We start from the raw sequence: 57671 nt of genomic DNA on the forward strand, positions 1-57671 counted from the left end.
GGGGCGTGTATCCGGGTTTTATGTGTTTTGGCGACCGCGGGTGAAATCGCCGGGGGGGGGCGGGGGCCGAAAGGGGCCCGCCCCCGGTGCCGGCGGGGGGCGCGGCCGGTGGTCGACCAGGGGCGCGAATGTCAGGAATATTGCGCGACCAGGCTCAGCGGGCGGATGTCGGTCCAGTTCCGCTCCACGTACTCGAGGGCGGCGGCCCGCGGGCCGGGGCCCCACACCCCGTCCCAGCCTGCGGGAACGTCCGCGAAGACGGGCCACAGCGCGTGCTGACCCTCGGCGTTGACCACGACGTGGAAGGTGCCCTCGGGGTCGTCGAAGGGGTTGGTCATGACAGGCTCCTCAGTTTCTCGGAAAGGATGCGGCCGATCAGGGCGAGCGGTTCGGGTTCTCCCATTCTGGTGTGGGGAACCCCGATCAAGTGGTTTTCCACGATGCCGTCGATATAGGGGATCCAGTGCTGCGCGAGAGTGTTCTCCGTTTCTCCTTCTTCGAGTGCGCCGAGGAACACCAGGTCGGTTTTCACCGGGCGCGGGGCATACAGGTTCATGATTTCGGCGTGGTTGATGGAGGCGCCGATCACGGAGCGGATCTCGTCGTCGGAGAAGGCGCCGAGCACCGGGTCCTTCAGCCGGACCAGGCCGATGAGCGCCTCGACGTCGAAGGGGGCGTCCTCGGGCTCGTCCGAGGCGTCGCCGACGAGCATGTCCCGCTTCTGCGCCGGCGTCATGCGGCGGCGCCGCGGCTCGGTGGGCAGCAGGTGCACGTCCATCATCGCGAGCAGGTCGCACCGCTCCCCCAGCTCGGTGAGCCGCACCGCCAGCGCGTGGGCGACGGTGCCGCCGAAGGACCAGCCGAGGAAGCGGTAGGGGCCGTGCGGCTGGACCTCGCGGATCAGCGGCAGGTAGTCGTCGACCATCTCCTCCACCGACTCGGGCGCGTGCCCGAGCTCGGCCAGGGCGCGCGCCTGCACCGCGTACAGCGGCTGGTCGGGGCCCAGGTGGCGGGTGAGTCCGGCGTAGGTCCAGCCGACGCCGGTGCCCGGGTGGAGGCAGAACAGCGGGGGTCTGCTGCCCTTGGTCTGCAGGGGCAGCAGGACGCCCATCGGGTCGAAGCCGTTCGGTTCGTCGGCCAGCAGCCCTGCCACGGTCGGGGTGCGGAACAGGTCCCGCACGCCCAGTTCGAGGCCGAGGACCGCCCGCATCCGGCTGACGAGGCGCACGCCGAGCAGGGAGTGGCCGCCCAGGGTGAAGAAGTTGTCGTCGATGCCGACGGTCTCGGCGCCGAGCACCTCGGCGAACAGGCCGCACAGCAGTTCCTCGCGCGGGGTGCGCGGCGCCCGGCCGGTGGTCCGGACCGCCGGGGCGGGGGCCGGCAGCGCCGTGCGGTCGGGCTTGCCGTTGACCGTCAGCGGGATCGCGTCGAGCAGCACCGCCGCCGAGGGCACCATGTGCTCGGGGAGCTGGTCCGCCGCCCAGCGCAGCAGGTCCGGGCCGGTGAGCTCGTACCCGGTGCGCGGCACGGCGTAGGCGACCAGGCGCTTGCCTCCGGGGCCGTCGTCGAGGACCACCACCGCGGCCTGCCCGACGCCGGGGTGGCGGGCCAGGGTGGCCTCGATCTCCCCGGGTTCGATGCGGAAGCCGCGGAGCTTGATCTGGCCGTCGGCCCGGCCGAGGAAGCGCAGTTCGCCGTCGGCGGTCCAGCACACCAGGTCTCCGGTGCGGTACATGCGGCCGCCGTCCGCGCCGAACGGGTCGGCGACGAAACGCTCGGCGGTCAGTGCCGGGCGGCCGACGTAGCCGCGCGCCACCTGGGTGCCGGCGAGGTACATCTCCCCCGCGACCCCCGTGGGCACCGGACGCAGCCGCTCGTCCAGGACGTAGACGCGGGTGTTGTCGAGCGCCGCGCCCAGGTACACGCCGCGCAGGGCGCGTTCGGTGACGGGGAAGTGCTGGTGGTGGGAGGCGAAGGTGGTCTCGGTGGGTCCGTAGCTGTGCACCAGGACGGTGTCCGGGCAGTGGGTCAGGACCCGTTGGAGCGCCTGGGGGGAGGCGACGTCGCCGCCGGTCCACACCTCGTCGAGCAGCTTGAGGGTGTCCAGGCCCTCGTCGGCCATGATGTGGAACAGGCCCATGGTGAAGTAGGCCGCGGTGACGCGGTGGGTGCGCACGGTGTGGTCGATCTCGGCGAGGTCCGTGCCGTCGCCCGGGCAGAACACCAGCTCCCCGCCGCTCAGCAGCGGTACCCACAGCTCGTAGGTGGAGGCGTCGAAGCCGATGGCCGAGTGCACCAGCATGCGCCGGTGGTGGTGGCGGTTCCAGCAGCGGTCGGTGGCCAGCTCCACCACGTTGCGGTGGGTCACCCCGACGCCCTTGGGCCGGCCGGTGGAGCCGGAGGTGAACATCACGTACATCAGGGCGTCCTCGCCGACCGCCACACCCGGGTCCCCGGCAGCGGACGGGTCGAAGGCGCCGGGCCCGTCCACCGCCAGCACCCGCAGCCCGGCCGCCGCCTCGGCCGCCACGGCAGGCGAGTCCAGGTGCGCCCGCTGGGTGAGGAGCACCCTCGCGCCGGTGTCCTGCGTCATCGTGCGCACCCGGGCCTCGGGCAGCCGGGGGTCCATCGGCACGTAGGCGGCACCGCACTTGAGGACCGCCAGCAGCGCCACCGGCAGCAGGGGCGTCCGGTCCATGAGCACGGCGACGGCCGCGTCGCGCCGCACCCCGGCGGCCAGCAGGGTGTGCGCCAGGGCGGTGGCGCGGGCGTCCAGTTCGGCGTAGGTGACCCGCTCCTCGCCGTGGGACAGGGCGATCCGGTCGGGGGTGCGCCGGGCCTGGGCGGCGAACCGCTCGTGCACCAGCCCGCATCCGGCGGCCGGGGCGGCCGTGTCGTTGTACGACGTCAGCAGCCGGAACTCCTCCTCGGCCGACAGCAGGACGAGGTCGGTGACCCGCTGCGCCGGGTCGTGCGCCACGGACCGCAGGATGCGCTCCAGGTGGGCGGCCAGCACGGCGGCCGTCGCCGCGTCGTAGAGGTCCGTGGCGTACTCCAGGGCTCCGCCCAGACCGGCGGCCCGGCCGTCGGCGGTGCGGGACTCCCGCAGGGACAGGGTCAGGTCGAACTTGGTGAAGCCCGACTCGGTGGCCAGCGGGGTGCCGGCCAGCACGCCGCCCTCCCCCGGGCCCGCCTCGGCGGGCTCCACCTGCACGATCGTCTGCACCAGCGGGTGCCGGCCGGCCGACCGGGGCGGGTTGAGCCGCTCCACCACCAGGTCGAAGGGCAGCTCCTGGTGGGCGAAGGCCGCCAGGTCGGTGGCGCGCACCCGGTCCAGCAGCTCCTCGAACCGCGGGTCGCCTGAGGTGTCGCAGCGCAGCACGAGGGTGTTGACGAAGAACCCCACCAGGTCGTCGAGCGTCTCGTCGTCGCGCCCGGCGACCACCGTGCCCAGCGGCAGGTCGGTGCCGGCGCCGTGCCGGGTCAGCAGCGCGGCGAGCGCCGCCTGCACGACCATGAACAGGGTGGCCCCGTGGTCCAGGGCGAGCCGCTCCAGGCCTGCGTGCACGTCCGCGTCCAGGACGACCGGGACCGCCGCGCCCCGCTTCGACGCCTCGGCCGGACGGGTCCTGGCCGGGGTGGGTTCGAGCACCTCGGGGGCGCCCGCGAGGGTCTCGCGCCAGAAGGCGACGTGCTCCTCTGCCGCTTCGTCCCGGAGGGCGTCGCGTTGCCACAGCGTGTAGTCCGTGTACTGCACCGGCAGCGGCTCCCAGCCGGGGGCGGAACCCGCGCTGCGCGCCGCGTAGGCGGCTGCCAGGTCGGTCAGCAGCGGACCGGTGGACCAGCCGTCGGCGGCGATGTGGTGCACGAGCAGCACCAGGATCTGCCCGGCGCCCTCCTCGGTGAGCAGCGTGGCGCGCAGGGGCAGGTCGGCGGCCAGGTCGAAGACGTGGCCGGCCGCCTCGTCGACGGCCGCGGCCCGGGCGCCGGCGGGGCAGTCCACCACGTCGAGCACGGGGCGGGCCGCGGCGCCCGTCAGCACCCGCTGGTACGGCTCCCCGTCCACCGCGGGGTAGACGGTGCGCAGCACCTCGTGCCGTCCGGCCACGTCGGCCAGTGCGTCGGCCAGGACGTCCGGGTCGAGCGGCCGGTCCAGGCGCAGCGCGAACGGGATGGTGTAGGAGCGGCTCGGGCCCTCCAGTTGGTCCACGAACCACAGCCTGCGCTGCGCGTACGACAGTGGCACCCGCTCGGGCCGCAGCCGGGCGGGGACGGGCGCCGGTCCGGGTCTGCCGGACGAGGTGGCCTGCCCGGCGAGACGGGCCGCGAGTTCGCGGGGCGTGGGGGCGAGGAAGAGGTCCCTGATCCGGGCCTCCAGCCCCAGGGTGGCGCGGATGCGGTTGACCAGGCGCACCCCGAACATCGAATGCCCGCCCACCGAGAAGAAGTTGTCGTCCGGGTCGAGCTCCGGGCGGCCGATCACCTCGGCGAACAGGGTGCGCAGCACCTTCTCCACGTGCGGCTGCCCGGTGCCGGCGCCGGCTCGTGCGGCCTCCCGCTGTTCCCGCCGGGTCTGCCGGAGCCGGTCCCGCAGGCCGGTGACGCGGGCCGCCTCCTCGGGGGTGAGCAACTCCCGCGCCATGACGGGGGCGTGCGGATCGGCGGCGGCCCGTTCCAGGGCGCGCACGAAGAGGTCCAGCAGCAGGCGGGCGGTGTCCGGTTCGAACAGGTCGGCCGCGTACTGCCACCAGACGGTGAGGGAGCCGTCGGCGGGCCGGGCGACGCAGGAGGCGCTGAGGTCGAACTTGGCAGCCTCCAGGCCGGGTTCGGTGAAGCGCCCGGCGAGCGGGCCGCGCGTGCCGGTGCCGGAGCCGTCGTCGGTCTCGGCGGTGAGCATCACCTGGAAGAACGGGTTCACCGCGAGGGACCGCTCCGGCGCCAGGTGTTCCACCAGCAGGTCGAAGGGGAGGTCCTGGTGTGCGTAGGCGGTGAGGTCCGTGTCCCTGGCGCGTTGCACCAGTTCGGCGTACGAGGCGGGGCCGGACACGTCGGTGCGCAGGACCAGGGTGTTGACGAAGAAGCCCACCAGGTCGTCCAGGGCCTCGTCGCCGCGGCCGGCGACGGGGGTGCCGACGGCGATGTCCTCCCCCGCGCCCGCGGCCGCCAGGGCCAGGGCGAGCGCGGGTTGCAGCACCATCAGCAGGCTGGCCCCGTGCTCGTCGCCGAGCGCGGTGAGACGCCGCAGTGCGTCCGCGCCGAGGCGGGCGGTGAGGGTGGCGCCGGCGCCGGTGGGCTCGGCGGGGCGAGGGCGGTCCGCGGGCAGGTCGAGCACGGTCGGCATGCCGTCCAGCGCGGCACGCCAGTGGGCGAGCAGCGGTGCCGGGTCCGTCAGCAGGTCCCGCTGCCACAGCGTGTAGTCGGCGTACTGCACCGGCAGCGGTTCCCAGCCGGGCGCCGTACCGGCGCGGCGGGCCGCGTAGGCGGTGCCGAGGTCGTGCAGCAGGGGGCCCACGGACCAGCCGTCGGTGGCGATGTGGTGGGTGAGCAGGACGAGCGTCGCCTCCGGCTCGCCGTCCGCCGTGGCCTCGGTGCGCACCAGCGCGGCACGCAACGGCAGTTGTGCTGCCAGATCGAAGGTCGCCGAGGTGAAGCGGGTCACCTCCGCGGCCACGTCCTCGGCCGCGCAGGTGCGTTCGTGGAGCGGGACCGGCGGCGCGTCGAGGACGTGCTGGTAGGGCTCGCCGTCGACGGCCGGGTACACCGTCCGCAGCACCTCGTGGCGTGCCACCAGGTCGCCGAGGGCGGCGGTCAGGGCGGCGGGGTCGGGATCCTCGTCGAGCCGCAGCACGATCGGGAGGTGGTAGGTGGTGGACGGGCCCTCCAGCCCGGCGAGGAACCACAGCCGGCGCTGGGCGTACGACAGCGGCACCCGGTCCTCGGCCGGCAGCGGTTCCCCGGCGAACACGTCGAACGCCGGGTCCGGTGCCGTGACCGGGGCCGGGGCGGTGGTGCGGGCGGCGCGGGCGCGCAGTTCCCTGCGGTCGATCTTCCCGGAGGAGGTGCGCGGCAGTGACCGGACCGGGGTGAACGTCGTGGGCACGGCGGCCGGGGGCAGCGCCTGGCGCGTGTGCTCGCGCAGCGCGGACGGGCTCACGCCGTCCTCCGTGACCACGAAGGCGGTGAGGCGCTTGCCGCCGCCGGGGGCTTCGGTGGCGACCACGGCGGCCTCGCGCACCCCTGCGTGGCCGGAGAGCACCGACTCGACGGACGCGGGGTCCACCCGGTGGCCGTTGATCTTCACCTCGTCGTCGGCGCGGCCGTCGAATCCGAGCCGGCCGTCGTCGCGGACGCGCACCAGATCGCCGGTGCGGTAGGCGCGTGATGTGCCGAGCCGGGCGAAGCGGCGCTCCGTCAGCTCGGGCCGGCCCAGGTAGCCCAGGGCCAACTGCGTGCCCAGCAGCCACAGTTCGCCGTCGACCACGGCGGCCCGCATCCCGGGCAGCGGCGTCCCGATCGGCACCGGTCCTCCGGTGTACCGGGACAGGTCGGCGACGGTGGCGACGACGGTCGTCTCGGTGGGGCCGTAGGTGTTCAGCAGCCGGACCCGCTCGGGGTCCACGGACGCGCACCACTGGGCCACCCGCTCCGGGAGCGCCGCCTCACCGCCGATGATCACGGTGCGCAGCGTGGACGGCAGTGCGGCGAGCCCTGCGGCCAGGGTGTGCGCCAGCTCGTGCCAGTAGGCGGTGGGCAGGTCCAGCACGGTGACGCCGTGCGCGGCGCAACCGGCGAGCAGTCCGGGGACGTCCAGCATGTCCTCGTCGCGCAGGACGAGGGTGGCGCCCGCGCCCAGGGTGAGGAAGACCTCCTCCACACTGGCGTCGAAGTGCAGCGGGGCGAACTGGAGGACGACGTCGTCCGCGGTGATGCCGTAGACGTCGGTGGCCGCGGCCGTGAAGGCGGCGAGCGCGTCCTGCCCGACGACCACGCCGTTCGGGGTACCGGTGGAGCCCGAGGTGTAGATGACGTACGCGGCGTCGGTGTCCACGCCGGGTCCCAGCAGGACGTGTTCCCCGTCGACGGAGGTCAGGGCCGTGCCCGTGCAGTCGGCGAGGACGGCGGCGGTGCGGGCGGCGGGGGCCGCCGGGTCCAGCGGCAGATAGGCCGCGCCGGTGCGCAGGGCGGCGAGGAGGCCCACGATGGCGTCGACACCGCGCGGCCGGTGCACGGCGACCAGCCGGCCCGGCCCCGCCCCGCGGTCGGACAGCTCGTCGGCGCGGAAGGCCACGGCGAGAGCCAACTGCCCGTAGGTCATGCGATGTTCGCCGTGCACGAGGGCGATCCGCTCGGCGTCCTGACCGGCGATCCGGTCCAGGACGCGGGGCGCCGTGCGGGGCGCCGGGCCGCCGTCCAGGACGGCGGAGGCGGTGGGGACGGTCGAGGGCATCGCGGGGCCTCCAGGCGAGGGTTCGGGGTGTGCCGCCGGCTGACGTGCTCCCACGCTAGGCAGCGCGGGCACCCGCGGCGGGCAGTCGGCGGGGCAGCTGTCCGGCGGCTCGTCGCCCGTTTCCTGCCGCTGCCCGCGCGAACTGCCGCCGCGACTGCCGCCGCCCGCATCGCGCCTGCGCCGGGCACGGCGAAGCCCGGAGCACTCGACGGTGGTCGGGTGCTCCGGGCGGTGGGGCGGTAGCCGCGAGGCCCTCTTGGCCGGCGTGCGCTACGGCCGGCTGACCCGGCTGCCGGCGCGCGTGCGGCGGCGCAGCGGCGGGGGCTGGGCGGGGCCGGGCGTGGCGGCGGCCGCCGCCAGGTACGCGGCGAGCTTCGTCGGCGTGGGGTGGCGGAACACTTCGCGCAGGGTGAGTTCGCGGCCCAGTTCGGTGCGGACGCGGTTGACCAGGCGGACCGCGAGCAGGGAGTGGCCGCCCGCCTTGAAGAAGTTGTCCGCCGGGCCGACCTCCCGCCCGTCGAGCACCTCCGCGAACAGCCGCAGCAGACCGGTCAGCAGGGTGTCCCCGGGCCCGCCCGCGTCGTCGCGGCCGTTCCGGTCGGCGTCCTGCGAATCCGCGGCGTCGCCGTGTGCGACGGTGATCACGGCCGGCACGCTGTACTCCGGCAGCCGCTCGGCCGCCCAGGCCTGCACGTCGCCCTCGACGAGGCCCGCCCCCGTCACCCGGGCCGTGACCCGCTGGTCGGCCACCTGCGCCCGGGCCTCGCGCACCGCCGGGTGCGCGGCGAGGACGGCCGCCACATGCTCCACGTCGATCCGGTAGCCGTTCACCACGGGCCTCTCGCCGCGCCGGTCGGCCGGAGCGGGGAGGTCTCCGACGCGCGCGTCCGGGTCGGCCGCGTACAGCTCCAGTGCCCTCGTCAGCAGATCGGTGAGCCGGGTGGCCCCGGGCCGCCCGTACAGGTCCGTGGCGTACTCCAGCACGCCCGCCAGGGAACCGTCCGGCTGCTCCGTCAGCGCGAACGTGAGGTCGGACTTGGCGGTCCGCGAGGTGTGGGGCAGTTCGGTGCCGGCCAGCGGGCCGGACGGCGCGGCGTCCTGCCCGGGCCCGGCATTCACCTGGAGCATCACCTGCACCAGGGGGTGGTGGGCGGTGGAGCGGTGCGGGTTGAGGTGCTCCACCAGCCGGTCGAAGGGGAGGTCCTGGTGGTCGTAGGCCGCCAGGTCCGCGTCGCGCACCCGTTCCAGCAGGGTGGTGAAGGCGGGGTCGCCGGAGGTGTCGGTGCGCAGCACGAGCGTGTTGACGAAGAAGCCGACCAGGCCGGACAGCGCCTCGTCGCCGCGTCCCGCCACGCTCGTGCCCACCGCCAGGTCGGTGCCCGCGCCCAGACGGGTCAGGCAGGCCGCCAGCGCCGCCTGCACCGCCATGAACAGGGTGGCGCCCCGGGCCCGCGCGGTCCGCACCAGAGCCCGGTGCGTGGCGGCGGGCACGGTGAAGGCGGTCAGCGCGCCGCGTCCGGACGGCAGGGCCGGCCGGGGCCGGTCCGTCGGCAGGTCGGTCAGCGGCGGCAGATCCGCCAGCGTGTCCTGCCAGAAGCGCAGTTCGCGGTCGGCGCCGCCGTCCGCGAGCAGTCGTCGCTGCCACAGGGTGTAGTCGGCGTACTGCAGCGGCAGCGCGGGCCGGTCCGGCGCCCGTCCGCCCGCCCGCGCCTCGTACGCGGCCGCCAGGTCCGCCAGCAGCGGGCCGGTGGACCAGCCGTCGGCGGCGATGTGGTGCAGCAGCAGGACGAGGGTCTGCGGGCCGTCGCCCTGCGGATGGAGCAGCCACGCCCGCAGGGGGATGTCCCGCGCCAGGTCGAAGACGTGCGCGGCGGCGGCGTCGACGGCCGCGCTCAGGTCGGCGGGCCGGGCCAGCTCGAGGTGCGGGCGGGCCCCGTCCAGCACCTGCTGGTAGGGCTCGCCGCCCTCGCTGCCGTAGACGGTGCGCAGCACCTCGTGCCGTTCGGCGACGTCCGCGAGCGCGTCGGCCAGCGCCATCGGGTCCAGCGGCCGTTCCAGCCGCCGTACCAGGGCGATGTTGTAGGTGGCCGAGGGTCCTTCCATCTGGTCGACGAACCACAGCCGGCGCTGGGCGTACGACAGCGGCAGCCGCGCGGGGCGCCGGTCGGCGGGGAGGGCCACGGGCCCGGGCCGGGAGGCGGCCCGGTCCGCTCCGGTCTCCGCCAGCCGCCGGTGCAGGGCGAGCGGGGTCGGCGCGAGGAACAGGTCGCGGATGCCCAGGTCGACGCCGAGCATCCGCCGGACGCGGTTGACCAGCTTGCTGGCCAGCAGCGAATGCCCGCCCGACTTGAAGAAGTTGGCGTCGGCGGCGAACGTGTCACGTCCCAGTGCGGTGGCGAAGAGCCCGGCGAGGATCTCGACGCGCGGGGCGTGCGGGGCTGCTGCGCCGGCGTCCTCGGCGGGCTGCCGCACGGTGGCCGCCGCGAGCCGTTCGCGCCGGGCGGTCAGCGCCCGGTCCTCCTCGGCCGTCACCAGCCCGAGTTCCGACAGCCGCACGGTGGCGCCGGTGGCGACGGCCCGCAGCGAGCGGGTGAACACGTCCAGCAGCAGCCGGGCGGTGTCCGCCTCGAACAGGTCCGACGCGTATCCGAGGTGGAGGTCCACACCGGCGGGGCCGCCGTCCGCCGTGCGGCGCACGGCGCAGTGGAACGACAGGTCGAACTTGGCGGCGCCCAGGTCGGTGCTCGTGGCGGTGGCGGTGAGCGTGCCGAGTCCGGCCCGTTCGGCGGCGGTCTCCTGCACGGTGAGCATCACCTGGAAGAAGGGGTGCTCCCCCAGCGCCCGTCCCGGCTCGGCGAGTTGCTCCACGAGCAGGTCGAAGGGCAGGTCTTGGTGGTCGAAGGCGGCCAGGTCGGCGTCGCGGACCCGGTCCACCAGATCGGCGGTCGTGGGGTCCCCCGACAGGTCGGCGCGCAGGACGAGGGAGTTGACGAAGCAGCCGACCAGGTCGTGCAGGTCCTGGTGGGAGCGGCCGGCCACCGGGGTGCCCACCGCCAGGTCCGTGCCCGCGCCGACGGCGTGCAGGGTGGCCGCCAGTGCGGCCCTCACCACCATGAAGAGGCTGGCCCGGTGCTCCCGCGCGAGTGCGGTGAGGGCCCGGTGCGCGTCCGTGTCCAGGACCGCGGTCACGGCCGATCCGCGTCCCGACGGCTCGACGGGCCGCGGGCGGTCGTACGGCAGGTCCGTGCGCGCCGGCAGGCCGGCCAGGGCCTGCTCCCAGAAGGCCAGCAGCCGCTTGCGGGCCGGTCCGGCCAGCAGGTCGCGCTGCCACAGGGCGAAGTCGGCGTACTGCACGGGCAGGGCCCGCCAGAGCGGTGCGCGGCCCGCGAGGCGAGCCGCGTAGGCCTCGCCCAGGTCGCGCGTGAGCGGGGCCAGGGACCAGCCGTCCGTCGCGATGTGGTGCACGAGCAGCACGAGGACGGAGGTGCCGTCGCCGGGCAGGAACACCCGCGCCCGCAGGGGCCCTTCGGTCGCCAGGTCCAGGACGGAACGGCCGAACGCTGCCACCCGGTCGTCCAGTTCGCCGGGCGGGCACTCCTCCCACTGCACCGCGTCCGGGATCCGGCCGGCGGGCACCACGCGCTGGTGGGGCTCGCCGTCCTCGGAGCCGTACACGGTGCGCAACACCTCGTGCCGGGCGCGCACGTCGGCCAGCGCGGCGGCGAGCGCCCGCCGGTCGGGCACCCCGTCGAGGCGCAGCACCAGCGGCGCGTTGTAGGCGGCGGAGGCACCCTCGATACGGCCGAGCAGCCACAGGGCGCGCTGTGCGGCCGACAGCGGCAGCCGGGCGGGCCGTTCCCCGGCGGGTACGGCGGTCAGCTCCGGCCTGTCGCCGGCGTGGGTGGTCCGGGCAGCTTCCGCCAGCCGCCGGTGCAGTGCGGCCGGGGTCGGGGCGAGGAAGAGGTCGCGGATGCCCACCTCGGTGCCGAGCGCCCCGCGGACGCGGTTGACCAGCTTGCCCGCGAGCAGGGAGTGGCCGCCGTTGCGGAAGAAGTTGGCGTCCGCGGCGACCGTCTCCCGGCCGAGCACCTCGGCGAACAGGCCGCAGAGGATCTCCTCGCGCGGGGTGAGGACGTCGGCCCGCACGGCGGCGGGAGCGGACTCGGTACCCGCGGTGTGCCCGGTGCGAGCCGGTCGGCGCCGGAGCTGCTGGTGTTCCCCGGCGCCGAGCAGCCGGAGCTCGGCGGTGGGCCGCAGCGGGTCGGCGGCGCAGGCGGCCAGGGCCGTCAGGTAGGCGTCGAGCAGCAGCCGGGCGGTGTCCGCGTCGAACAGGTCCTCGGCGTAGGTCAGGGCCACGTCGACGCCGTCCGGGCGGCCGTCCTCGGTGTGGCGCTCCGCGCAGTACCAGGTCAGGTCGAACTTGGCCGCGTCCAGACCGGTGTCGGCGGTGCGTCCGGTGAGCCCGCCGGCGAGTGGGACCGGGCCCGGTCCGGTGCCGTCGGCGGCCACGGTCAGCATCACCTGGAAGAACGGGTGGTGACCGAGGGCCCGTTCCGGGGCCAGGTGCTCCACGAGCACGTCGAAGGGCAGGTCCTGGTGCTCGTAGGCGGCCAGGTCGGTGTCGCGGACCCGGTCGACGAGCTCGGACACGGTGGGGTCGCCCGACAGATCGGTGCGCAGGGCGAGGGAGTTGACGAAGAAGCCGACGAGCTCGTGGAGGTCCTCCTCCGGGCGGCCCGCGACGGGCGTCCCGATGACGACGTCCTCGCCGGCCCCGGCCGCCGCCAGCGTCGCCGCCAGAGCGGCCCGGGCCACCATCGTCAGGGTCGCGCGCCGGCCGCGGGCCAGGGCCAGCAGTCCGCCGTGGGCGGCCGCGTCCAGCCGGCCGGTGACGGTGGCCCCGCGGCCGGACGGCTCGACCGGGCGGGGCCGGTCGGCGGGCAGGTCGAGCACGGCCGGTGCTCCGTCCAACGCGGCACGCCAGTACGCCAGTTGCTCGGCGGCCAGACTGCCCGGGTCGGCCGGGTCGCCCAGCAGCTCGTGCTGCCACAGCGTGTAGTCCCGGTATTGGACGGGCAGCGGCTGCCAGTGAGGCGTCCGGCCCGCGCTCCGGGCGGCGTAGGCCGCCGCCAGGTCGCGCAGCAGGGGCCGTACGGACCAACCGTCGGTGGCGACGTGGTGGAGGAGCAGCACGAGCACGGAGGTGCCCCTGGCGCTGGGGGTGTCCGTGGCGCTGGAGGTGTCCGTGGACGGGCGGACGTCCGTGGTCCCGTCACCGGTCCGGAACAGCCGGGCGAGCAGCGGCGGCCGGGCGGTGATGTCGATCGGCTGCCGGACGAACGCGGCCACGGCCGCGTCGCGTTCGCCGGGTGCGCAGTCCTCGACGGCCAGGGCTTCCACGGCGGAGGCCGGTCGCACCTGCTGGTACGGCTCGCCGTCGGGGCCGGCCGCCAGGACCGTCCGCAGCACCTCGTGCCGCTCCACGACGTCGGCCAGGGCGGCCCGCAGGGCCTCGGGGTCCGGCACACCGTCCAGGTGGAGCACGACGGGTGCGTTGTAGGCCGCGGAGGGCCCGTGCAGGCGGCCCAGGAACCACAGCCGGCGCTGGGCGAACGACAGCGGGATCACGGTCATGGTCCTTACGCGTCCTGGCCCGGCGCGGCGGCGACGAGCGTGTCGATGTGGGCGGCGAGGTCGCGCAGCCGCGGGTTGGCGTAGACGGCCTTCACGGGCAGGGCGACGCCGAGTTCGGCCCGGACCCGCGAGACCAGCTTGATCGCGAGCAGGGAGTGTCCGCCCAGCTTGAAGAAGTTGTCGTCCGGTCCGATGCGCGGGGCGCCGAGCACGGTGGACCAGACCCCGGCGATCAGCGCCTGGGAGCGCGACAGAGCGGGCCCGGACGCGTCGGCCGGGGCCTCCTGCGCGGCGGGGGCGGGCAGCGCGGCCCGGTCCAGCTTGCCCTGGGTCGTGGTCGGGAAGCGCTCCACGGCCACGAAGGCCGCCGGGACCATGTACGCGGGCAGTGTCGCCGTCAGGTGGGCGCACAGCGCCGTGGTGTCCGCGGGACCGGCCGCCGGGTCGTGCGGGCGGTGGTAGGCCACGAGGCCGGGGGCGCCGTTGACGTCGTCGCGCAGGACGACCACGGCCTCGGCGACCTGGGCGTGGGCGGCCAGGGCCGCCTCGATCTCCGGCAGTTCGATGCGGTGGCCGCGCAGCTTGACCTGCCCGTCGGCCCGCCCGAGGCAGGCCAGCCGGCCGTCGGGCAGCAGCCGTACGAGATCGCCCGTGCGGTACATGCGGGATCCGGAACCGTCCGGGTCGGCGACGTAGCGCTCGGCCGTCAGGGCCGGGCGGTGCCGGTAGCCCCGGCCCACGCGCGGGCCCGCCAGGTACAGCTCGCCGCGGCCGCCGGGCGGGACCGGGCGCAGGGCCTCGTCCAGCACCCGCCCGCGCAGGCCCGGCAGCACCGTGCCGATGTGCGGCGCGTCGGCACCGTCGATCCAGCCTGCCGTCGCGTCCACGGTGCATTCGGTCGGACCGTACAGGTTGACCGCGCGCAGCACGCCGGCCTCGGTCTGCTCGCCGATCCGCCGCCACAGGGCGGGGCTGATCGCCTCACCGCCGACGAGCAGGGTCAGGGGGCGCGGCCCGCCGTCGGCGGTCAGCAGGTCCAGCAGCGGTTCGGCGTGCGCGGGGGTGATGTCCAGCGCGGTCAGGGCCTGCTCGTCGACGCATCGGGCCAGCAGCGCCGGGTCGGCACGTGTCTCGTCGTCGATCATCACCAGGGTGTCCCCGCGGCACAGGCGGACCCACTGCTGCACCGAGGCGTCGAACGACGGTGAGGCGTTCCAGCCGACCCGGCCGGCACCCGGGCCCGCGATGCCCTCGGACTCCAGTTCGGCCAGGAGCGCGGACGCCGCGGCGCGGCCGATCTCGACGCCCTTGGGCCGGCCGGTGGAGCCGGAGGTGTAGATGACGTACGCCAGAGCGTCGCCGGGGACGGGCGCGGGGCGGTACGGCGCGTCCCCGGCCCCGTCCGGTGCGGTCAGTTCACCGACGGTGACGTGAGGGGTGCCCGGGGTCGGGGCGTCGGTGCCGTCGGCGGTGACGACCAGGTCGGCGCGGGAGTCCTCCACCAGGTAGCGGCGCCGCTCGGCCGGGAGCCTGGGGTCGACCGGAAGGTACGCGGCACCCGCGGTGAGGGTGCCGATCAGCGCGGTCACCAGATCGGCGCCGCGCGGCAGGGCCAGGGCGACGACGCTCTCCGGGCCGATGCCGCGGGCGGCGAGCCGGCCGGCGATCCGCATGGCCTCGGCGCGCAGCCCGGCGAAGGTCAGTTCGCGGTCGGCGGCGACCACGGCGGTTCGGTCGGCGGGCGCCTGGGCCAGACGGTCCAGCAGGTCGGTCACGGAAGAGGCGGTGTGCCCGCCGGTGTCCGGGACGGTGGCGGTGGCGGTGGCGGGGCGCTCGGGCAGGACGGCGGTCATGGCGGCGGTCACTCTCCGGTGAAGGCGGTCGTGGCGGGCTCGGTCGTGGGGGCGCAGTCGGCGAGGGCGATCGGCTCGCCCATGGCGACGAGGATCTTGCGGTCGCCCTTGAACGCCTCCCGGCCGTGGGCGCACAGAAGGTTGTCCACGAGCATGAGGTCGCCCTCCTGCCAGGTCTCGCGGACCGTCACCCGGTCGTAGACGGCGTTGACGGCGTCGACCTCCTCGTCGGTGAGGCGGCTGCCGTCACCGAGGTAGGTGTTGAAGGGCAGGCCGTCCTCGCCGTACGTCTCCACCAGCACCTCGCGGACGTCCGGGTCGAGCGTGCGGCTGTTCCAGAACGCGAAGTGGTTGAACCAGCTGCGCTCGCCCGTCACCGGGTGGGTGATGATGGCGGAGCGGCGCTGGCGGGTCACGAGCGCGCCGTCGTCCAGCCACTCGAAGCCGACGGTGTTCTGCGTGCAGTACGCCTCGGCGACGGCCTTGTCCTCGGTGGCGAAGGTCTTGTACCAGGGCAGCCCGGCGAGTTCCGAGTAGTTGCGCACCAGCAGCCAGCCCATGCGCTCGAACCGGGCGACCAGGTTCGGCGGGAGCAGCCGAAGTGCCTCGCGCATGTCGCCGACCGTGGTGGCGCCGCCCTCCTCGGGTGCGGTGACGCAGCCGAACAGCAGCACGCCGGGGAAGTCGAGGGTGTAGCTGTTCTCGTTGTGCAGCCGGATGGGCTGGACGGCGGGCAGATCCGTGGAGGAGAAGACGCCCTCGCCGAAGTCGGTGCGCGGGGTGGCCTTCTCCTTGTAGCCGGCCCGCTGCGAGATCAGCGCGTCACGGGCGGCGGCGAAGCTCGCGGCGTCCCGCACGGGCAGGCCGCGCAGCAGGACGGCGCCGGAGCGGAGCAGTTCGGCCTGGATCTGCTCGCGGTGGGCCGTCAGCCAGGCGACCGCCTCGTCGAGTCCCGCGGCGGGCGGGACGTGCACGACGACGGGCTTGCCGGGTTCGCGGACCGGGGTGATCGGAGCCGTCGCGGGAAGGGCCGGGGCGTCTGCGTGGATGGTCATGAGGAGTCCTTGGGAGGTCGCGAAGAAGGAAGGTGGAGGGTGAAAGGCGGAAGGGGCGGGCCGCGGGCCGTCAGGCGGCCGAGGCGGTGATCCGGCCGCCGACCACGGAGGACAGCACGGAGAAGAACCGCGGCAGCTGGTCCTGGAAGTAGAAGTGCCCGCCCGGCAGGACGTGCTGGGTGAACGCCCGGCCGGTGACCTCGGCCCAGCGGCCGAGGGAGGCCGCGGGGGCGACGGGGTCGGCGTCGCCGCCGATCACCGTCACCGGGCACTCGACGCGGGCCTCGGCGACGGGGCAGCGGTAGACGTCGTCGATGGCGAAGTCGGCGCGGATGGAGGGGATGACGATCTCCCGCAGCTCCGGGTCGTCGAGGATGCCGTCGTCGGTGCCACCGCGTGCCTTGATGGCGGCCACGAGCTGGTCGTCGTCCAGCCGCTCGGGGTGGACGACGGCCGGGTTGGCGAGGAACGGCGCCCGGCACGCGGAGGCGACCAGCGCCCGCGGCGTACGGCCGGACGCCTGGAGCAGCCGCACCACCTCGAAGGCGACCAGGGACCCCATGCTGTGCCCCAGCACGACGAGGTCGTCGGTGGCCCCGGCGGGCAGGCAGGCGGCCACCGGGCCGGCCAGGTCGGCGATGTCACGCGGCAGGTCCTCGGCGTAGCGGGCACCGCGCCCCGGGTACTGGCCGATCAGCAGCCGCACGTCGGCGGGCAGGTGCTCGCGCCAGCCGGCGTAGGCGTGGGCGTTGCCGCCGGCGTGCGGCAGGACCAGCAGCGCGCTGCGCTGCGGGCCGTCACCGGGCAGGTCCCAGACGACGTCGTCGGGGGCGGCGGTCAGTGCGGTGTGGTCGGTCATGGAGGGCTCCGTTACTGGTCGTCGGTGCGGCGGCGGAGGGTGGGCCGGACCCGCTTGGGCGCAGCGGCGCCGGCCGCCGGCGTGGACTCGATGTGTTCGGCCAGGGCGGCCGGGGTGGGGTGCTGGAAGACGTCGCGCAGGGTGAGCGTGACGCCGAGGGCGGTGGCGATGCGGTGGGTGAGGCGGGCGGCGAGCAGGGAGTGGCCGCCGTGGTCGAAGAAGCTGTCGTCGATTGTCAACGTCTCGGTGACGGGCAGGACTTCGGTGAAGAGGCCGAGCACGGTCGACTCGAGCGGGGTACGGGGGGCCCGCCCGTCCCCGGCCGTCCGAGGTGCCTGGACGGCGGGCAGCGCCCGTTTGTCGATCTTCCCGTTGGGGGTGAGGGGCAGCCGGTCCAGGGTGACCACGAACGCCGGGACCATGTGGTCGGGCAGCCGTTCCCGCAGCCAGCGGCGGATCCCCTGCGGTTCGGGGCCGGGGGCGGTGGTGGGCACCACGTAGGCGGTGAGGTGGTCGGTGGCCAGGAGCACGGCCTGGGAGATGTGAGGGTGGCCGGTCAGCACGGTCTCGATCTCGGTCGGCTCGATCCGGAAACCCCGGATCTTGACCTGACCGTCACTGCGGCCCGCGTAGTGCAGCTTCCCCTCGCCGTCCCAGTACGCCCGGTCACCCGTGCGGTAGCAGCGACTGCCCACCGGACCGAAGGGGTTGGGCACGAAACGGGCCGCGGTGACGGCGGGCTGGGCCAGATACCCGTGCGCGACACCCTCACCGGCGAGATACAACTCCCCCGTCACACCCGGCGGAACAGGACGCAGAGCCTCGTCCAGCACATAGGCGAACTTGTTGACCACCGGACGGCCGATGGAGACACTCGTCCCCATGCCGGACCCACGCTCCACGGTGTGGGTGGTGGTGAAGCCCATCGACTCGGCCGGGCCATAGCCGTTGGTCACCGTCACCCGCGGATGCGACCGATGCAGACGGGCGATGTGCGTGGGCGAGGCCGGCTCACCCCCGGTGAACACGATCCGCGCCGACGCGAACGCCTCCGGATGCTCATCGACCAGATAGTTGAACAAGCTCGACGACAACTGAAGCATCGTCACCCGATGCCGCACCGCCAACTCCGCCACCAGCGCCGGCTCCGGCCGCTGACCGGGCTGCAGAACCGTCGCACCACCGTGCAGCAACGCACCCCAGAACTCCAGGCTGAAGGCGTCCCACGACACCGGCGAGCACTGCAGGAACACCTCACCCGCACCGAACACCGCATACGACTGCGCCGTCACCGTCGACACAAGGTTCCGGTGCGAGGACACGATCCCCTTCGGACGCCCCGTCGACCCCGACGTGAACATCACACACGCCGCGTCCTCACCCGCCAGGGTGAGTTGGAGGTCTTCTCCGCCGTGGGCGGCGAGGACCGCTCGTTCCTCGTCGACCAGTACCTCGCTCCACGGACCGTCGATGCCGCGGCGTTGCCGGCCCGCATCGGTGATCAGGACCCGCAGTCCGGCTTCCTCGGCCGTGCCGCGCAACCGCTCGTCCGGAAACTCCGGATCCAGCAGCACATACCCCGCACCCGCCTTCACCACCGCGACCACCGCCACGGCGAAGTCCACACCCCGATCCAGCAGCACACCCGCCAGATCACCGCGCCCCAACCCCAACCCCCGCAGATGCCGGGCCAGCCGATTCGCCCGAGCGTTCAACTCCCCGTACGAAAGGCACTCGTCACCGAAGACGACCGCCACCGCACCCGGCCGCGACCGCACCCGCTCCTCGAACCGGGCCGTCAGCACCGGCTCCCCGCCATACCCCACCGACCGGCCGGCCCACTCCCCCACCATCCGCCGGCGCTCCGCGCTGCCGAGGATCTCCAGGTGGGACAGAGGGGTCCCCGGCGCGGTCACCGCGTGTTCCAGCAGGCGGCGCAGGGCCTCCACCATCCGTTCGACGGTCGAGCGGTCGTAGAGGTCGGAGCTGTAGAGCACTGTTCCCGACAGGCCGGTGCTGTCGTCGGCGGTCAGCAGGAACTCCAGGTCGAACTTGACCGAGCCGGTGGCCGGCGGCTGGGCGGGAGCGGCCTGGATCCCGGGGAGGTCGGGGAGGACGGGCGGGCCGGACTCCAGCGTCAGGCAGATCTGGAACAGGGGGTGCCGGGCCAGGGAGCGCGCCGGGTTCACCGCCTCCAGGACGAGGTCGAACGGAGCGTCCTGGTGGGTGAAGGCGTCCAGGTCGGCGGTCCGCACGCGAGCGAGCAGGTCCCGGAACTCCGGGTCGCCCGACGTGTCGGTGCGCAGCACCACCGTGTTCACGAAGAAGCCCACCATTTTCGTGAGCGCCTCGTCGGGACGGCCCGCGACCGGGGAGCCGAGGGGGATGTCCGTTCCGGCGCCCAGCCGCGTCAGTGTCGCGGCCAGTGCGGCCTGGAGCACCATGAACGGGGTGCACCTCTCGGCACGGGCCAGTTCGAGGACCCGTTTGTGGAGGTCCCGGCCGAAGTCCACCAGCAGGGCGTCGCCGCGCCGACCGGCGACCGCCGGCCGTGGCCGGTCCGTCACCAGAGGCAGTTCGTCGGGCAGGTCGGCGAGCGCCGTGCGCCAGTACGCCAGTTGCTCTTCCAGCAACTCGTCGTCGAGGGCCGTGCGTTGCCACAGCGCGTAGTCGGCGTAGTCGAGGGGCAGGGGCTCCCAGTCGGGGGCGCGGCCGGCCGCCCGGGCCGTGTAGGCGGCGGACAGATCGGCGAACAGGGGGCGCAGGGACTGGCCGTCGGTGGCGATGTGGTGCAGCAGAAGGAGCAGGGTGGCCCGGTCGTCACCCTCACGCAGGAGTGTCACCCGCAGCGGGTGCTCGGTGGTCAGGTCGAAGGCGTGCCCTGCCGCTGCGTGCAGCTCGGCCTCGACCTCGTCCGGCGCCACCTCACGCACCTGGACATGGACGCCGTCCGCGGCTTCGTCGGCCGGCGTGATGAGCTGGTACGGCTGTCCCTCCGCCGTCGCGAAGCGGGTCCGCAGCGGCGCGTGCCGCCGCACGAGGTCGCCGACTGCCGCTCGTAGGGCTGCGGCGTCCACCTCGCCTCCACTCAACCGGACGGCCAGGGGCACGTTGTAGGCCGTGTCGGGTCCGTTCAGTCCGGCCACCAGCCACAGCCGTTGCTGCGCGCTGGACAGGGGCAGCCGCTCGGGGCGCACGGCCGCTGGCGTGAGCGCGGGGAGCGCCGGGCGGCCGGTGGCTTCCGTGATCCGCCGGGCGAGAGCGGCGGGGGTCGGGTGCTGGAAGACGTCGCGCAGGGTGAGCGTCACGCCGAAGGTGGCGGCGATGCGGTGGGTGAGGCGGGCGGCGAGCAGGGAGTGGCCGCCGTGGTCGAAGAAGCTGTCGTCGATCGACAGCGGTGCCGCCGAGCCGAGCACCTCGCTGGTCATGTCGCGTACCAGCTCTTCGAGTGCGGTGCGGGGGGCCCGGCCGTGGGAGGTCAGCGGGGCTTCCACCGCTGGCAGTGCGCGTTTGTCGATCTTCCCGTTGGGGGTGAGCGGCAGCCGCTCCAGCAGGACGAAGTGGGCGGGAACCATGTGCTCGGGCAACCGCTCGCGCAGCCAGGCGCGCAGGGCGGCGGGTGTGACGGAAGCGCCCGGGGTGGCCGTCACGTAGGCGGTGAGATGGTCGGTGGCCAGGAGCACGGCCTGGGAGATGTGGGGGTGGCCGGTCAGCACGGTCTCGATCTCGGTCGGCTCGATCCGGAACCCCCGGATCTTGACCTGACCGTCACTGCGGCCCGCGTAGTGCAGCTTCCCCTCGCCGTCCCAGTAGGCCCGGTCACCCGTGCGGTAGCAGCGACTGCCCACCGGACCGAAGGGGTTGGGCACGAAACGAGCCGCGGTGACGGCGGACTGGGCCAGATACCCGTGCGCGACACCCTCACCCGCCAGGTACAACTCACCCGTCACACCCGGCGGAACAGGACGCAGAGCCTCGTCCAGCACATAGGCGAACTTGTTGGTCACCGGACGGCCGATGGAGACACTCGTCCCCATGCCGGACCCACGCTCCACGGTGTGGGTGGTGGTGAAGCCCATCGACTCGGCCGGGCCATAGCCGTTGGTCACCGTCACCCGCGGATGCGACCGATGCAGACGGGCGATGTGCGTGGGCGAGGCCGGCTCACCCCCGGTGAACACGATCCGGGTCGACGCGAACGCGTCCGGATGCTCATCGACCAGATAGTTGAACAAGCTCGACGACAACTGAAGCATCGTCACCCGACGTTGGACGGCCAACTCCGCCACCAGCGCCGGCTCCGGCCGCTGACCGGGCTGCAGAACCGTCGCACCACCGTGCAGCAACGCACCCCAGAACTCCAGGCTGAAGGCGTCCCACGACACCGGCGAGCACTGCAGGAACACCTCACCCGCACCGAACACCGCATACGACTGCGCCGTCACCGTCGACACCAGGTTCCGGTGCGAGGACACGATCCCCTTCGGACGCCCCGTCGACCCCGACGTGAACATCACACACGCCGCGTCCTCACCCGCCAGGGCCACATCGAGATCGTCCCGGCCGTGCGCGGCGATCGACTCGCGCTCTCGATCGACCAGCACCGGCGGGCCACTGCCGACCACCCGGCCGTCGTGCGTGGAGTCGGTGATCAGGACACGCAGTCCGGCTTCCTCGGCCGTGCCGCGCAGCCGCTCGTCCGGGAACTCCGGATCCAGCAGCACATACCCCGCACCCGCCTTCACCACCGCGACCACCGCCACGGCGAAGTCCACACCCCGATCCAGCAGCACACCCGCCAGATCACCACGCCCCAACCCCAGCCCCCGCAGATGCCGGGCCAGCCGATTCGCCCGAGCGTTCAACTCCCCGTACGAAAGGCTCTCGTCGCCGAAGACGACCGCCACCGCATCCGGCCGCGACCGCACCCGCTCCTCGAACCGGGCCGTCAGCACCGGCTCCCCGCCATACCCCACCGACCGGCCGGCCCACTCACCCAGCACCCTCTGCCGTTCACCGGTGCCCAGGACCTCCGTCCGGGACAGCGCGAGTTCGGGCTCCGTCAGGAGGCGTTCCGCGAACTTCACGAAGCGGTCCTGGTGTCCGGCCACCGCCGCGATGTCGCAGACCTCGGGTGAGGCGTCGAAGTCGATCCGCAGGCCGAGTTCGGGCCCCAGGTCGTACACGCCGACCGCCAGGTCCTCCACCGGGCCGTTGCCGAGGTTGTGCTGGACGGTCGGCAGGCCGAAGAAGCGCTTGCCGGGCGCGAACGCCATGATGTTGACCTGGGGGGACGCGATCCGCCGGGCCGCTTCGCCGAGGCCCAGGTCGCGGCAGACGTCCTCGTAGCGGGTCCGCTGGTGCTTCAGGCCCTCGCGGGCCTGTGCCCGGACCGTCGTGAGCAGGTCGGTGAGCGAGTCGTCGGCGCGTACCGGCACCCGCAGCGGGATGACGTTCGACATCATGCCGGGGGTGCGGCGGGCCAGTTCGGTGCGCCGGCTCGTCACCGGCAGCCCCAGCACGGGTGCGTCGGCCCCGCCGACCCGGTGCACGTAGGCCGCGACCAGGGCGAGGACCAGCATCGTCCAGGGTGCCCGGTGGCTGCGGGCGACCTCCTTCAGCCGGTCGGACCGCTCGGCGCCGAGGAGGACGGTGCGCCGGGTGAACGGCAGCGCTCCGGGCCGTACGGTCGCGGTGTGGCCCTCGGCGAGCCGGGGGACGGGCTCGACACCGGCCAGCTGCGCGGCCCAGTGCGCCCGATCCTCGGCGGCTTCCGGGGAGGCGTGGTACGCCGTGTCCTCGGCGAGCAGTTCCTCGAGGCTGCCGAAGGGTGTCTCCCCCCACGGTTGTCCCGCGGCCGCACGGTCGTACAGCTCGACCAGCCGCTCGTCGAGCAGGGCGATGCCCATGCCGTCGATGGCCAGGTGGTGGAAGGCGTGGAAGTAGAACCAGCGCTCCTCCCCCGCGTCAGTGCGGCCGGCGCGGATCAGGGCGTGGCGGGTGAGCCAGTCGTGCGCCAGGTCGAAGGGGCGGGCGAGTTCGGCGTCCATCCAGGCGCGGGCCGCCGCCACCGGGTCGTCCTCGTCGCTCAGGTCGACGATGCGCAGGCTGCGTCCGAGCGGCTTGGCCTGTATCTCCTGCCACGGTGTGCCGTCGTCGCCGGAGCCGACGCCTCGGATGCGCAGCGCGTCGGCCTCGCAGGCGAGCCGGTACCAGCAGCAGGCCAGCAGGCCGGTGTCGAGCGGCCCGGTGAGTTCGCGGTACTCCCCGATGTTGTAGCGGCAGCCGGAGGTGTCGAGCCCGTGCGCCATCCAGATGTCACGCTGCGCCGCCGACAGGGGCAGCCGCACAGTGGAGGGCCCGTACGCGGTGCCCTGTTCCGACGCGGTCGGGGACATGGGGGTGCTCCTCGGAGTCGTGGGGCTGCTGGAGAGGGGTGACTGCCCGGACCGTCGTGGCGGCCGGATGCCATACAAGCCGTGGCGGGCGCCCGGGAGCGGCAGTTGGCCCGGCAGTACGGGAGCAGGTCAGTGGGCGGCGGCAGTTGCCGCGGCAGGCTGTGCGAGGACGGCTCGGACCAGGCCCAGGACGTGGAAGCGGGAGGCGCCGTCCCGGTACGCCGCGCTCACCGTGCCACTGAGCAGCAGTTCGCGCAGGAACCGGCCGCACTCGGCGGGACTCAGACCGGTGAGCCTGGTGAGGTCGCTCAGCTCATGACCCCGGCCCGGGACGCCGCCGTCGGTGGCCGTCGGCGTGCACAGGGCGTCCAGCAGGGCGCGGGGCCCGGCCTGCAACCGCTCCAGACGGTCGCACAGTCGGGTACGGAAGTCGCCCGCACCGCCCGTCGGGTCGAGGTGGTCGAGCAGTGCGGCGGGGTCCGCGGCCAGGCAGCCGCGCAGGGTCGCCAGGTCGTACACCACCAGCCAGGACGCGGCCGCGAGGAGTGCCCCGGGATGGCCGTCCAGCAGACGGCAGACGGCGGTGGCCCGTTCCACGTCCGCGGGTCCGGCCGCGCGGTCGGGCCGGGCCCGGCGCACGTGGTCGAGGAAGAGCCGGACGGCCGGGGAGCCGCTCGCCCCGGCGCCGTCGCCCGGAACGTCCAGCGGGGACAGCAGGAAGATGCGCTCACCGGGCACGCCCCACGGCGCGTCGGACGTCACGAGCAGCCGCAGCCCCGGGCAACCGCGCAGGAGCGCGGTCAGCCGGTCGGCTCCGGGGGGTGAGGCCGGAGCGCCGTCCAGCACGAGCAACACCGGTGCCTCACCGACCAGTTCGGCCAGTGCGGCGACGGCCGGCGTCCCGTCGCCGGGGGCGTGGGGTGCGAACAGCTCGGCCGCCAGGGCCGCGAGGGTGGCGGTGAGAGTGGTGTCCCCGGGCGCCAGGTACTCGCCGCGGTGGCCGGGGAAGGCGTGCCAGAGCACGGGCAGGCCCGCACCGTGCAGTCGTTCGGCCACCGCCAGGGCCAGCCGGGTCTTGCCGACGCCGGTCAGCCCGACGACGTTGACCAGCCGTTCCGTCCCCGACTCCGCCAACTCCGATGCCAGTATCTGTGTTTCGCCTTCGCGTGCCACCATCGCGTGCGGGGCGGTCGGCGGCGCCGTCGGCTCCTGCGGGCCCGGTCCGATGCCCCGGCCCCGCTGGGCCGCCTCCTCCAGGGCGGCCCGGGCACGCGGACCGAGCCGCAGCGCGTCCGCCACCAGCTGGACGGTTCCGGAGCGGGGCCGTCTCGCCTTGCCCTGCTCCAGGTCCCGGATGGCCCGGACGCTGATCGTGGACAGATCGGCGAGTTCCCGCTGCGTGAGCCCGATGCGCAGGCGGTGCGCGCGGATCAGCGCACCTATCTGTGTGGTCCCCGAGGCAGGCGCAGCCGGAGTGACGGCGGCAGCCGCGGGGCCGGAGGCGGCCCCGGGGAACGTGAAGTCTCCGGCTGGACCGGCGGGTGTGGAGAGGGCGGAGGACGCGGAGGGGGCGACGGAGGCGAGGTGCGGCCGGCCGAAAGTCCCGACCTGGCGGGCGGGCACGGTGGCGGCGGGGCCGGCGGTTCGGGCGGCGCGGGTGGCGAGGGGGTCCATGGTGACGCTCCCGGTGAGGACGGTGGTCGATGACGGGACGGGACGGCGCGGCCCGGTTCCCGTTCTCCATCGTCCGCAGGGCACTATCCCGCCGACATCGTGCGGCGGGCGTCCCTCCGCCGCCCCGCTATCACCGGCTGTCCCCGCCACACAGCCGGGCGTGATAGCGCGGCGATAAGGGCGGGGGCGGTGCCGGGTTTCCGGTCGTTCCTAGCGTGGTGCCCACGAAGAAGGAAGCGCCCCGGGAAGCCGGGGACGCCCTACCGGAAGGACACCGATCATGACTGTCGCTCCTGCTCTCCGCGCCGCCCTCGTCACCGTCGCCGTCGCCGGAGCCACGCTGCTCGGCGCGCAGATCGCACAGGCCGACGGCCCGGCCGTCACCACCTCCGGAACGGCCGGCACGACCGGCGTGACCACGCCGCAGGCCACCACCCCGTCGCCCACCGCGTCCGGTGACACCAACCCGTGGGACTGACCGCGTCGGCCCGGCCCCGGAAACCGGTGCTGCGCCTGATCACCGCAGCCCCGCAGTCAGTACAGGCAGTACAGCCATCGCAGCAACCGCAGGCACCGCAGGGACCCCGTCACGGTGGCTCGGACGCCGCCACCTCCGTAGCCGCGATCACAGCGGCCCGGTGATCACCCAATCGCCGAGAAGCTCTCTCCCGAGGGTCCCGCCGCGCGAGCGGACCCCGTCGCGTCGAGCAGTCGCTCCGCCTCCGCCAGCTCCGCGGTCATCCGCCGCTCACGGAACGCGGCCGTCGCCTTCCTCAACTGGTCGCGCGACCACTCCCGGTCCGCCGCCGCGTCGCTGCCCGTGAGCAGCCGCGCCAAGTCCAGCCGGATCAGCGCCGCCCCGCCGTGGTCCATGATCTGCTCGCGCACCGTCAGCGCCTGGGTGTAGAAACCCCGCGCCGCCTCACCACGCCCCAACTCCGCGTTGGCGTGGCCGAGATCGCGCAGCAGGTGTCCCTCCCCGATGACGTCGCCGTGGTCCCGGCACAGCTCCAGCACCTCGGTGTAGGTGCGCACCGCGTCCTCGTGGCGGCCCTGCCCCTGCTGCAACTGTCCGGCGCGGCGCAGGGTGCGCGCCTCCCCGCCCGTGTAGCCCACGGACCGGTAGATGCCGAGGGCCTCGTCGAGGCGGGCCTGGGCCCCCGCGATCTGGCCGCGCCGCATCCAGATGTGGGCGCTCTGGGTGAGCACGATGGCCCGGCCCACGACGTCACCGGCCTGGTCGAAGTCCCTCAGGGCCCGGTCGTACAGGGTCAGGGCCCGGTCGTCGTCCCCGCGCATCCGCGCCAGCAGGGCGAGGTCGCGGTGGCACAGGGCGAGGCCCTGGCGATCGCCGAGCACCTGGAAGAGGTCCAGTGCGGAGGTCAGTGCGCCTTGCGACTCCTCGTGCTGACTGCGGCCGAGGTGCAGGACCCCCAGGGAACTCAGCAGCGCGGCGGTGCCGCGGGTGTTGCCGGCCGCGCGGGCGCAGTCCAGCGCCAATTGGTGCGTCCGCTGCCAGTCGTCGAAGTACCCCTTGCCCTCGAACAAGGTGGCCAGCGTGGCGGCCAGATCCCAGCACAGCTCGTCCATCCCGGCGGCCGCCGCCTGCTCGACGGCCTGGACCAGGCCGGCGTGTTCGCTGTCCAGCCACTCCAGCGGGTTGACGAGCAGGTCGTCGACACAGTTCTCCGGCGGCACCCAGCGGGTCGCCGTGCCGTGCAGGACGGTGAAGTCACCGCCGTAGATGCGGCGGTGGGCCTGCTCGGCCAGGGAGAGCCAGCCGCCCATCATCCGCTCCAGGGCCGCCGCCTGCACGGCGGGTTCGTCGTGCAGGTCGAGTTGCTCCCGCGCGAAGACCCGGATGATCTCGTGGAAGCGGTAGCGGAACCCGCCGGTCGACTCGACTCCCACCACGTCCAGCATCTGCACGTCGACGAGGGGTTCGAGCAGGTCCGAGGGGTAGGGGCGGTGGTCGTCCAGGAGGGCACCGGCCAGCCAGCCCGGCAGTGTCGCGGCCTGCGCGAGGCTCAGCAGCCGCATCAGTCGGCGGTCCTCGGGTGCGAGGCCGTCGTGGGTGAGGGAGAGGCTGGCCCGCATGGTCATCTCGCCGTGCGTCAGCTCGTCGAGCCGGTGCCGTTCGTTCGCCAGCCGCTGCACCATCGAGGCCAGGCTCCAGTGCGGGCGGGCCGCCAGCCGGGCCGCCACGATCCGCAGGGCGAGCGGCAGTCCACCGACGGTACGGATGAGCATCTCGGCCGCGGGCTTCTCCCGGCCGACCCGGTCCGCGCCGATGACCCGGGCGAGCAGTTCCAGCGCTCGCTCGGTGTCCATCACGTCCAGTTCGACGCGTTCGGCCCCGGGCAGGCCGGTGAGCCGCAGGCGGCTGGTCACCAGGACCGCGCAGTGGCTGCTGCCCGGCAGCAACGGCCGCACCTGGCTCTCGGACACGGCGTCGTCGAGCACGACCAGCACCCGGCGCGAGGCCAGCAACGTGCGGTACATCTCCGCGCGTTCGTCCTGCGACTCGGGGATGACCGGCCCCGGAATGCCCAGCGCCCGCAGGAACCGCCCGAGGACCTCGTTGGCCGCGGCGGGCGCACCCGTGGTACCGCGCAGGTCGCAGTACAACTGCCCGTCCGGGTAGGCGTGCTGGGCGAGCAGGTGGGCGACGTGCGTGGCCAAGGTGGACTTGCCGGTGCCCGGCTTGCCGACGATGACGGCCAGCCCGACGGAGCGGCGCAGGCCGTCACCGAGGAGGGTGGCCTGGAGTGCGGTGACCTGCCGCTCGTCGCCGACGAAGTCGGAGGTGTCGGCGGGAAGTTGCCGCGGGATCTCGTCGCCGGGGGGTGCGGGGAAGGAGGGGGCGGGACGCCCTGTCGACCCGTCGAAGGCGTTGGCCGCGGCGGCCGTACGGGGAAGGCCGGGCGGGGTGATGAGCTCGGGTGCCGCGGCTCCCCCGGCCCCCGGGGCTCCGGCTCGCTGTACCGCGGACGAGATCGTGCCGGACGACACCCCGGAGGCGGCCGGGGTGATGCCGTCGCCTGCCGCCCGTTGCCCGGGCATGGCGGGGAGGACCGGGCCGCACTCCGCCGGTACGGGAGCGCCGGTGAGGGCGCCACCCGCCGTGGCGGAGACAAGTGGGCCGGCACCGCCCGGCGCGGGGGCGGTGCCGGCCGGGTCGGCGCCGGCCCCCGCTCTCGCCGCGGTCCGGTCGGAAGGCAACGCCGCACCCGTGTTCGTGCTCGTGCTCGTGCTCGTGCTCGTGCTCGTGGCCGGGCTGCCTCCGGTCGGCTCTCCGCGCGACGTCCCGTCGGCGGCCGGAGCGTTGTCGGCGTACGCCGTACGGCCGCGGTGCGGGTCCTGGTCGGCACGGGCGGCGGGACCGGCGGGCGCCGGCGGAACCTCGCCCGCCAGGATGGCCGCCTCCAGACCGCGCAACTCGCTGCCCGGCTCCAGCCCCAGTTCCTCGACGAGGAGTTCGCGCCCGGCGCGGTAGGCCTCCAGCGCCTCGGCCTGCCGCCCGGACCGGTACAGGGCGAGCATGAGCTGACCGCGCAGCCGCTCGCGCAGCGGGTGGACGTGCACCAGCGTGCGTATCTCGGCGACCAGATGGTGGTGGCGGCCGAGATCGAGCTCCAGGTCGATACGGGTCTCGGCGGCGGTCATCCGCTCTTCGTCCAACTGGAGCGCCTTGCTGCGCAGGGTGTCGCTCGGCACGCCGTTGAGGCAGTGGCCCTGCCACAACTCGTCGGCGGCGCGCAGCAGATCGGCGGCGGTGTGCGGATCGCCCTGCCGTGCCGCGGTGCGCGCGTCGGCGACCTGCCGGGCGAAGAGCAGCGCGTCGACCGACTCGCCCCCGGTCCTGAGGACGTAACCGGGCGGCCGGGTGGTGATGGCCGCGGCGATCTCCGCCTTGGTGAGGAGCTTGCGCAGGCGGGACACGCAGATCTGCACCTGGGTGCGGGCGGTGTCCGGCGGCTCGTCGTCCCAGATGAGGTCGACGAGGTAGTCGGTGCTGACGACGCGGTCCGCCTCCAGCAGCAGGGCCGCGAGGATGATCTCCTGCCGTCCGGGCGGGACCCGCACGGGCCCGCCCGCGCCGACGACCGTCAACGGGCCGAGGATGCAGAAGGCCACCGGTTCGGGGGCGCTCGGAGCCCCGCCGGGCGAAACGGTCATGAGTCTCCCAGCAGGAGCCGCACCTGGACAGATGGTGGAGCGGGCACAGTCTTGCTGAAACGTTCAGGCGTTGTCCATGGTGTGGAGATTTCATGACGATGAACCGTCGTTGGCCGGATTTGATCGCCCGCCCCACCCGGACGTCGAGCGAGTCGCCGCAGGCCGCAGCGGCGCCGAACCGGAATCCGGTTCACACCGACGCGGCCCTTCCGGGGCGCGATCGGCCGTGATAGGGGTGCGATAGCAGCGGGATGCGGGTGTCCCCGAGGCTGAGGGCACGGCACCGCCCCTCACCGACCTCACGCGGAGCAGCCGAAGGAAAGGACCCCGCCATGAGCATCCCGCCGCCCCGCCGCCCCGGCACCAGCCGGGTCATCACCGACTCCGGGGTCGACCACGTCCGCCTCGCGTACGACTACCTCGACGCCGGGGACGTCGACGGCTACGGCTCGCTCCTGGACGCCGGCACCCTGGGGGCAGAACTGGAGCGGCCGCGGCCTCCGGGCGCCCGGCACCTGATCACCCGCATCGTGGCCGACGGCAACTGCGTGGTGGCGATGGGCCGGCTCGCACCCCAGCAGAGGGAGTTCGTGGACGTCTTCACCTTGTCGGCGCAGGGCATGCTGCGCACGTGTCACCGCTACTACGCGGCGACGGACAGATAAGACGTGTGCACGACCGTGCGCCCTGCGGCCCCCCGCGTCGATCTCCACCCGACGCGGTCGAGGAAGCGCAGCACCCGCCCGGTGACCTGCCCGGCAGCCTGCCCGGTGACCTGCTCGTCGTAGGCGCACCAGGGGCTCTGACCGGCCCTCGCACGGCGTGCCCCGCGGGGTGTCCGACGCAGGCACCCGACTGGCCCGCCGGTGCTGGCGGGGCACCCCCGGCCGGGCGAAGGTGGGCGGGTGGCCGCGGTCTGCCCGGCCACCCCCTGTGACCGCCGGAACGAGGAGCCCTGTCATGTCGGAACGCAACACCGTCATCCGCAGCCTGCACGATCTCGGCCTGGCGGCCTGGTTCGGAGGCTCGTTGATGGGGGCGGTCGGCCTCAACGGAGCGGCCCGGGACGAAGGCGGCACCGAGGCGGCCCGCGACCGGATCTCCTCGGCCGGGTGGGCGAAGTGGACGCCGGTCAACGCCGCCGCGATCGGAGCCCACCTGTTCGGCGGCGGCGGACTGCTCGCCGCCAATGCGAGCCGGGTCGCCACCCAGCAGGGTGTGACCGCCTCGACGACGGCCAAGACGGTGGTCACCGCCGCGGCCCTGGCCGCGACCGCCTACGCCCGGGTCATGGGGAAGAAGGTCGAGCTGGCGTCCTCCTCCGACCCCGGCGACATCGAGAAGGCCGGGAAGCACCCGATCGACCTCGACAAGGCGCGTCGGCACCTGGCCTGCGCGCAGTGGGCCGTCCCGGCCCTGACCGGGTGCCTGGTGGTGCTGAACGCCCTGCACGGCGAGCAGCAGCGTCCGGCCGCGCTGATTCCCGGCATGTGGGAGCGGGCGCGCACCGCCGCACACCTCGCGTGGTAGAAGCGGCCCGGGTCCCGGAGGCCCGCCGTAGCCCGCTGACTTCTGTCCCTCAGGCCCTCAGGCCCTCAGAGCCGGTCCGTGACGCCGGTCTGCTTCACCAGGACGGCACGGGTGTAGAGCAGGTGGAACCCCTGCCGCTGCACATTCTGCTGTGACTTCGAGCCGGGCTGGGTCGTGACGACGGCGAGGTCGCAGCCCGCTGCGGCGGCATCCGCGAGCCGGGCCGCCAGCAGCGCGGTCTGGACACCCCTGCGCCGGTGGGAGGGGGCGGTGGCCGCACCCGTCAACTGGGCGATCCCATGGGTCATACGGACGCTTGCCCCGCCCACCACGGTGCCTTCGCACACCGCGCTGTACCGCCTCACCCCGGCCGCGCTCACGAGGTCACGCACGGCTGCGGCGATCACCTCGCGCGGGAACTCCTCGTGCGAGGCGACTCCTTGTGTGTCCGGGTGCGCGAAACCGTCCGCGATGACGTCGAGCCACTGCTCGAACTCCTCGTCGCCACTGGTCCTGACGGTGATTCCCTCGGGTTCGAACCGAGGGTGCTCACTGGACAGGGAGAGCCCGAGGACGTTCTCGAAGGACGTGAGCCGGTAGCCGCGTTCCGTCAGCCGGGCGGCGATGTGCGGATCGCCCAGGTGCGCCAACTCGACCTGTACGGAGGCCCCTCGCTCGGCGAAGGCACGCTCGATCTCGTCGAGCAGACCGTCGTCCGGTGTGCCGCCGAACCCCAGCCCGGCGACCTTGTTGAGCGGCGAATCGTCCTCGGCGAAGGACGCCACGCCTCCCATGACCGGCTTCAGGAACCCCGATCCCCCTCCCCGACGGCGATGTGCGGCCGCGCTTCCGCTCGAGATGAGTTCCACTTCGGCCCGCTCGATGCGCGCAGCGAGGTCGACGTCACAAAAGAGGGGCTGTCCTGTCATATCCACCGCGGCAGAGTACCTGCGCCACGGACAGGGGCCCATCGGTTTTTCCGGCGTCCGCGTCGGATCTCTCAGCCGCCGGGACGCCACACGTACCGGACGTCCGGCTCCCGTTCCTCGTTGCCGCGTCCGTCGGTCCGTTCGGTGGCGACGAAGCCGTGCCGCTCGTAGAAGCGGCGTGCCGAGGCGTTGACCTGGAACGTCCACAGCGCGAGCCCGGACGGACGGAGCTGCTTGGCGAGGTGCACGAGGTGGCCTCCGATGCCCCGGCCCTGCCACGCCGGATCGAGGTACAACTGCTCCAGCTCCTCGCCGTCCAGCACCATCATGCCGACCACCGTGCCCGCCACGGTCGCCACCCAGGTGTGCCCGCCGGGTATCAGCACGTCCCGGATCCACACCCGGACCTGGTCATCCGTATGCGCCCGGTGCACACTCGGGAGCGCCGACGCGTAGGAACGCAGCCATACCTCGGCCACCGCGGCGGCGTCGGGGCCGACGGCACGGCGGACGACGAGGGCGTTGTCGATCTCCACAACGGTGCATGCTCCCAGACCTTCGCTGCCGACGCAGCGGAGTTTCTGTTGCCTCCCGGTCACCGCGACTGCTCAACTGCCCTATCGTCATGGCCAGTTGTCGCCGTTGACCGCCTTGTACCCGCATGCGATCTTCGGACCGCCCCCGCGGTCGCGGGTGGTCACCCGACGGGAGGCGGACACAGTGGAGACCAGCAGGAGAAGCATCGGGCACCGGCATGCCGCGGCCGCGGTGGCGTTACTGGCCTCGGGTCTCGTGACGGCCGTCGCCGGACCGGCCGTGGCAGCGCCTCCCGCCCCACCGGCACACGCGCCGGTGGCCGTGGCACCCGGCACGCTGGGCGACCCCACCCCCGAGGAGCAGGAGAAGCTGCGGGCCGTGGCCGGTGCGATCTGGAGCCCGGAGCTCGCGGCCGGCTGGAACATGAACGCCGAGGTGGCGGACATCCTGTCCACCGCCACCGGCGAGATCCTCCGGTGCAGCGAGGCGTTCGCCCTCGTCCCGCGCCCGCCCGGCTTCGTCCCCGGGCTCGGCTACCTGGTCGGCTACTGGCAGAACCTGCGCGATTACTTCCGAGCGGTGTACGCCAACCGCACGTACCGGGCCTGCGTGGTCACCGCCGCCGCCTCCTACCGCTCCCCCATCGAGATCGCCTCCATGGGCATCTGAGGACGGGGACGTCGGGGGCGCCGGCCGCTCAGTCCTGCGCCCCGTCGTCGCGTGTCCCGTCGTCCAGGCGCGCCAGGCCCTGTTCCCAGCGTCGTCGGCGCTCGTCCGGGCTCTGGTCCCACCAGGGGGTGCCCCGTTCACCCAGCGCGGTCTTCGCCTGGTGGACGCGTGCGCGCGCGGTCCGCTCGGCGTGCGCGTCGGCGGCACTCGTGGCCGAGCGCACCGCGCGGCGGGCCGCCATGAGGTGACGGCGAAGCCGTGCGGCGATCTCCTCGGGGACGGCCGGGTCGGTGGCCCGCCATTTCCGGCCCTTGATGAGGACGAAGTGCCCGTCCGGGGTGCGCTCCGGTGACTGGTCTGGTTCCACGCGGACGATTGTGCCCGCCGAACGGGCGGATGTGCGGTCGGTCGTCGCCCGACCCTTGCCGGCGGCCGCCACTGCGGCGGTATCCGCACCCCGGGCGGCGGCGTCGTGGCACAGTGGCGGTATGTGTGGCCGCTATTCCTCCACCCGTGCACCCGAAGACCTGACCAAGCTGTTCGGCGTCACCGACTGGCGTCCCGAGGAGACCTTGGCGCCGAGCTGGAACGTCGCGCCGACCGACCGGGTCCACGCGGTGCTCGAGCGTGCCTCGCGGGACGGGACGGAGGAGGTCCGGCGGGAGCTGCGGGCACTCAAGTGGGGTCTCGTCCCGTCCTGGGCGAAGGACCCGAAGGTGGGAGCCCGGATGATCAACGCCCGGGTCGAGAGCGTGCACGAGAAGCCGGCCTACCGGCGCGCCTTCGCCAAGCGGCGCTGCCTGCTGCCCGCCGACGGCTTCTTCGAGTGGGAGCAGGTGAAGGACGAGGCGACGGGCAGGACGCGCAAGCAGCCGTACTTCATCCACCCCGCCGACGGACAGGTGATGGCCATGGCGGGCCTGTACGAATACTGGCGCAATCCCGAGGTCAAGGACGACGACGATCCGCACGCCTGGCTTCTGACCTGCACGATCATCACCACCGAGGCCACCGATGCGGCCGGCCGGGTGCATCCCCGCATGCCTCTCGCCCTCGACCCGGAGCACTATGACGCCTGGCTCGACCCCGGCCACCAGGACACCGAGGACCTCCGCGCCCTGCTCACGCAGCCCGCGGACGGGAACCTGCGGGCGCGGCCGGTCTCCACGGCGGTGAACAACGTCCGCAACAACGGTGCGCACCTGCTGGACGCGGTCGGCTGACCATCCCCACGGCGGCGCTGCGAGCCGAGGGATGTGCGGGTCGGACCGACCCGGATCGCATCGGCTCGCAGCGTCCGCGCGGGAGGCCTCGCCGCGTGTCGTCGAAGGCGGCGAGGCCCAGGTGTCAGACCGACGTGACGAAGCGCTCCCACACACGGTGCGAGGCCATCAGTTCCCGCAGCTGCTCCAGCACCGACGTGCCGTCGCTGCCCAGCACCACGCCCGGCCCGTCCGTCGGGATGCCGACCGCGGTCAGCGCCGCGTCGCCCCCCGCCCAGGCGCCGATCGCCTTGCCGTGGCGGAACGCCTCAGCCAGCAGCAGGCCGACCCGCGGGTCGACGGCCCCGGGCGTACCGGCGGGCAGTGCCTTGGCGTCGCGGGCACCGTGGGCGTCGCCGCCCGGCGCGGGCGAGCCGGCCACGAGCAGCGCGTCGAACTCGATCGACCGGGCGGTCGCGAACGTCCGCTGCACCGTGACCGCGTCGTCGCCGGTGCCCAGCTTGCCGCCCGTGGGGGCGACGACCAGCGGCACCATTCCGGCGCCGAGCACCGCCTCGCGCACCGCTCGTACGCCGTCCAGGTCACCGTCCGGAGCCGCGATGATGCCGATGAGCCGGCCGTCGGTGGGCCAGGTCTGCCCCACCTGGGAGAGAGCGGGGCTCGGCTCGACGTCGGCCGGCGGCTCGGTAGCCTCCGGCGCGGGCAGGCCGAGGCCCTCGGCGACCCGGGCGCACAGGTCGGAGTCGATGCGGGCCAGCACGTGCAGCGCCCGTTCCTTGACGGCCTGCTCGTAGCACTTGCCCAGCTCGAAGGTGTAGGCGCCGATGATGTGTTCCCGCTCGACCTCGCTCATGCTCAGCCAGAAGCGGCGCGGCTGGCTGAAGTGGTCGGAGAACGACTCCGGAGCCTCCCGGACCTTCGTGGCCTCGGGCACCCGCACCGGTGTCTCGATGTACGCCCCCGTGTCCGCCCCCGCCAGGAACGGGCAGCCGCCGTCCAGGGAGTTGGGCCGGTAGGGAGCCACGCCCCGGTGCACCGCGTCCTGGTGGTAGCCGTCCCGCAGCATGTCGTTGACGGGCGAGTGCGGCCGGTTGATGGGGATCTGCGCGAAGTTCGGACCGGCCAGCCGGGTGATCTGGGTGTCCAGGTAGGAGAACAGCCGTCCGGCGAGCAGCGGGTCGTCGGTGACGTCGATGCCGGGCACCAGGTGACCGACGTGGAAGGCCACCTGCTCGGTCTCGGCGAAGTAGTTCGACGGGTTGCGGTTGAGGGTCAGCAGCCCGATCGGCTGGACGGGGGCGAGTTCCTCGGGCACGAGGTTGGTCGCGTCCAGGAGGTCGATGCCCTCGAAGGTCTGGTCCGGGGTGTCGGGGAAGGTCTGGATGCCCAATTCCCACTCCGGATAGGCACCGGCCTCGATGGCGTCGGCGAGGTCCCGGCGGTGGAAGTCGGGGTCGACGCCGCCCGCGATCTGGGCCTCCTCCCACACGAGGGAGTGCACACCGAGCTTCGGCTTCCAGTGGAACTTCACCAGCGTCGTGGACCCGTCGGCCGCCACGAGGCGGAAGGTGTGGACCCCGAAGCCCTCCATCATCCGGTACGAGCGCGGGATGCCCCGGTCGGACATGTTCCACAGCGTGTGGTGTGTGGCCTCGGTGTGCAGGGTGACGAAGTCCCAGAAGGTGTCGTGTGCGCTCTGCGCCTGCGGGATCTCGCGGTCCGGGTGCGGTTTGCCCGCGTGGATGATGTCCGGGAACTTGATGGCGTCCTGCACGAAGAAGACCGGGATGTTGTTCCCGACCAGGTCGAAGACGCCTTCCTCGGTGTAGAACTTGGTGGCGAAGCCGCGCGTGTCCCGCACCGTGTCGGCGGAACCGCGTGACCCGAGGACGGTGGAGAAGCGCACGAACACCGGCGTCTCCGCCCCCGGGGCGAGGAAAGCCGCCTTCGTCACGGCGGACGCGGTCCCGTAGCTCTTGAAGACGCCGTGTGCTGCCGCACCGCGGGCGTGCACGACACGCTCCGGGATGCGTTCGTGGTCGAAGTGCATGACCTTCTCGCGCAGGTGGTGGTCCTGCAGCAGCACCGGCCCGCGCGGGCCGGCCTTGAGCGAGTGGTCGGTGTCGTAGAGACGCGTGCCCTGTGCGTCCGTCAGATAGGCGCCCGACTGGGCCATGCGGGCCTGGGCCGCACCGGTCGCCTGACCGGTGGGTGACATCGTGTCGGGTCCGCTCTGGTCGTGCTTGGGCGGCAGCGGCTCGCGCGGCTCCGTCGGTTCCGCGACGGTCGGGGACTCCGGGGCCGGCTTGCCGGGGACCCCCTCCTCCGGTCCCGCGCCGAGACCCTGAAGGGCTTCGGTGACCTTGTCCGTCGCCCGCTTGATGGGGTTGGGCTGGCTCATCGCTACGGTTCCTCTGCTTTCTACCGGCCGCGACCGGTGCGGCCACGGGGGGATGGGGCCCTGTGATCCCGGCGCCGGGTACCCGGATGCGCCGAACGAACCCCTGCTCGCGTGTGCGGCAGCCGTCCGGGTCATGGCGGTCCGGGCGGTATGGGCGTCAGGGCCGGACGAGCCGGTGCAGGGCGAGTCGCGCCAGGGGGGCGTAGGCCAGCAGGGCGAGGCGTGGGCCGTCCATGGCGAGGGTCGTGGTGCTGCCGCGGGGATGCGCCCGGACGTCGTGCCGCAGTCGGAGCACGACCGGCCCGAGGCGCACGCGCCAGGACCAGCGCCGGCCTTCCCGGTCGACCGTCTCGATCCCGAACACGGCGCGGAGACCCGCCACCGACTCGACGGTGCCGCTCGAACCGGCGGTGAGCCGGCGCTCGGGGCAGTGCACCGCTTTGATCTGGGGTGACCAGGCGGGCCATCGGTCGAGACACGCGTAACGCTCCCAGACCACCTCGGGAGAGGCCCGTCCGGTGGCGTGGAGCGTCAGGCGCCCCATGGCCGTGGTGCTCGCCCTCGCGCCCACGCGTCCTGTGCGCTGGTCACCGGGTCCGGCCCTGCAGGTACTCGGTGAGGGCGGTGCCCGGCCGGAACGTGGCCACGCCGTCGTCCACCCGGAAGCTGCCGAAGCTCCCCAGGGTGACGGTCTCCTGCGCCTTGAGCGTCTCGGCGATGGCACCCGCCTGCTCGACCGTACCGAACAGCAGATCGAGGACCCGACTGATGTCGTCCGTGTCGAGCCGCCCGACGCCCGGGGCGTCTCCGGCACGTCGAGCGATCATCTGGCTGAGCTGCGACTTGTCCACGTTCACTTTCCCGTCGCGTTCCGAGGGCGGTGCTCCGACGCCTCCACGATCGCGGCAGGCCGAGGCGGCCGCATCTCCGGATCACGGAACCACATGCAGGCGCATTATTTGCTATCACCGGCAAACCGCGCACGCATGTATGCTCTCGTCCTATGAAGGCCATCACACTCACGCAGTACGGCGACGAACTCGCACTGACGGAGCAGCCCCGGCCCAGGGTCGCGCCCGGTGAGGTTCTCATCCGGGTGAGGGCCGCCGGGGTGAACCCGGTGGACTGGAAGCTCGCCGAGGGCGCCCTGGACTCGCTGATCGAGACCCGTTTTCCCCTGATCCCGGGCTGGGACGTGGCCGGCGTCGTGGAACAGGTCGGCTTCGATGTGAGCGAGTTCGCCGAAGGGGACGAGGTCTTCGGCTACATCCGCAAGGACACCGCACAACTCGGCGCCTACGCCGAGGAGGTCTCGGCCCACGTCCGCATGCTCGCCCGGAAGCCGGCCTCGCTCTCCTGGGAGGAGGCGGCCGGGATGCCGCTGGCGGGGCTGACGGCCCTGCAGTCCCTGGACCGCGTCGGAGTGCGCGACGGCTGGACCGTCCTGGTGCACGCGGCGGCGGGTGGGGTGGGGGTGCTCGGCGCACAGTTGGCCGTGGCCCGCGGAGCACGGGTCATCGGGACGGCCGGGGAGCACAACCACGCGTTCCTGCGCGGTCTGGGCGTGGAGCCGGTGACGCACGGGGAGGGCCTGGCCGAGCGGGTGGCGGCCCTGGCGCCCGAGGGCGTCGACGCGGCCCTGGACTTCGTCGGCGGGGACGCCGTCGAGGTGTCCCTCGGCCTGCTCGCCGATCCGGGCCGTCTGGCGTCGATCGTCGACCCCGCCGTCACCGCCCGCGGGGGCCACTACGTCTGGGTACGCCCCGATTCCGCGCAACTGGCCGAGCTCGGCCGACTGGCCGGTGAGGGCCGCCTGACCGTCCCGGTCGCCCGGGTCCTCCCGCTCGCGGACGCCGCCGAGGCGTGGCGGCTCAGCCGCGAAGGGCGCACCCGGGGGAAGTTGGTGCTCTCCGTCGGCACCGGCTGATCCCCACCCCGCGCCCCCTCACACTTCACCTGGCACGGGCCGGCTTCTTGCCCTTCTGGTGCTGTCGGGCGTGGGCCGGCGGCCCTTGCCGTGACTTGGCCTTTCCCTCGGTGGCCTTCTCGACCCCTGGCTCGGTGGCCTTCTCGGCCCCGACCCGCTGAGGAGTGCCGGACGTCGGGGCGGGCCGGTCGGCCGGTCGCGAGCCGGACGAGGACACGTGGGCGACGCGCGTCGCGGCGGAGTCACGCGCCGGGGGGCTCGGGGCGGAAGGACCGGCCGAGGGCGGGGTCGCCGACGCCGAGGGTGTGTCCGCCCGGTGCGCCGCGGAGTCCGGAGTCCGTGACGGGTCGTCCCGGTCCGTGGCCGACGGGGCCGTTTCGCCCGCGGCGTCGTGGTGCGAGAAACCGTCCGTGACCACCAGGCCGGCGGCGACCACGGCGGCAAGTGCCGCCGCGGCACCGCCGGTTCGCAACCGGGCGCGCCTGGAGACGGGCCGCAGACCCGTCTCGGCCGAAGCAGGGGCAGCCGCGGCAGGGACAGCCGTGGCAGGGGCAGCCGTGGCGGGACCCGCCACCGCCAGGGGCAGGCTCCGGTGCGTGCTGTCCGCCCGATCGGCGACCGTGGGCGGCACGACGCTCAGCGCGCGCTGCGGAGCGGATCCGGCAGGGCTCGATGTGCCCGTTCCGGCGAGACGGGTCAGTGCCTGGGCGCAGTCGCCCGCGGTGGGCCGGTCGTGCTCCTCCAGACTCGTCATGCGCCGCAGGAGGTCCGCGAAGCCGTCGGGCAGGAAGTCCGGCACGGCGGGCGGGCGGTGCAGGCGCGCGATGGCAGCTTCGAGGGGGCCGCCGTCGTACTCGAGCCGGGCGGTGAGGCATTCGAGGAGGACCAGGCCGAGGGCGTAGATGTCGGCGGGCTGTGCGACGCGCCGGCCCAGGACCTGTTCGGGCGCGAGATAGGCCGCCGTTCCGGTCAGGGTGCCGGTGGCGGTGCGGGTGGTCGCGTCCAGCAGCCGGGAGATGCCGAAGTCCGTCAGGTGGGGGCGGCCCGAGGAGTCCAGCAGGATGTTGGACGGCTTGACGTCCCGGTGGACGATGCCCGCCTCGTGGGCGTGGGCCAGGGCGTCGGCCAGGGCCGCGCCGAGTCCGGCCAGGGCCTCGCAGGGCAACGGACCCTGGGCGATGCGCGATTTCAGGGTGGGTCCGTCGATCAGCTGCATGACGAGGAAGGCCTCCCCGTCGTGGTGTCCGGCGTCGAAGGCGGTGACCAGCCCCGGATGCTGCAACCGGGCCAGGATCACGGCCTCGCTGCGCAGGGCGTCCTCCGAGTCGAAGCCCGTACCGGCGCGGAAGATCTTCACGGCGACCGGCCTGCGCAGCCGCAGGTCGAACCCGCGGTGCACGTCCGCCGCGCCGCCTGATCCGATCGGCGCGTCCAGACGGTAGCGGCCCGCCAGGATCCGGGCACATCCCCGCACCGTCCGTGCGCCCCGCATCTCGCGCAACCCCACTTCGTTCTCCCCACCGCGCCCACGCGCAACCGCTCGGACACCCGTCGTCGACGAGCCACCGAACGCAGGTACCCAGCCCTCGGCGGCTTGCACACGGTGTCCCGCCGCCCTGCCCCGGCGGTGGAGTCCCCCGTGGGTGCGTCAGGCCGACAGGGCCTCGTCGACCGTGGCGTACAGCGGCAGCACGGTCGTCAGACGCGTGAGCTCCAGAATGCGCAGGACCTCCGGCTGCAACCCGGTCAGCCCGAATCCGTGCCCCGCCTCGATGCGGCCGCGGTGGAGGGCGACGAAGGCACCGAGCGCGCTGGAGTCGCAGAAGTCGACCTGATCCAGGTCGAGGAGCAGCAGGGGAACCTCCTGCATCTCCTTGGTGGTCAGGTGCCCGAGCAACTGGGGCGTGGTGTGGTAGTCGAGGGGGCCGGTCACGGCGACGACCGCGTGCCGGGGGCCGCGACGGGAGACGAGGGTCAGGGAGGGCCCGGTCGGGAGCAGGCTGCCGGTGTCGGCCTCTGCCGGGCTGATGGGCTCGTGCGCCTCGGGTTCCTGGGACGGGGTCATCGCGGGCGTCTTTCCGGTGGAGTGGGCGGGCAGGACGGAGGGCTGTCCGTGGAGCGGGCCGGGGCGGGTGTCACGCGGTGGCGACCTCCACCCACACGACTTTGCCGCCGTCGATCGGGCGGGTGCCCCATCGTGTCGCGAGCGCGTCCACCAGGAATATGCCCCGGTGCCCGAACTCCCCCGGGTTCGACACGATCAACTGCGGCTCCTCGGTGCTGCTGTCCGTCACTTCGAGGACGACGCGTCCGCCGCTGCGCCGCAGCTCGACCCGCATCGCGGTCCTGGCGTGGCGTACGGCGTTGGCCACCAGTTCGTCGGCGATGAGCATCAGGTCGTTCGCGAGGTGGGGAAGGCCCCAGGCGCGCATGGTCCGGGCTGCCAGGTCGCGGGCCTCGGGGACCGCGCCGGAGACCGGTGGATAGTCCCGTACGACCGACACGACGTGGTGGGCCGGATCCTCCGGCCGGTAGAGGTACAGCATGGCGATGTCGTCGTCGTGCTGTCCGTCGGCCAGTGCCTCCAGCCAGGAGTCGCAGTCGGCCTCGACCTCGCCCACCGGACCCGCCAGCAGTTCGCCGAGCTGCCGCAGGCCGTCGTCGATGGAGCGCCCGCGGCGTTCGACCAGGCCGTCGGTGTACAGCAGGAGCCGCGCACCGGACTCCAGGCGGGCTTCCGCCTGCGCGTACTGCCGCCGTCCCACTCCCAGGGGCGGTCCCACCTGCTCGTCGAGGAACCGTACGCCGCCGTGCGGATCGCGCAGGGCCGGCGGCAGATGGCCGGCCACGGCCGCACGCAGCAGGGCGCGGTCCCGGTCCAGCAGGGCGTAGACGCAGGTGACGATGGAGCCGGGCGCGATGTCGTCGACGAGGATGCTCAGTTGCTCCAGGACCTCGGAGGGGGTGAGGCCGAGTTGGGCGTAGGCGCGGCAGGCCGTGCGGATCTGCCCCATCACGGCTGCCGCTGTGACCCCCTTGCCCATGACATCGCCGACCACCAGGGCCACGTCGCCGTCGCGCAGCGGTATGAGGTCCACCCAGTCTCCCCCGGCGCCGCGGCTGCGCGCCGCGGGGAGGTAGCGCGAGGTGGTGACGATGCCGTCCACCCGGGGCAGGCGCGGCAGCAGGTGGCGCTGGAGCGCCATCGCCGCTTCCCGCTCCTGGCGGTAGCTCTGCGCGTTCTGCAGGGCCACGGCGGCCTGCGAGGCGACGCCCGTGACCAGGCGCTCGTGGCGCTGGGTGAATACTCCGGGCTCGGCGTGCCCGAAGAAGAAGCCGCCGAGCACCGTCCCGCGGGAGACCACGGGAACGGCGAGGTAGCTGCGGACCGGCAGGTGCCCTTCGGGCATGCCGTGGTGCGGCGCGTTGTGCCCGTAGCGGGGGTCTGCGGTGATGTCGTCCGACCGCACGACCCCCAGACCGCGGAACGTCGGCTCGAACACCTGGGTGTTCCGCGGCATGGGGAACTTGTCGAACTCCGACCGGTCCACACCGGAGATGACGTAGAGCAGGTACGACTCCCCGGTCTCGCCGAGGACGTTGTAGAAGAACGCGCCGAACTCCGCCCCGGACAGGCGGGTCGCGGTGTCGACCGCGCGCTGGACCAGTGCGTCGAGGTCCAGTTCCGCGGCGAGGGTGCCGCCGATCTCCTGCAAGAGTTCCACGATGGCGGCTTCCTCGCGCAGTTCGCTCTCGCGCTGCTGGAGCTCTCGCTGGGAGCGCCGCAACCGGGCCTCGGTGGAGCGCAGTTCGGCCACGGCACCCTGCAGGTGCGCGGCCCGCCTCGCCACCGTGCCGTCCAGGCTGTCCGCCAGGGCGGCCGCGGCCTGTGCCTGCAGCGCGGGCGGCGCGCCTCCGGCCGACAGCAACGCCAGGCGCGCGCCGCAGGCCAGGGGGCGGAACAGGTCCGCGGTCGCACCGGGCAGCTCGACGGGGCAGGCCAGCGTCACGACGAACCACTCCTGCCCGGTCAGGGGGCCCCCGAAGAGCAGGGCCGACGCGGGATCGCGGTGGTCGCCCCCTTCCGGCTGCGGTGCGTCGCCGGTGCGGTCCACCTGCAGGACGGCGACACCCGCTTCGAGCAGAGGTGTGTCGTCCGTGTGTTCCGTCCCAGCCCCGGTCCGCTCGAGCAGCCGGTACGCCAGAGCGGCACTGCCGGTGGCTTGCCCCGGCGGGGAGGGGTCCGTGTCCGGCAGGCCGGCGGTCCGCGGGCGGAACTCCCGCAACGCGTCGCGGCTCGGGCGGGAAGCGAGATGCACACTGACGTCCGGGCGCCGCGCGCCCCGGTCGGTGCTCAGCCGGCCGTGGAGGAAGTCGGCGAGGGACTGTGCCGCCGCGTCGAGCGTCGGCGCCGACCGGACGGCTTCCCGCAGTCGCACACCGCACGCGGCCATGTCGGTGAGATCGAAGGCCGAGAGGTCGTGTGCGGTGAGGTCGCCGACCGGGTGATGTCCGTGGGCCGAGTGCGGTGCAGCCATGGTCAGACAGTAGAGCACGCCGGCGCCCCTCCGGTCCGCCACCCGGAGTGCGGGCGACCTGTCCGGTGACCTGGCCGGCGCGGCACTCTGCGCCCGTCGGTGTCATGGCGATCACACCGGGACTTACTGGATCTTCGTTTGGCTCCGGTGTGAGGATGAGCCAATGTCTGTGCCCTTCGAGTCGACGAAAGTACACGTCACCCGCCTCGATCAGGTGGTGTGTGTCGCTTTGCGCGGTGAGCTGGACTTCGAGGACGCGGAGGACGTCCAGGCCGCCTGGGCGGCGGCCGACCGCGCCGGGCTGCCCACCACCGTCGTGGATCTCTCGCAGGTGGTTTTCGCCGACAGCATGCTGCTGAACGCGCTCCTGGACGCCCGGCGCCGCCACGACGCCACGGGCCGCGCCTTCGTCCTGCTCGGCCCGCTCAACGCCTCGGTCAGCCGCCTGCTGGACGTCACCGGCACCCTCGGACACTTCACCGTGCAGGACACCCTGCCGGGAGAATCCGCGTAAGTCGCAGCAAAGGCATGTGAATCACCTCGACTCCCCGGCGATCGGCGGCACGCGCCCCCCGGTTCAGTCCTGCGCGGGCAGGACCTGCGTCACCTTACCCTTCAGATCGGCGTTCAGGTGGCCGCTCACATGTTCGTCGGCGAAATAGACCGCCAGTCCGAGGGGTGTGTCGAAGGTGTCGTCGGCGGGGCGGACCATGAGGTAGCGCGAGGTCGGATCCTCCACGTTCAGGTCCCTCTCCGCCCGCTTCAGCAAGGAGGGCAGGACGTCCCAGTCGAACTCGTCGAGGTCGAACGGGCGGTCGCCCACGATGATCGCGCCGCTGATGATGCCCTTCTCGACACCTCGACCCGGGCGGTAGGTGTACGAGTCGTACTTGGTGGCGCTTCCCTTCACCATGATCTCCGCCGACACGTATCCCGGATAGACGATGAAGCGGCACGCGCGGTCCGTGCCGGTCGCGGCCTCGATCTCCTTCACCGCCGTCCGGATGCCGTCCGGGGTGAGCAGATCGGTGTCGGCGTCCGCCTGCGAGGCCGGGGCCGACCGGGACGCCCTCGGCGCTTCGGGAGTGGGATCCTTCGTGCCGGTCGACGTCGACGAGGAGCCGGGGCGATCGGCTGCCTCCCCGTCGCCCTTCCCACCGCCGTCCGGTACCAGCGTCCACACGAGGACTCCCGCGAGCACGGTGCCGACGACGGACGAGGCGATGATGATGCGGCTCCTCGCCCGGCCGCCCGGTCGCGTCGTCGACCGCGTGGGGCCCGTCGGATAGGGCGTCGGCGGAGCGACGGGCCCGGGCACGGCGTCGTACGGGCCCGTCGGCCGGAAGCCGGTCGGCGGGCCGAAACCCGTCGGGGGCCCGAACCCGGAAGGGGTGGGCGCCGGGTCCGGCGCCGGCGCCAGCCGGTACGAGGTCGCCGGGCCGCCTCCGCCGGGCGGAGCCTGGCGGTCCCCGCCGGGGGCACCGGGCGCGGGGCCGGAGCCGCCGGCCGCCTCCGCCAGCATCCGGTCCGCCGTCTCGGCGTCCGCCCGGCCGGCCGGGTCCTTGACGAGCACGGCGTTCAGGAAGCCGGTGAGCACCCCGGCCCGGCGAGCAGGCGGGAGCTCCTCGCTGAGGAGGGCGGCGAGCGTCGCGAGGGTGGTGCCCCTGCGCAGCGGGTGATGGCCCTCGACGGCGACGTACAGCATCATCGCCAGTGACCACAGGTCGGAGCCCGGGCCGCCCTCGCCGCCGGAAATGCGCTCGGGGGCCATGTAGTCGGGCGTGCCGATGATGGACCCGGTCGCGGTCAGCACGGTCGACTCCCTGATGGCGGCGATGCCGAAGTCGGTGAGCACGGGGCGCTCGTCGGGCCTCATCAGCACGTTGGCGGGCTTCACGTCCCGGTGCTGGATGCCGACGGCGTGCGCGGCCCGCAGCGCGGCCAGCACCTCGCGGCCGATCCGGGCGGCCTCGACGGGCGCCAGCGGACCCTTGTCCAGCCGGTCCTGCAGCGACCCGCCGGTCACCAACTCCATGACGAGCCACGGGTAGGTGTGCTCGCCGCCGTCCACGACGTGGTGGATGGTGACCACGTTGGGGTGGTCGACCCGGGCCAGGGCCCGTGCCTCGCGCAGCACCCGCGCCCGCAGCATCGCCGCGGCGGCCGGATCGTACTCGGCGAGACCCGGATCGGACGGCCGTACCTCCTTGAGCGCGACCGCTCGGTCCAGGATGAGATCGCGGGCCCGCCACACCAGGCCCATGCCACCGCCGCCGAGTCGCGCCTCCAGCTCGAAGCGCCCGTCGATGACCCGTCTGCCGGATTCCCCCTCGTTCATGGCCGGGAGCCTACGGGATGCCGGTGACACGACTTCTCACGGATGCCTCTCACGCGCGGCACGGTCACGGTGCCGCCCTCGGGCAGGCGAGCCCCGGCCGCACGGACGGCCGTGGCCGCCCTCCGTGGCGGGGCCGCGTCACCCGCCCGCACGCACACCGGACCCGTCCGGGCCGGTGATCCGCGTCCTCCCGGACCGGACCCCGGCGGGTCACTCGCGCTGACGGCCCACGTCCGGCTGCCCGTCCACTCCCCGCCCGCACCGCGCACAAATACCTCATCCGGCCGAACATCAAGGCGTGTCGCCCCCGGTAAGGATGACCCACACCCAGTGCACGCGGAGAGGGGGTGACCTCGATGGACGGCGGATACGGCCTCATCCAGTTCCTGCTCGACCTTCTCGGTCTCGGCTGATCACAGTGGGCGAACCCGGGCCGTCCCAGCGGACGCACGCCGGGACGTCCAGGTGGCGGAAGGGTGGCGGCGTCGTAGGACGCCGCGACCCCCGGACCGGTCGCCGAGCACCCCTCGAGCCCTCACCCGGCGGGGCCGGGATGCCCGGGCCGGGTACGGTCAGGGCGGGGGCATCCGGCGCAAGGCGTCCGACGCGGACGCAGCCGCGTCGAGCGCCGTCCTCCTCACGTCGGCACCGACGTCGGCCTTCTGCACGGCGACGGCCAACCTCCGCGCCTGCTCCAGATGTTCCCGCAGCGCCGAGCGCAGGAGCCGGTCGAAGGGCCGGCCGCGGGCGGTGCGCAGAGCCCGCAGTTCCCGCGCGTCGGCCATGCCCGGCATGTCGTGGCCCTCGTGGGGGTTGTCGTCGGGGACTCCTCTCCTGCTCAAGAGGGCGCGGAGCCGGGTGAGTTCGGTGTCCCGGCCGGCGGCGACCTCGGACGCCCAGTGCTGCACCTCCCTGTCGCCACTGCGCTCCGGTGCGAGCAGGAGCAGGTGCCGGGCCTGTACGTCCATCGCGATCGCCAACTGGATCCAGCCCACCTCGGTGGCGTCGGGCCGGGCGACCGCACGGGGTTGCGGCCGTTCCGGCTGCGGTGGGCCGCCACACCCCGACACGGCCACCGCGCACAGCACGGTGGCGACGAGGGCCTTGCCGAACCGGCGTGGAGTCGGAGGGGCCATCGTTGCTCCTTGAGCGTGGGTCGCCGTGCCGAGGCGGGGACTGTGCCGCGTCTCGCGGGGTCAGGAGGGGTTGCCGTCCGCTCCGCACTTCACGATCGCGTTGATGCAGGTGGTGACCCTGCGGGCGAGTTCGTTCTCGGGCCAGGCGTTGAAGAAGTCGCCGTGCATCGTGTAGCCGGGTCCGGAGGCGAGCCGCAGGCCCTGGGTGCTCCCCGACACGGGGTAGCGCAGCACCTGCCGCAGCTTGGGCACGGGCACGGGGTGGGTGGACGGGCACGCGCCGTTCACCGGGTAGGACATGTGGCTCTTGTGGTCGGCGGAGTCCAGGTCCTTCCCGTTCCAGCACTGCGGGAAGTCCAGGTAGGACTCCAGCATCGAGCCCGCCGGGCAGGTGACGAAGTCCTTCGAGGGGTTGACCTCGCCGTGGTGGAGGCAGGACCAGCGGGCCACCGAGGTGGGGTCGCCGACGCCGGTCGCCTTGGCGTTGCCCGCCACGATGCGCAGCCCCTGCGGGAACGGGCGGATGCGCTGGATGACGTCGTCGCGGACGCCCTCGCCGAGGTAGTAGAAGGTGGTGCCGGTCGGTTCCACGGGCTGGTCGTTGCGGTAGAGCGTGGGCACCCAGTACGACGACGTGTCCACGGCGGGGGCGCAGGTCGAGGCCGAGCCGAGCAGGTCGGTGACGTCGGTGTGCGCGTTGGTGACCCGGCTGCCGAAGAAGCTGTGCATGTGGGAGGCGCCGGGCAGCCCCGGGAAGACGATCGGGTCGTCGGGGAGCCGGTGGCTGTAGGGGCATTCGGCGAGGAACTCCGCGACCCGGACCACCTGGGCGCCCTGCGGGGCGGCGTTCAGGTCGGTGCTGTCCGGGCGGCTGCCGGGGGTGGCCGCTCCGGTGTAGAGGGTCGCGAACAGCAGGCCGAGGGAGGCCAGGGCGGTGGTCCAGGCGCGGCGCTTGGACCGGCTGCCGGTGGGCGGGCGGGGGGATGTTCTCAGCACAGCACTCCTCCTGGGGGAAGTGGTGGGGGCTGTTGCCGGAAGCGGTTCCGGAACCGGTTCCGGCCTTGTGCGTGAATGAAAGGGACACACCGCGCTGCCGTCAATACCTCCCGTAGCGATTGGTACGCCCAACTGCCGTGCACTGCGCCGGACTTCGCCGTGGCCGGCAGCTCGTGCGGCGGCCCGGGCACAGGGCGGCGGCGAGGTGCCGCCGCGGCGCCTGACTGCGGTGTTGACGTGGGGGGAAAGCCGCTGTTTGACTCGGGCGTCGCTCCGGGAGCGGCGCCGGATCCGTTCGGGGGCGGTCCCGTCCGGCGGCCGTGTGTTCGTGCGCAGGAAGAGGGATGCGGTGCGTGTCACCATCGCGGACGTGGCCCGGATGGCCGGCGTGAGCAAGACGACCGTCTCCCGGGTGCTCAACACGCGCGGCGAGGTGGACAGTTCGACGGCCGCCCGGGTCCGGGAGGTCATCGACCGGCTGGGGTACGTGCCGAGTTCCGGCGCGGTGGGCCTGGCCCGTGGGAGGAGCCGCACGGTCGGCATGCTCGTCCCGTCCCTGACCTGGCCGTGGATGGGTGAGGTCCTTCAGGGGGTCGTCGACACGGTGGAGGCGGCCGAGTTCGGTCTGCTGCTGTTCACCTGCAACCGGGGCACCGACTCGGTCGAGTGGTTCACCAGCCAGGTCTCGGCCCGCGCCTTCGACGGACTGATCGCCGTGGAGCCGGAGGACACGCTGGCGATGCTGACCGCACTGCACCGCAAGGGACTTCCGGTCGTACTGATCGACGACCGTGGCCGCCACCCGGAGTTCCCGTACGTGACCGCGGCCAATCGTGAGGGGGGAGCCGCAGCCGCGCGCCACCTGCTGGACGAGGGGCGGCTCCGGCCGTTGGTCCTGGCCGGGCCGCTGCGCTTCGGCTGCGTACGCGACCGCCGCGAGGGCTTCGACGCCGCGTACGCCGCGAGCGGCCACCCGACGGATTCCGCACTCTTCGTCGAGAGCGACTTCACCGAGGCCGGCGGTGAGGAGTCGGTCCGCCGTCTCCTGTGGGAGGGGCGGGAGTTCGACGCCGTCTTCGCACACAACGACCTCGCCGCCATGGGTGCGCTGTCCGCTCTGCGCGCGGCGGGACTGCGGGTGCCGGAGGACGTCGCCGTCATCGGCTTCGACGACATCCCGGTGGCACGCCTGACCCAGCCGGCCCTGACCACGGTCCGGCAGCCGATGCGCCGGATGGGGGAGACCGCGGCCCGGATGCTCCTCGGCCGCCTGTCGGGCGAAGCGCATCCCGGCCAGCCGGTCGTCCTGCCGACCTCGGTGATCGTCCGCCGGTCGACCACCGCGGGCTGACTCCCCGCCGACGCTCCGCCCTCCCCCGGCCCCACCACACGAACCGGCGCCGCCCGCCGGCCCGGGGCCCGCTCGCGCCCCCAATTCCCGCTGCTTTGACGGCAATCCGTGTCCGAGGGCTTGCCCACCGATTGCATCACCCCTTAAATCACACCGTGAACTAAGCGGCCCCACCGCCGTTCTCCCCATCGGCATGCCTGTGCGCCGAGCGGCACGCTCGCGCGTGAGCCCGCACCGGCCCCGCAGAAAGTTGACGCATGAGACACATCACCGACGTGCGACGCCGCAGACGGCGAGCACTGGGTGTCACCCTGATCGCCACCGCGGCGCTCGTCACTCTCCCGGCCCAGCTGCCCGCCGCGGCAGCGGAGACGCCGCTGTCCCAGGGCAGGACCGTCACCTCGTCCTCGAACGAGAACGCCGGGACGCCCGCCGCCAACGCCGTGGACGGCGACCGGGGCACCCGCTGGTCGTCGGCCGCGGGCGACAACCAGTGGCTGCAGGTGGATCTGGGCGCCACGGCGTCCGTCACCCGGGTCGTCCTCGACTGGGAGGCCGCCTACGGCAAGGAGTACAAGATCCAGCTGTCCCGGGACGGCGCCAGCTGGAACGACGCGAAGACCGTCACGGGCGGCGACGGCGGCGTCGACACCGTGGACGTCTCGGGCCAGGCTCGCTACGTCCGGATACAAGGGCTTCGGCGCGCCACGTCCTGGGGCTACTCCCTGTGGGAGTTCCAGGTCTTCGGCACCACCGACGACACGCCCCCGGCCACGTGCGGGACAGGCAACGCCGCGCTCGGCAAGTCCTCTTCGGCCTCCTCCGTCGAGAACGCCGGCACCCCCGCCTCGGCCGCGTTCGACGGTGACGCCGGCACCCGCTGGTCGAGCCGGCCCTCCGATCCCCAGTGGGTCCAGGTCGATCTGGGCTCGGCACAGGATCTGTGCAAGATCGACCTGAACTGGGAGGCCGCCCACGCCAAGGACTTCAAGCTCCAGGCGTCCGGCGACGGCCAGAACTGGCGCACCCTGAAGGAAGTCACCGGCGCCACCGGCGGACGCGCGTCCTACGAGGTCGAGGGCACCGGCCGCTACGTACGCGTCCTGGGCACGGCCCGGGCCACCTCCTACGGCTACTCCCTGTGGGAGGTGGCCGTGCACACGGCGTCCGACGGCGGCCCCGGCCCCATCCAGGGCGGCGGCGACCTGGGCCCGAACGTCATCGTCGTCGATCCTTCGACGCCGAACCTGCAGCAGAAGTTCGACCAGGTCTTCGCCCAGCAGGAGAAGAGCCAGTTCGGCAGCGGCCGCTACCAGTTCCTGCTCAAGCCGGGCACGTACAACAACATCAACGCCCAACTGGGCTTCTACACCTCGATCTCCGGCCTCGGGCTCAACCCCGACGACGTCCAGATCAACGGTGACATCACCGTGGACGCGGGCTGGTTCAACGGCAACGCCACCCAGAACTTCTGGCGGTCGGCCGAGAACCTGGCCCTCACCCCGGCCAACGGCACCAACCGGTGGGCGGTCGCCCAGGCCGCGCCGTTCCGCCGGATCCACGTCAAGGGCGGCCTCAACCTCGCCCCCAACGGCTACGGCTGGGCCTCCGGCGGCTACATCGCGGACTCCAAGATCGACGGCACGGTCGGCCCCTACTCGCAGCAGCAGTGGTACACCCGCGACAGCAGCGTCGGCGGGTGGACCAACGGCGTGTGGAACATGACCTTCACGGGCGTCCAGGGCGCGCCCGCGACCAACTTCGCCACCGGCCCGTACACCACGTTCGACACCACGCCCCTGTCCCGCGAGAAGCCGTTCCTCTACCTGGACGGCAGCACCTACAAGGTCTTCGTGCCCGCCAAGCGCACCAACGCGCGCGGCGTGTCCTGGCCGGCGAACAGCGGCGGCACCTCCCTGCCGCTGGACCAGTTCTACGTGGTCAAGCCCGGCGCCACGGCCGCCACGATCAACGCGGCCCTCGACCAGGGCCTCAACCTGCTGTTCACGCCCGGCGTCTACCACCTCGACCGGACCATCGAGGTCGACCGCGCCAACACCGTCGTCCTCGGACTCGGACTGGCGACGATCATCCCCGACGGCGGCATCGACGCCATGCACGTCGCCGATGTGGACGGCGTCCGCCTCGCGGGCTTCCTGATCGACGCCGGCGCGGCCAACTCCGACACGCTGCTGCGCATCGGCCAGCCCGGTGCGTCGGCCGACCACGCGGACAACCCCACCACGATGCAGGACGTGTTCGTGCGCATCGGCGGTGCGGGTCCCGGTCTCGCCACCAACTCGGTCGTCGTCAACAGCGACGACGTCCTCATCGACCACACCTGGATCTGGCGGGCCGACCACGGCGAGGGTGTGGGCTGGGAGACCAACCGCGCCGACTACGGCCTGCGCGTCAACGGCGACGACGTCCTGACCACCGGCCTGTTCGTCGAGCACTTCAACAAGTACGACGTGCTCTGGAACGGCGAGCGCGGCCGCACGATCTTCTTCCAGAACGAGAAGGCCTACGACGCTCCCGACGAGGCCGCCATCACCCATGACGGCATCGTGGGGTACGCCGCCTACAAGGTCGCCGACTCGGTGAACGAGCACGAGGCCTGGGCGCTCGGCAGTTACTGCAACTACACCTCCGACGACACCATCGTGCAGCACCACGGCTTCCAGGTGTCGGTCAAACCCGGCATCAAGATGCGGCACCTGATGGTGATCTCCCTCGGTGGGAAGGGTCAGTACCGCCACGTCGTCAACGACACCGGAGCTCCCACATCGGGGACGGACACCGTCCCCTCCAAGGTGGTCCAGTTCCCCTGACCTGACCTGACCTGACGTGACATGACGGCTCGAGTCCCCGGGTGGGCCCTCCCACCCGGGGACTTCGGGCTGCCCAACGCCTTCACATCGCCATGGTGTTCATGTATATGAACTTTGTACGCATGGGTGTACGTCTCGGGCGTCGCGTGTCACTCTCGGGTGGCCAAACCCCCGGGGACGAACAGGAGATGCGCGCATGAAGGGACACGAGGCCGCAGTCGCCTCCGGGCTCAGCAGACGGGCGCTGCTCGGCAGTGCCGCAGCCGTGGCGGCCGGCGTGATCGCGGGGAGCGGCACCGCGTTCGCGGCGCCGGGCACCCGCGGGACCGTGCCGGAGCTGTGGCACGAGTTCGTCCGCGAGCCGTACCGGCATCCCCAGATCCCCTTCGTCGGACGGGCGGGCTTCGGCGGCGGGGCCGCACGGCTGCCCCGCCGCCCGGTCGTCGCCGACGTGCGTGACTTCGGCGCGGTGGCGGACGGCCGGACGGACTGCGCCCCGGCGATCAACCGCGCCATCGCCGCGGCCGGTGCCGCGGGCGGCGGCACGGTCCGCATCCCGCCCGGCGTCCTCCGCGTCGACGGACTGATCCGCCTCGGGCACTCCCACGTGGTCCTGCGTGGCGCCGGCAGCGGACGGACGACCCTCCGCGCCACCAGGAACCTCACCGAGCTCATCGGTCCGTACGGCTCCCGGTACGGCGGCGACAAGTCGTCCTGGTCCTGGGCGGGCGGCCTCATCTGGCTGGCGCCCGAGGCGCGTTGGAACTCCCTCACCGAGGCGATCAGAGAGCGCGCGTGGCCGTTCGAGGGCTGGACCGGCAACCGGCGCGAGGAGTGGCGCACACTCACCCGCACCGCGGCAGCCCGCGCAGGCGACTGGACCGTGACCGTGACCGACCCGGCGGGCCTGCGCCCGGGCGCCCTGGTCCTGCTCCGCCTCAGCGACGACGCCGGGCACACCCTGCTGCGGCACATGGCGGGCGACGGCCCGGGACCCGACGCCTACACCTGGACCGACAAGAGCAAGCTGCTCTCCTACGTCCCCTACGAGTGGCCCGTCCGCATCACCCGCGTCCGCGGACACGAAGTGACACTCGAACGCCCCCTCCCGCTGGACCTGCGCCCCGAGTGGGAACCGCAGTTCACCACACACGTACCGGAGTTGACCGGCTCGGGCGTCGAAGGGCTCACGCTGGAGGCGGTGGAGACACCGCAGCAACCCCACCTCCTCGACCTGGGGTACAACGGCGTCGTGCTGCAATGCGCGTACGACTGCTGGGTGGACGACGTGACGGTCCGGAACACCGACAACGGCTTCGGCCTGGTCGCCGCCTCCGCCTGCACCCTGCGCCGCACACGTGTCTCGGGACGGGGCAGTCACCACCCCTACTTCTGCCGCGAGGGCTCACACGACAACCTCGTCCAGGACTTCACCATCGAGGAGCGCACCACCCCTGCCCCCGCCGGCACCCAGCTGCACGGCATCAACGTCGAAGGGCTGTCCTCCCACAACGTCTGGTCGCGCGGGGAGATGAGGATGGGCACCTTCGACAGTCACCGGGGCATGCCGTTCGCCAACGTCCGCACCGACATCACCGTGCACAACAACGGACGCCACGGCGGCGATGCCAGCGCCGGGCCCCTCTTCGGTGCCCGTTTCACGCACTGGAACATCCGCGTCACCAACGGACGCGCGGGCCTCATGAAGATCGACGCCCTGGCGCCGTACTCCGCGACCGTCGGCATCAACGAGGTCCGGGAGTTCGACCAGATCGACGTACCCGACTTCGAAGGCGACCTGCACAGCCGGCTGGAGCTGTACGGCACCACCGGTGTGGTCCGGCCGGCCAATCTCCACGAGGCCCAGCGCGCCGTTCAGGTGCGGCGATCCGGGCGTTGAGGCGGACGGCCGTCGAGGCGCCGAGGGGGCGACCCGGAATCCCACGGCGCCGAGAGCCTGCGCGGCGCGTGGTCAGGCCGCGCCGCGCAGGCGGTCAGGAGACCGGCTCGGCGGTGCGCGGCCGTTCCGGGACGGGGCGCAGGACGCCGGCCGCGGCGACGGCGGTCGCGCAGAAGAGGGACAGCAGCAGGAACGTGTGGTTGAGCGCCACGAGGTGCGTCATCCAGCCGATGACGGCCGGGCCTGCCAGCATGCCGATGTACCCCAGCCCGGCCACCCGGGAGACGTTGGTTCCCGCCGCCGCGGGGTCCGCGTGACCGGCGGCACTGAACAACTGCGGCACACAGCCCGACAGGCCGAGGCCGAACAGCGCCCAGCCGGTCAGAGCCGCCCAGACCCACGGGGACAGGGCCGCGACCGTGATGCCGACGGCGGCCAGGGCCGCGCCGTGGCGCAGGACCGCGACGGGCCCGAAGCGCCCCGAGATCCGGTCGGCCAGCAGCCGGCCGATCGTCATGGTCGTCGCGTACGTGCCGAAGGCGAAGGCGGCGGTGCTCTCGGGCGCGTCCAGCACGGTCCTGAGGTGCAGGACGCTCCAGTCGTTGGCGGCTCCCTCGCACAGCATGATCAGCAGTGCCAGGACGGCCAGGAGCCAGATGCGGCCGGGCACGGGCCGCTTCGGCGGCCGGGTCCGGTCCCCGGGGCCGGCCACGGGGGCCGTCGCCGCGGGGGGCAGGAGGCCACGGGCCGCACCGAGGGCGACGACGACCCCGGCAGCGGCGGCGGCGCCCAGGGTCGTGGCCGGGTCCCAGCCGATGTCGACAGCGGCGGCACCGGCGAGCGCGGCGAGGACGCCGCCGACGGAGAACGTGGCGTGGAAGGCCGACATGACGGGCCGCTCGTAGGCCTTCTCCACCTGCACGGCGTGGGCGTTCATGCTGACGTCGAGGGTGCCGTTGCCGAAACCGAACAGCAGGAGGGCCGCTCCGAGGGCCCACGGCTCCCGCGCCAGGCCGGGCAGCACGAGGGTGGCGCTGCACAGCACTCCCGCCAGCGGGACGACGGTGCGGGTGCCGAGCCGGTCGGACAGGCGCCCTCCGACCTGCATGCCGACGAAGGCTCCGGCGCCCAGCAGCACGAGGAACCCGCCCAGGGCCGCATGGGAGATGCCGACACGCTCCTCGACCGCCGGGATCTGCACCACCCACATGCCGAGCAACGTGCCGTTGAGTACGAAATAGACAACCGTCACAGCGCGGGCGACGCGCAGCGCTCTCTCCATGCGCTCACCCTAACGAACACATCGACTGTGCGGAACCAGGGTTTTCTCACACTTCCGGTGTTCGGTCAGCGTGGTGTTGAATCACTCCATGAACACCGTGGAACGTCACCGCCTGATCACCCAGGCCGTCCAGGAGGCGGGCCGGGCGTCGGTCTCCGAACTGGCCGAGCTGACGGCGGCCTCGGAGATGACCGTCCGCCGGGACCTGGACCACCTGGCCGCCCAGGGCGTTCTCGAACGGTTCCGGGGTGGCGCACGCACGCTTCTGCTGCGGGGCGAGGAACCCCCCTTCTCCCTGCGCGCCCACGAAGCCGTGGAGGCAAAGCGCCGGATCGCGGCGGAGGTGGCCTCCCTCGTGTCCGACGGGGAGACGGTGCTGCTCGACAGCGGTACGACGTGCCTGGAGGTCGCCCGGCTGCTGCGGGGGCGGCCGGTCACCGTGATGCCCCTGTCGTTGCAGGCGATCCAGGTGCTCGGCGACGCGCCCGAACCGACCTCGCTCCTCGTCCCGGGCGGCCGGCCGCGCGCCGCCGAGGGGGCCCTCATCGGCCCCCTGACCCTGGCCTCCCTGTCGGCACTGCGTTTCGACACCGCCGTCCTGGGCTGCTGCGGACTGACCGCGGGCGACGGCCTGACCGCCTACGACCTCGACGAGGCGGTGGTCAAGAAGGCGGCGATCGCTTCGGCCCGCCGCGTCATCGCCGCCGCCGACGGCGGCAAGCTGGGCCGCACCGCGCAGGCCCACGTCGCTCCCCCGTCCTCGGTGCACGTCCTCGTGACGGACACCGGCGCCCCTGCCGACGAGACCACCGCACTGGAGAGCAGCGGCATCACCGTCAGGCGCGTCTGAGCCGCGCACCCGATCACCCTGGTCTCACCGCGGCGGCCTGACGTCACGGCGGTGGACCGCCGCCGCGCCGCCCAGTTCGTCGAGGAGATCGACGAGCACCGCCCGGGTCACGTCGAAGGCCGTGCCGTGCGCCCCGCCGGAGGCCGCTCCCGCGGAGCGCTGGCGCAGCCGCGCCTCGAGACGCTCCCGCGCCTGCCGCGCGGCGGCGACGGCCTCCCTGCCCTTGCTCGTCAGGGCGACATGCCGGATGCGCGCGTCGCGAGCACTCGGCAGACGTGTGACGTAGCCCAGCCGCTCCAGTTCGGCGACGGCCTTCGAGGCGCCCTGCTGGGTCATGTCGAGCTTCTCGGACAGGTCGCTCACGGTGGGCTGCGCGTCGATCAGGTGCTGGAAGACGTACCCGTGCGACATTCGCAGATCACCGAAACCCTGGTCCGCAAGGTCGGCCTGCACCGCGCCGGCGGCCGCGAAGCCGACGAACAGGGCGAGGCTGCCCAGGTCGAGGCCGGAGGGATCAACTGGTTCGCGCATGTGCCCCAGCATCCCTTTGACAACCTCGGTTGTGCAACTATGGTTGTGCATATGACGCAGACCGATCAGCACCCCCACGTCCGTACGGCTCTCCGCTATCACGAGGCGGTGGCCCGGCTGGCCGCGCCGGAGGAGCTCGCGGAGTTCCTGCACCCGGACATGACCCACTCCCAGTTGCCCAACGCTCTGTTCCCCGCGGGCGCCGACCGCGATCGCGCGGAGACACTCGCCGCGTCCGCCCGGGCCCGTACGCTGCTCGCCGCTCAGAGCTACGACGTCACCAACGCCGTGGTCACGGGTGACCAGGTCGCCCTGGAGATCAGATGGTCCGGCACCCTTGCCACCGGCTTCGGCGATCTGCCCGCGGGCCACGTCATGCGGGCGCACATCGCGGCGTTCCTCGAATTCCGGGACGGCAGGATCATCGCCCAGCGCAACTACGACTGCTACGAACCGCTCGCCTGACATCGTCCGGCGGGCGAACGCTCCGCGGACGGTCCGCGGACGGGCCAGGCCGCCGGGAAACTGCGATGCGTCCGTTCGCACAGACCTGCGATCATCACCGCATGGCGCACGGTCTGGAATCACTGGTCCTCCGACACACCCACCGCATCCCCGCCCCCAAGGGCTCGGCCGGGGAAGGCGCCACCGCCGCGCGGCAGTTCGACGCGACACTGGCGTCCGTGGGCTTCAAGCTCTCGGCGGAACTCCTGGCCCACCTGTCCGGGCTGTCCGAAGCCGCGGTCGTGCACACCGCCAGGCGAACCCTGCGCACCGTGCGGGAGATGGTGGGCGACCACGTCCGGCACAACGCGTACTTCATCGACTTCCCGGCCAACGTGCCCGGCACCGAGGAGTTCTGGACGCGGTGCGTGGCCCAGGCACTCGGCGACGACACGTCCCGCGCGCACACACTGACCCAGCTTGCGCGTGGTGTGCTGGACCTGCTCAGCCTGCCCGTCTACGGCCGTTACCAGCACACCTACGAGGAGATGCTCGCGGCGCAGGACGAGTTGATCGCCTCGGCGGGCGACCGCGTGACCGTGCTGCACCTCGGACGGGACCTGGACGACGAGGTCACCGACCTGTACCTGGCGCTGGCCGGCAGTGCGACACCGCTCAGCGAGGAGCACCTGGGCGACCTCGGGGTCCTCGCCGAGCGGTGCGCGTCCGGGCCGCAGCCGGAGACGATCCCGATTCGGGAGAACCGCGCCCTGGTCAACGCGGCCCGCCTCGCCGTCGGCGCGGATCCGCTGCTCGACACGGTCGTCGACGTGCTGCGCCTGGCCTGCGCGCTCTCGGGCGGCGATGTGACGCTGCGGGAGCCGACCCGCTTCCGGGCGATCCCGCGGCCGGTTCGCCGCTCGCTGCTCGCGGCCCTGGACGCCGTGGTCGAGGCGAATCCCGCCAAGCTGGCCGACGTGCACGCCCACCGGGAGCCCTTCAAGCGACTCGGGGAGCGCCTGCATCCGCACGAGTACCCGCGGTGGCCGCACGCCGCCGACGTGTTCGCCGTGGCGCGGGGCGAGAAGGAGGCGTGGTCGTTCGACAGCCGCTTCGAGCAGTTGCTCGGCCAGTCCGACGTCCTCGGTGCCGTGCACCT

Annotated in this window: 36 protein-coding genes (1 of these 36 cut by a window edge); 13 read left to right on the forward strand and 23 right to left on the reverse strand. The window is 73.3% G+C overall.

Annotated elements, in window-relative coordinates:
- Nucleotides 1–131 precede the first annotated feature (131 nt).
- From ACH4C6_RS09490 to ACH4C6_RS09525, 8 genes are all read right to left on the reverse strand, one after another.
- On the reverse strand, nucleotides 132–338 hold the full coding sequence (locus ACH4C6_RS09490) for an MbtH family protein (protein WP_398107971.1): 207 nt from the start codon (nucleotides 336–338) through the stop codon (nucleotides 132–134).
- The gene (locus ACH4C6_RS09495) at nucleotides 335–7447 is read right to left on the reverse strand and encodes an amino acid adenylation domain-containing protein (protein WP_398107972.1); all 7113 of its coding nucleotides are present in this window, start codon (nucleotides 7445–7447) and stop codon (nucleotides 335–337) included. The genes ACH4C6_RS09490 and ACH4C6_RS09495 overlap by 4 nt, the downstream gene beginning before the upstream one ends.
- A gap of 270 nt (nucleotides 7448–7717) precedes the next feature.
- Nucleotides 7718–13081 (reverse strand): condensation domain-containing protein, encoded by a 5364-nt coding sequence (locus ACH4C6_RS09500; protein ID WP_398107973.1) that lies wholly within the window; start codon nucleotides 13079–13081, stop codon nucleotides 7718–7720.
- 5 nt (nucleotides 13082–13086) lie between these two features.
- The gene (locus tag ACH4C6_RS09505; protein ID WP_398107974.1) at nucleotides 13087–14934 is read right to left on the reverse strand and encodes an amino acid adenylation domain-containing protein; all 1848 of its coding nucleotides are present in this window, start codon (nucleotides 14932–14934) and stop codon (nucleotides 13087–13089) included.
- Between the two features lie 8 nt (nucleotides 14935–14942).
- The gene (locus ACH4C6_RS09510) at nucleotides 14943–15989 is read right to left on the reverse strand and encodes a TauD/TfdA family dioxygenase (RefSeq protein ID WP_398107975.1); all 1047 of its coding nucleotides are present in this window, start codon (nucleotides 15987–15989) and stop codon (nucleotides 14943–14945) included.
- 70 nt (nucleotides 15990–16059) lie between these two features.
- Nucleotides 16060–16848 carry a thioesterase II family protein gene (locus tag ACH4C6_RS09515; RefSeq protein WP_398107976.1) on the reverse strand — a complete coding sequence of 263 codons (789 nt, stop codon included), beginning with the start codon at nucleotides 16846–16848 and terminating at the stop codon, nucleotides 16060–16062.
- Nucleotides 16849–16859: 11 nt separating this feature from the next.
- Nucleotides 16860–23246, reverse strand: a complete 6387-nt coding sequence (locus ACH4C6_RS09520; protein WP_398107977.1) for an amino acid adenylation domain-containing protein — start codon at nucleotides 23244–23246, stop codon at nucleotides 16860–16862.
- A gap of 129 nt (nucleotides 23247–23375) precedes the next feature.
- A complete protein-coding gene (locus tag ACH4C6_RS09525; protein WP_398107978.1) occupies nucleotides 23376–24920 on the reverse strand; it encodes a helix-turn-helix domain-containing protein in 1545 nt (514 codons plus the stop codon).
- Nucleotides 24921–25200: 280 nt separating this feature from the next.
- Here ACH4C6_RS09525 and ACH4C6_RS09530 point away from each other — a divergent pair, with 280 nt between their 5' ends.
- The gene (locus tag ACH4C6_RS09530; RefSeq protein ID WP_398107979.1) at nucleotides 25201–25398 is read left to right on the forward strand and encodes a hypothetical protein; all 198 of its coding nucleotides are present in this window, start codon (nucleotides 25201–25203) and stop codon (nucleotides 25396–25398) included.
- 164 nt (nucleotides 25399–25562) lie between these two features.
- On the opposite strand, the gene ACH4C6_RS09535 is transcribed toward ACH4C6_RS09530, so the two are convergent.
- Complete coding sequence (locus ACH4C6_RS09535) at nucleotides 25563–29099, reverse strand: AfsR/SARP family transcriptional regulator (RefSeq protein WP_398107980.1); 3537 nt, start codon at nucleotides 29097–29099, stop codon at nucleotides 25563–25565.
- A gap of 332 nt (nucleotides 29100–29431) precedes the next feature.
- Between ACH4C6_RS09535 and ACH4C6_RS09540 the strand changes: the two genes are divergently transcribed.
- A complete protein-coding gene (locus tag ACH4C6_RS09540; protein ID WP_398107981.1) occupies nucleotides 29432–29764 on the forward strand; it encodes a nuclear transport factor 2 family protein in 333 nt (110 codons plus the stop codon).
- Nucleotides 29765–30059: 295 nt separating this feature from the next.
- On the forward strand, nucleotides 30060–30629 hold the full coding sequence (locus ACH4C6_RS09545) for a hypothetical protein (RefSeq protein WP_398107982.1): 570 nt from the start codon (nucleotides 30060–30062) through the stop codon (nucleotides 30627–30629).
- 65 nt (nucleotides 30630–30694) lie between these two features.
- Here ACH4C6_RS09545 and ACH4C6_RS09550 read toward each other — a convergent pair whose 3' ends face one another.
- Together ACH4C6_RS09550 and ACH4C6_RS09555 are read right to left on the reverse strand one after the other, a co-directional pair.
- Entirely contained in the window at nucleotides 30695–31423 is a 729-nt protein-coding gene (locus ACH4C6_RS09550) for a GNAT family N-acetyltransferase (protein ID WP_398107983.1), read from the reverse strand.
- A 206-nt stretch (nucleotides 31424–31629) separates the two neighbouring features.
- A complete protein-coding gene (locus ACH4C6_RS09555) occupies nucleotides 31630–32094 on the reverse strand; it encodes a GNAT family N-acetyltransferase (RefSeq protein WP_398107984.1) in 465 nt (154 codons plus the stop codon).
- A gap of 184 nt (nucleotides 32095–32278) precedes the next feature.
- Between ACH4C6_RS09555 and ACH4C6_RS09560 the strand changes: the two genes are divergently transcribed.
- Entirely contained in the window at nucleotides 32279–32764 is a 486-nt protein-coding gene (locus ACH4C6_RS09560) for a hypothetical protein (RefSeq protein WP_398107985.1), read from the forward strand.
- 28 nt (nucleotides 32765–32792) lie between these two features.
- Here ACH4C6_RS09560 and ACH4C6_RS09565 read toward each other — a convergent pair whose 3' ends face one another.
- Complete coding sequence (locus tag ACH4C6_RS09565) at nucleotides 32793–33131, reverse strand: hypothetical protein (RefSeq protein ID WP_398107986.1); 339 nt, start codon at nucleotides 33129–33131, stop codon at nucleotides 32793–32795.
- Between the two features lie 121 nt (nucleotides 33132–33252).
- Here ACH4C6_RS09565 and ACH4C6_RS09570 point away from each other — a divergent pair, with 121 nt between their 5' ends.
- Complete coding sequence (locus ACH4C6_RS09570) at nucleotides 33253–33987, forward strand: SOS response-associated peptidase (protein ID WP_398107987.1); 735 nt, start codon at nucleotides 33253–33255, stop codon at nucleotides 33985–33987.
- A gap of 124 nt (nucleotides 33988–34111) precedes the next feature.
- Here ACH4C6_RS09570 and ACH4C6_RS09575 read toward each other — a convergent pair whose 3' ends face one another.
- The 3 genes from ACH4C6_RS09575 to ACH4C6_RS09585 form a co-directional block, all read right to left on the reverse strand.
- Nucleotides 34112–36388: a catalase gene (locus tag ACH4C6_RS09575; RefSeq protein ID WP_398107988.1), complete on the reverse strand. Its 2277-nt coding sequence runs from the start codon at nucleotides 36386–36388 to the stop codon at nucleotides 34112–34114.
- Nucleotides 36389–36545: 157 nt separating this feature from the next.
- Entirely contained in the window at nucleotides 36546–36932 is a 387-nt protein-coding gene (locus tag ACH4C6_RS09580; protein WP_398107989.1) for an SRPBCC family protein, read from the reverse strand.
- A gap of 43 nt (nucleotides 36933–36975) precedes the next feature.
- Nucleotides 36976–37239 (reverse strand): HU family DNA-binding protein, encoded by a 264-nt coding sequence (locus ACH4C6_RS09585; protein ID WP_398107990.1) that lies wholly within the window; start codon nucleotides 37237–37239, stop codon nucleotides 36976–36978.
- 152 nt (nucleotides 37240–37391) lie between these two features.
- Here ACH4C6_RS09585 and ACH4C6_RS09590 point away from each other — a divergent pair, with 152 nt between their 5' ends.
- Entirely contained in the window at nucleotides 37392–38315 is a 924-nt protein-coding gene (locus tag ACH4C6_RS09590; protein WP_398107991.1) for an NADP-dependent oxidoreductase, read from the forward strand.
- A gap of 25 nt (nucleotides 38316–38340) precedes the next feature.
- On the opposite strand, the gene ACH4C6_RS09595 is transcribed toward ACH4C6_RS09590, so the two are convergent.
- From ACH4C6_RS09595 to ACH4C6_RS09605, 3 genes are all read right to left on the reverse strand, one after another.
- Entirely contained in the window at nucleotides 38341–39822 is a 1482-nt protein-coding gene (locus ACH4C6_RS09595; protein ID WP_398107992.1) for a protein kinase, read from the reverse strand.
- Nucleotides 39823–39963: 141 nt separating this feature from the next.
- Nucleotides 39964–40380 carry an STAS domain-containing protein gene (locus ACH4C6_RS09600; RefSeq protein ID WP_398107993.1) on the reverse strand — a complete coding sequence of 139 codons (417 nt, stop codon included), beginning with the start codon at nucleotides 40378–40380 and terminating at the stop codon, nucleotides 39964–39966.
- A 70-nt stretch (nucleotides 40381–40450) separates the two neighbouring features.
- Complete coding sequence (locus ACH4C6_RS09605; RefSeq protein ID WP_398107994.1) at nucleotides 40451–42853, reverse strand: SpoIIE family protein phosphatase; 2403 nt, start codon at nucleotides 42851–42853, stop codon at nucleotides 40451–40453.
- A 163-nt stretch (nucleotides 42854–43016) separates the two neighbouring features.
- Here ACH4C6_RS09605 and ACH4C6_RS09610 point away from each other — a divergent pair, with 163 nt between their 5' ends.
- Entirely contained in the window at nucleotides 43017–43367 is a 351-nt protein-coding gene (locus ACH4C6_RS09610; protein WP_398107995.1) for an STAS domain-containing protein, read from the forward strand.
- Nucleotides 43368–43430: 63 nt separating this feature from the next.
- On the opposite strand, the gene ACH4C6_RS09615 is transcribed toward ACH4C6_RS09610, so the two are convergent.
- From ACH4C6_RS09615 to ACH4C6_RS09625, 3 genes are all read right to left on the reverse strand, one after another.
- On the reverse strand, nucleotides 43431–45191 hold the full coding sequence (locus tag ACH4C6_RS09615; protein ID WP_398107996.1) for a serine/threonine-protein kinase: 1761 nt from the start codon (nucleotides 45189–45191) through the stop codon (nucleotides 43431–43433).
- A 572-nt stretch (nucleotides 45192–45763) separates the two neighbouring features.
- Nucleotides 45764–46327 (reverse strand): DUF305 domain-containing protein, encoded by a 564-nt coding sequence (locus tag ACH4C6_RS09620; protein ID WP_398107997.1) that lies wholly within the window; start codon nucleotides 46325–46327, stop codon nucleotides 45764–45766.
- A 60-nt stretch (nucleotides 46328–46387) separates the two neighbouring features.
- A complete protein-coding gene (locus ACH4C6_RS09625) occupies nucleotides 46388–47323 on the reverse strand; it encodes a DUF1996 domain-containing protein (RefSeq protein ID WP_398107998.1) in 936 nt (311 codons plus the stop codon).
- Nucleotides 47324–47672: 349 nt separating this feature from the next.
- Between ACH4C6_RS09625 and ACH4C6_RS09630 the strand changes: the two genes are divergently transcribed.
- The 3 genes from ACH4C6_RS09630 to ACH4C6_RS09640 all read left to right on the forward strand — a co-directional run bounded on the left by ACH4C6_RS09630 (nucleotide 47673) and on the right by ACH4C6_RS09640 (nucleotide 53405).
- Nucleotides 47673–48674, forward strand: a complete 1002-nt coding sequence (locus ACH4C6_RS09630; RefSeq protein WP_398107999.1) for a LacI family DNA-binding transcriptional regulator — start codon at nucleotides 47673–47675, stop codon at nucleotides 48672–48674.
- A 257-nt stretch (nucleotides 48675–48931) separates the two neighbouring features.
- Nucleotides 48932–51505: a discoidin domain-containing protein gene (locus tag ACH4C6_RS09635; RefSeq protein WP_398108000.1), complete on the forward strand. Its 2574-nt coding sequence runs from the start codon at nucleotides 48932–48934 to the stop codon at nucleotides 51503–51505.
- Nucleotides 51506–51701: 196 nt separating this feature from the next.
- Entirely contained in the window at nucleotides 51702–53405 is a 1704-nt protein-coding gene (locus ACH4C6_RS09640; RefSeq protein WP_398108001.1) for a glycosyl hydrolase family 28-related protein, read from the forward strand.
- A gap of 94 nt (nucleotides 53406–53499) precedes the next feature.
- Here the strand turns inward: ACH4C6_RS09640 and ACH4C6_RS09645 are convergent, their stop codons facing one another.
- Nucleotides 53500–54687 carry an MFS transporter gene (locus tag ACH4C6_RS09645; protein WP_398108002.1) on the reverse strand — a complete coding sequence of 396 codons (1188 nt, stop codon included), beginning with the start codon at nucleotides 54685–54687 and terminating at the stop codon, nucleotides 53500–53502.
- A gap of 88 nt (nucleotides 54688–54775) precedes the next feature.
- Between ACH4C6_RS09645 and ACH4C6_RS09650 the strand changes: the two genes are divergently transcribed.
- Nucleotides 54776–55537, forward strand: coding sequence for a DeoR/GlpR family DNA-binding transcription regulator (locus ACH4C6_RS09650; protein WP_398108003.1), 762 nt, complete (start codon nucleotides 54776–54778; stop codon nucleotides 55535–55537).
- 24 nt (nucleotides 55538–55561) lie between these two features.
- Here the strand turns inward: ACH4C6_RS09650 and ACH4C6_RS09655 are convergent, their stop codons facing one another.
- Nucleotides 55562–56068, reverse strand: coding sequence for a MarR family winged helix-turn-helix transcriptional regulator (locus ACH4C6_RS09655; RefSeq protein WP_398108004.1), 507 nt, complete (start codon nucleotides 56066–56068; stop codon nucleotides 55562–55564).
- Between the two features lie 51 nt (nucleotides 56069–56119).
- Here ACH4C6_RS09655 and ACH4C6_RS09660 point away from each other — a divergent pair, with 51 nt between their 5' ends.
- Together ACH4C6_RS09660 and ACH4C6_RS09665 are read left to right on the forward strand one after the other, a co-directional pair.
- Complete coding sequence (locus ACH4C6_RS09660) at nucleotides 56120–56533, forward strand: nuclear transport factor 2 family protein (RefSeq protein WP_398108005.1); 414 nt, start codon at nucleotides 56120–56122, stop codon at nucleotides 56531–56533.
- A 101-nt stretch (nucleotides 56534–56634) separates the two neighbouring features.
- Nucleotides 56635–57671 carry the 5' portion of a hypothetical protein gene (locus ACH4C6_RS09665; RefSeq protein ID WP_398108006.1) on the forward strand. 1135 nt of this gene lie beyond the right edge of the window, so the window shows 1037 of its 2172 coding nt (coding positions 1–1037); its start codon is at nucleotides 56635–56637; the stop codon falls past the right edge of the window.

Origin of the sequence: Streptomyces sp. NPDC017943, assembly GCF_044328425.1 — a bacterium.
Classification (GTDB): Bacteria; Actinomycetota; Actinomycetes; order Streptomycetales; family Streptomycetaceae; genus Streptomyces; species Streptomyces djakartensis_A.

What these genes read in the sequence shown, in the direction of transcription:
- ACH4C6_RS09640 (WP_398108001.1), top strand. Translation starts at nt 51,702, where the DNA reads ATGAAGGGACACGAGGCCGCAGTCGCCTCCGGGCTCAGCAGACGGGCG.
- ACH4C6_RS09520 (WP_398107977.1), bottom strand. Translation starts at nt 23,246, where the DNA reads ATGTCCCCGACCGCGTCGGAACAGGGCACCGCGTACGGGCCCTCCACT.
- ACH4C6_RS09505 (WP_398107974.1), bottom strand. Translation starts at nt 14,934, where the DNA reads ATGACCGCCGTCCTGCCCGAGCGCCCCGCCACCGCCACCGCCACCGTC.
- ACH4C6_RS09580 (WP_398107989.1), bottom strand. Translation starts at nt 36,932, where the DNA reads ATGGGGCGCCTGACGCTCCACGCCACCGGACGGGCCTCTCCCGAGGTG.
- ACH4C6_RS09510 (WP_398107975.1), bottom strand. Translation starts at nt 15,989, where the DNA reads ATGACCATCCACGCAGACGCCCCGGCCCTTCCCGCGACGGCTCCGATC.
- ACH4C6_RS09575 (WP_398107988.1), bottom strand. Translation starts at nt 36,388, where the DNA reads ATGAGCCAGCCCAACCCCATCAAGCGGGCGACGGACAAGGTCACCGAA.
- ACH4C6_RS09550 (WP_398107983.1), bottom strand. Translation starts at nt 31,423, where the DNA reads ATGGGAGGCGTGGCGTCCTTCGCCGAGGACGATTCGCCGCTCAACAAG.
- ACH4C6_RS09570 (WP_398107987.1), top strand. Translation starts at nt 33,253, where the DNA reads ATGTGTGGCCGCTATTCCTCCACCCGTGCACCCGAAGACCTGACCAAG.
- ACH4C6_RS09495 (WP_398107972.1), bottom strand. Translation starts at nt 7,447, where the DNA reads ATGCCCTCGACCGTCCCCACCGCCTCCGCCGTCCTGGACGGCGGCCCG.
- ACH4C6_RS09535 (WP_398107980.1), bottom strand. Translation starts at nt 29,099, where the DNA reads ATGACCGTTTCGCCCGGCGGGGCTCCGAGCGCCCCCGAACCGGTGGCC.
- ACH4C6_RS09635 (WP_398108000.1), top strand. Translation starts at nt 48,932, where the DNA reads ATGAGACACATCACCGACGTGCGACGCCGCAGACGGCGAGCACTGGGT.
- ACH4C6_RS09490 (WP_398107971.1), bottom strand. Translation starts at nt 338, where the DNA reads ATGACCAACCCCTTCGACGACCCCGAGGGCACCTTCCACGTCGTGGTC.
- ACH4C6_RS09545 (WP_398107982.1), top strand. Translation starts at nt 30,060, where the DNA reads ATGTCGGAACGCAACACCGTCATCCGCAGCCTGCACGATCTCGGCCTG.
- ACH4C6_RS09590 (WP_398107991.1), top strand. Translation starts at nt 37,392, where the DNA reads ATGAAGGCCATCACACTCACGCAGTACGGCGACGAACTCGCACTGACG.
- ACH4C6_RS09515 (WP_398107976.1), bottom strand. Translation starts at nt 16,848, where the DNA reads ATGACCGACCACACCGCACTGACCGCCGCCCCCGACGACGTCGTCTGG.
- ACH4C6_RS09610 (WP_398107995.1), top strand. Translation starts at nt 43,017, where the DNA reads ATGTCTGTGCCCTTCGAGTCGACGAAAGTACACGTCACCCGCCTCGAT.
- ACH4C6_RS09525 (WP_398107978.1), bottom strand. Translation starts at nt 24,920, where the DNA reads ATGGACCCCCTCGCCACCCGCGCCGCCCGAACCGCCGGCCCCGCCGCC.
- ACH4C6_RS09530 (WP_398107979.1), top strand. Translation starts at nt 25,201, where the DNA reads ATGACTGTCGCTCCTGCTCTCCGCGCCGCCCTCGTCACCGTCGCCGTC.
- ACH4C6_RS09540 (WP_398107981.1), top strand. Translation starts at nt 29,432, where the DNA reads ATGAGCATCCCGCCGCCCCGCCGCCCCGGCACCAGCCGGGTCATCACC.
- ACH4C6_RS09645 (WP_398108002.1), bottom strand. Translation starts at nt 54,687, where the DNA reads ATGGAGAGAGCGCTGCGCGTCGCCCGCGCTGTGACGGTTGTCTATTTC.
- ACH4C6_RS09615 (WP_398107996.1), bottom strand. Translation starts at nt 45,191, where the DNA reads ATGAACGAGGGGGAATCCGGCAGACGGGTCATCGACGGGCGCTTCGAG.
- ACH4C6_RS09655 (WP_398108004.1), bottom strand. Translation starts at nt 56,068, where the DNA reads ATGCGCGAACCAGTTGATCCCTCCGGCCTCGACCTGGGCAGCCTCGCC.
- ACH4C6_RS09650 (WP_398108003.1), top strand. Translation starts at nt 54,776, where the DNA reads ATGAACACCGTGGAACGTCACCGCCTGATCACCCAGGCCGTCCAGGAG.
- ACH4C6_RS09605 (WP_398107994.1), bottom strand. Translation starts at nt 42,853, where the DNA reads ATGGCTGCACCGCACTCGGCCCACGGACATCACCCGGTCGGCGACCTC.
- ACH4C6_RS09660 (WP_398108005.1), top strand. Translation starts at nt 56,120, where the DNA reads ATGACGCAGACCGATCAGCACCCCCACGTCCGTACGGCTCTCCGCTAT.
- ACH4C6_RS09500 (WP_398107973.1), bottom strand. Translation starts at nt 13,081, where the DNA reads ATGACCGTGATCCCGCTGTCGTTCGCCCAGCGCCGGCTGTGGTTCCTG.
- ACH4C6_RS09620 (WP_398107997.1), bottom strand. Translation starts at nt 46,327, where the DNA reads ATGGCCCCTCCGACTCCACGCCGGTTCGGCAAGGCCCTCGTCGCCACC.
- ACH4C6_RS09600 (WP_398107993.1), bottom strand. Translation starts at nt 40,380, where the DNA reads ATGACCCCGTCCCAGGAACCCGAGGCGCACGAGCCCATCAGCCCGGCA.